This window comes from Pseudomonas sp. MOIL14HWK12:I1, assembly GCF_000510705.1.
GTDB classification, from domain to species: Bacteria; Pseudomonadota; Gammaproteobacteria; order Pseudomonadales; family Pseudomonadaceae; genus Chryseomonas; species Chryseomonas oryzihabitans.
Genome location: NZ_AZNY01000003.1, coordinates 833982 through 875160 on the forward strand (window position 1 = coordinate 833982; position 41179 = coordinate 875160).

Genomic DNA, 41179 nt, shown 5'->3' on the forward strand with positions numbered 1-41179 from the left:
GCGGCCATGTGGTGGTCATGGATGGCCCGCCGGAAAGCGGCGGGCGCAACCTCGGCGTACGGCCGATGGAAACCGTGCTGATCGGCCTGGGCGGTTGCGCCAGCTACGACGTGGTCAGCATCCTGCGCAAGGCGCGGCAACCGGTGGAGAGCTGCGAGGCCTTTCTCGAAGCCGACCGCGCCGACACCGAGCCCAAGGTGTTCACCCGCATCCACCTGAAGTTCGTGGTCAAGGGCCGCGGCCTCAAGGAAGCCCAGGTCAAGCGCGCCATCGAGCTGTCGGCGGAAAAGTACTGCTCGGCCTCCATAATGCTCGGCCGCGCCGGCGTCGAGATCAGCCACAGCTACGAACTCGTCGACCTCGCCTGACCCCCGCCCGCGACGCCCGCCCGGGCGTCGCTGTCCGCCTCGTCTCCCTCCCGCCGACATCAATTCATCACCTGGGCCCGGCAGACTCTGGCCCCAACCGCTGCCGATCTGCATAATGCGCCGCTCTTAAGGGGCAAGGGCCCCGAAAGCACAGCCAATCGCCATCGCGAAGAGGTGTTCGCCGCCCTACGCAGCTTGCGCAATCCGCAACTGACGGGCATTCAGGACCGCGGTCAGAGACCGCACGACGGGAGCTTTACCACCGTGAAAAGCAAACTCAGGCTCCATGGTTTCAATAACCTGACCAAGACCTTGAGCTTCAACATCTACGACATCTGCTACGCCGAGACGTCGGAAGATCAACAGGCCTATGTCCAGTACATCGACGAGGAATACGACGCCGAGCGTCTGACCCAGATCCTGACCGACGTGGTCGACATCATCGGGGCCAACATCCTCAACATCGCCCGCCAGGATTACGATCCCCAGGGTGCCAGCGTGACCATCCTGATCTCCGAGCAACCGGTCGAGCCGACCGAGAGCCAGATCGAGGAGTCGCCCGGTCCGCTGCGCGAGACCATTCTCGGCCACCTGGACAAGAGCCACATCACGGTGCACACCTATCCGGAGATCCATCCGGACGACGGCATCGCCACCTTCCGCGTCGATATCGACGTCTCCACCTGTGGCGTGATCTCTCCGCTCAAGGCCCTGAATTACCTGATCCACCAGTTCGACTCGGACATCGTCACCGTGGACTACCGGGTGCGCGGCTTCACCCGCGACATCGAAGGGCGCAAGCACTTCATCGACCACGAGATCAATTCGATCCAGAACTACCTGTCCGAAGACACCCGCGCGGCCTACCAGATGACCGACGTGAACGTGTACCAGGACAACCTGTTCCACACCAAGATGCTGCTCAAGGAATTCGAACTGGACAACTATCTGTTCGGCGACGCCTCCCGCAGCCTCTCGTCCGAGCAGCGTCAGCAGATCACCCAGCGTCTCAAGCACGAGATGCGCGAGATCTTCTCCGGCCGCAACCTGCCGCGCTGATCGCTCGGCTGTTGCGCAGAGAACCCCGCCACGGCGGGGTTCTTTCGTTTTGGGGTCAGTGGTGTTCGTCGCGCGCGACCGGGGCGCCGCCGGTGACGCTCTTGACCACCCGGCCGATGGTCAGGCCCTGGCCGAGGATGGAGACCAGCACCACGATGTAGGTGAGAGCCAGGATCAGATCCCGCTCCGGACCGGCCGGCAGACTCAGCGCCAGGGCCACCGAGACACCGCCGCGCAGCGCGCCCCAGGTGAGGATGCGCGCCGTGCCCCGGGTCATGTTGCGCCAGTGCGGGCTGAGCAGCACCACCGGCGCCACGCTGATCCAGCGGGCGAAGAGGATCGCCAGGGTCACCAGCAGCGCCGCGCCCAGGTGGGTCCAGCTGAAGGGCAATACCAGCAGCTCCATGCCGATCAGGGCGAACAGCAGGGCGTTGAGGATCTCGTCGATCAACTCCCAGAAGCCGTCCAGGTAGCGCCGGGTGAAGTCGTTCATGGCCTTGGTACGACCCAGGTTGCCGATGATCAGACCGGCCACCACCATGGCGATGGGACCCGAGACGTGCAGGTGGCTGGCCAGGGTCGAGCCGCCGATCACCAGGGCCAGGGATAGCATCACCTCGATCTGGTGCTGCTCGATGCTCAGCATCAGCCAGTAGCAGACGAAGCCGATCAGCAGGCCGAACAGGATGCCGCCGCCGGCTTCCTCGACAAACAGCCAGAGCGCGGCGTTGACCGTAGGCGTCTCGCCCAGCTGGATCACTCCCAGTAGCACCGAATAGACCACCACGGCCACGCCGTCGTTGAACAGCGCTTCGCCGACGATGGTGGTCTCCAGCGACTTGGGCGCCCCGGCCGAGCGCAGGATGCCGAGCACGGCGATGGGATCGGTCGGGGAGATCAGGGCGCCGAAGATCAGGCAGTAGAGAAGGTCGACGTGCCAGCCCAGCCAGCCGAAGATCCAGTGGCTGAGATAGCCGATCAGCACCGTCGAGATGATCACCCCGAGGGTGGCCAGACCGCCGATGGCCCATTTGTAGTCGCGCAGGTCCTTGAGATTGACGTGCAGGGCGCCAGCGAATAGCAGGAAGCCGAGCATCCAGTTCATCAGCAGATCGTTGAAGTCGATCTGCCCGAGGAGTTCGCCGATGCGGTGTTCCAGACCGGGAAAGCCCAGCCAGGACAGACTCTGCAGACCGACCGAAAAGATCAGGGCGATGACCATGACGCCGATGGTCGGCGGCAGGCCGACGAAGCGGTAATTGAGGTAGGTGAGCAGGGAGGTGAAGCAGATAAAGGCAGCAGCGAGTTCAAGCATGGGCGTTCCAGATCCATCAGACAGCGAGTCCCTGCGAACGCAGGGCCTAGAGGTAGGATGGGGCGGACGCCGCAAAAGTTACATGTTCGATAGCTGCCTAGCCAATTGTTCGCGCAAGCAGCGCCGTGAATCGCCCTGGCCCGCCGCTGAACGGGCGGTGCCAGGATGATCCGCAAGACCAACGGTCAGGGCGGGGTGAGGCCTAGAGCGGCGCGGCCAGGCCTGTCGCCGCTTCGCGCAGGGGCAACGAATGGGGTGCGGCGATGCGCGCCTCCAGCGTCGCGACATAGCTGCGGGCATCGGCTTCGCTGAGAAAGGTGATGGCCTGCTTGTCGATGCAGACCTGCCAGGCACTGGTGGTGGACTTGCGCAGGGGACGAACCACGATCTTCATGCTGATACCCTCGGGGACAGACGAAAAGTGGAAGCCCGAGTCTAGAACGGTTTTGATTACAGTACAGTGACATTCGTCGGTCAGGGCGCTAGGCGCGCGCCTTCTGCCGTTCGGCGTACCAGACCTCGAACTCCTCCGGCGGCAGCGGTGGGCTGAACAGGAAGCCCTGGCATTGCTGACAGCCCAGCTTGCGCAGGATGTCCCACTGTTCGGTGGTCTCCACCCCTTCGGCCAGGACGTCCAGGTCCAGACCCTGGCCCAGGGCGACGATGGCCGCGGCGATGGCCTGGCTGCTGTGGGTACCGCTGTCACTGCGCAATTCGTGCATGAAGCTCTGGTCGATCTTGAGCTTGTCCAGCGGAAAGCGGCGCAGATAGGCCAGCGAGGAATAGCCGGTGCCGAAGTCGTCCACGGCGATGCGCACTCCCAGGGTCTTGAGGGTCGCCAAGGACAGCAGCGCCTCCTCGACATTGCCCATCAGGGTGCCTTCGGTGATCTCCAGTTCCAGGTGCTCGGCCGGCAGGCGACTGCGCGCCAGGGCGCGAGAAATGGTGCTGGCCAGGTCGCGCTTGGCGAATTGCCGGGGCGAGATGTTGATGGCCAGGGTTTCCAGTTCCAGTCCCTGGGCCAGCCAGCTGTGCATCTGCTGGCAGGCGCTCTCGATGATCCAGTCGCCCAGGGGCACGATGAGCCCGGTTTCCTCGGCCAGCGGAATGAATTCGGTGGGCGGGATGAGACCCAGCTCCGGATCCCGCCAGCGCACCAGGGCTTCCACGCCAATGGTCTGGGCGGTGCTGACGCTCATCAGCGGCTGGTAGTAGAGGACGAAGTCGCCGCGCTTGAGCGCCGTACGCAGCCGCGACTCCAGATTCAGCCGCCGGCGCGACTGCTCGGTAAGGGCCTGGGTATAGAAGCGGAAGGTGTCGCGGCCCTGATCCTTGGCCTGGTGCATGGCCGTGTCGGCATTGCGGATGAGGTCATCGGCGGTGGCGCCATCGTCGGGAAAGAGGCTGATGCCGATGCTGGCGTTGAGATAGATGTCGTGTTCGCCGAGGTGGAAGGGCTGTTCCAGCTTGCCGAGCATGGCCTGGGCGATCTGGGCGGCGAATTCGGGTCGATCCAGCCGCTCGATGATGACCAGGTACTCGTCGCCACCGATGCGCGCCAGGGTGATGTCCTCGCTGAGCAGGGCGCGTAGCCGGGCGGCGAATTCCACCAGCAGTTCATCGCCCAGGGCATGGCCATGGCTTTCGTTGACCGTGCGGAAGTAATCGAAGTCGAGGATCAGCACGGCGACCAGGTATTCCTGGGGCTCGGCCAGGGCCAGCGCATGTTCCAGATGGGTGCGCGCCAGCAGGCGATTGGGCAGGTCGGTCAGCGGATCGTGATGCGCCAGATGACTCAGGCGCGCCTCGCTCTCGCGCAGGCGGGTGGTGTCGCTGACGGTGACCGTGTACTGCCGGGTCTCCCGGGGGTAGAGGGTGTCGATGGCGGTCCAGGCCGGAAAGGTGCTGCCGTCGAGGCGCGGCCAGAGCAATTCGCCTTCCCAGCGGCCCTCGCGGCGCACGGTGCGCCAGAGATCGCGATAAAAGCGCTGGTCCTGGCGACCGCCACCGGGCAGTCCCAGGCGCTGGCCGAGCAGGATGCCTTCCTGGGTGCCCAGCAGGCGGGCGAAGGCCGGATTCACCGCCAGGATCCAGCGGCGCTCGTCGAGCAGCAGCAGGCCGTCGCGACTGTTCTGGAACATGGCCGCTGCCTGGCGCAGGCTTGCCTCCTGCTGCTTGCGCAGGGTGATGTCCTGGGCGGTGCTGATGAAGTACTGGGGCACGCCTTGATCGTCGCGGATCAGGCGGGTGGTGACGTTGGTCCACACCGGCGTGCCGTTGCGGTGCAGATAGCGTTTTTCCAGGGTGTAGCGGTCCTGGCCGGTATCGACCAGCTGCTTGCGCAGGGCGGCACCCAGGGCCCGCTCTTCCGGATGCGTCACCGAAGCGGTGTCCTTCTGCAGCAACTCCGGTTGCGAGTAGCCGAGCATCTGGCAGAAGTGGTGGTTGACGCTCAGCCAGCGGCCCTCCAGATCGCTGAGCATGATGCCGGTATAGGCCTGCTCGAAGATGCCGCGGTAGCGCGCCTCGCTGGCGCGTTGCGCCTGGACCACGCGCTGTTGCCGGATGGCCAGCACCGCCAGGCGGGTGAATTCGGTGATCAGCGCCTGGGTCTCCGCTTCGGGCAGTCGCGCCTCGCCGTAGTAGATGCCCAGGGCGCCCACGGCGCGCTGCTGCTCGTCCTGCAGCGGCAGGGCCCAGGCGCCGCGAATGCCGGCTGCCTGGGCGACCGGCAACAGCGGCTGCCAGGCCGGATCCAGTTCGACATCGATGGTGAACACCGGGGCATTGGCGGCGACGGCGCTGCAGCAGCCCTGGTCGTGGCGACTGCGCGGCACGCTTTCCAGCGCTGCCTGGAAGGCGGGGGGCAGACTGGGCGCCGCGGCGACCCGCAGATGCTCGCCCTGGTCGTCCAGCAGCAGGGCGACGCGCATCTCCGGGTAGATACGCTCCAGCCGCAGGGCGATGCCCTGCTGGATTTCCGCCAGCGGCAGGCCGGTGAGCAGGTCGTCGAGGACATCGCTGCGGGCCTGCTGCAGTTGCTGCGCCTGGTAGTCGTGGTGGATGTCGGTCAGGGTACCCTGGATCTCGCCATCGAGGCCGGCGCGTAGCTCCATCTGCATCCAGCGATGACTCTCCACCGACAGCCGCAACCGCACCACGCCGTTCCAGTGCAGGCGCTGACCTGCGGCGAATTCCGCCACCAGCTGGCGCAGTCGGGCGCCGTCCTGGGGATGGAAGGCCTGATCCAGGGGATGGTTTAGGGGTTGGGTGGCGGGTTGGCCGGTCAGGGCTTCCCAGGCCGGATTGAGAAATTGCCAGCGACCACGGTGGTCGCTGGCGAACACCACCAGTGGCAGGTGCTGGACCAGCTCGCGATAGCGTCGCTGGCTGTCCTGCAGTGCCTGTTCGGCTAGCTTGTAGCTGGTGATGTCGACCAGGGCGCCGCGAGTGATGCCGGCTTCGTCGAAGTCGCTCTGCCAGTTGAGCCAGCGCCAGCTGCCCTGGCCGTCGTCAAAGTGCGCGGAGAAATTCAGCGGGCCCTGCATGTGCTGCAGACGCTCCAGCATGCTGCGCACATGGTCACGGTCGTCGACGCGAGCGCAGGCGGCGATGGTGGCGAAATCCAGCGGATCGCTGCCCTTGGGCTGGTGCAGCATCACCAGGGTGCGTTCGGAGCAGAGCAGACGGCCATCGTCCAGCAGCTGCCAGTCACCGGTATTGGTCAGCCGCTGGACGAAATCCTGGGTGGCGCGCTGGTTCTGCAGCTCGCCGATGAAGCCTTCGCGATAGCTGGCCTCGCGCCGCAGCAGGCCATAGAGCACTAGCGACAGCAGGCTCATGAAGGCCAGGCCCTTCAGGGTGTGCCACAGATAGGCATTGTCCCGATCGCTGAGCAGCAGATACAGCAGCCCATCGCTGCCGATCACCCAGACGGCGCTCAGCAACAGATAAACCAGGGCAATGCGCGCGGGAGAAAGAGGCCGCATCCCGGATCCTCAAGGCCCGATCGCAGGTGTCGGGTTCAATTCAGCATTGACCGGATAAAGGTACGGCAGTTCGGGTCGGGTCACCTGGAAACCTACTTCTTTCGTCCGCCTTTATCGGCTTTGGCACCCTGGACGAAAACGCGTCCAGGCTCGGGCTCAAGAGTCGTCTGACCTCGTGCAAATTACCAGGGCTATTCGCCAGGAAGTTGCATTTTGCCCGCCCTTCACTCGCGTCGAATTTATATAAGTCATTGATTTTTAAAGTCTTTAACAAGTCTTGGAATTCGGCGCAGCCGTTGCGCTCTACATCTAGGTCGCTGCTGCCAGGACCTGGGCGCAGTACAACCAAGGAAAACAGGAGTCATCTCATGAAAAAGACTTTCGGTACCTTTGCCCTCGCTGCCGTCACCGCTTCCGTACTGAGCCTGCCGCTGGCCGGCGGTGCCTTTGCTGCCACCAGCCAGAACATGACCCTGGCCGCTAACAACACCGTGGACAAGACCGAAGAAGCCGCGTCCGACACCTGGATCACCAGCAAGGTGAAGGCGTCCTTCCTGGCCGACGAACACATCAAGGGCACCGCCATCAAGGTCGAGACCAACAAGGGCGTCGTGTCCCTGTCCGGCACCGTGGCGACCGAAGCCCAGCGCGACCTGGCGATCAAAGAAGCCAAGGCCATCAAGGGCGTGAAGGCCGTATCGGCTGACGCCCTGAAAGCGGCTCAGTAACGACGCCCGCTAATACCCGGCACGATGGCGGCGCCCGACGCCGCCATCACGCCTTGCCCTTCGCCCCGGAGAACTGCCATGACCAGCACGACCGAAACCCTCAACGATCTGATCGAGATCGCCCGTGACGGCAAGAATTTCTACGAGCACGCCCTCACCGAAGTGAAGAACCCCGAATTGAAGGCCCTGTTCACCGAGATCGCCCAGAGCAAGGCCGAGATCATCAGCGCCCTGAGCAGCCAGGTGTCGGCTGCCGGTGAGAAGCCCGCCGAGCAAGGCACCTTTGCCGGCAGCTTCCGCAAGTACTACACCGACGTCAAAACCTCCTTTGCCAGCAAGGAAAAGGAAGAGGTCACCTACGTCAGCGAACTGGAAGAGCAGGAAGACCGCCTGCTGCACGCGCTGGAGCGTGCCGTCAACGAACACGCCACGCCGGATGCCCAGGCCAACCTGCGCAGCCAGCTGGAAAAGGCCCGTGCGACCCACGATCGCATGCGTGACCTGAAGCACCGCATGCAAGCCGCCCACTAAGGTCGGCAGCAGCAAAAAGCCCCGCCTAGGCGGGGCTTTTCTTTGGGTCCCCGGCTAGCCGTGCGGGGCGCGATTGAGGCGGGCGTCGATCAGGCTGTCGACCACCGACGGATCGGCGAGGGTCGAGGTATCGCCCAGGCTGTCCAGCTCGTCGCAGGCGATCTTGCGCAGGATGCGTCTCATGATCTTGCCGGAGCGGGTCTTGGGCAGCGCCGGCGCCCATTGCAGGAATTCCGGCTTGGCGAAGCTGCCGATCTGGTCGGCCACCTGCTGGCGCAGTTGCGCCTTGAGTTCGTCGCTCGGCGTCACCCCGCCCTTGGTGGTGACGAAGGCATAGACCGCTTGGCCCTTGACCTCGTGGGGGCAGCCCACCACCGCCGCCTCGGCCACGTCCGCATGCTCGGTGAGCACGCTTTCCACCTCGGCGGTACCGATGCGGTGGCCGGAGACGTTGAGCACGTCATCCACCCGCCCGGTGATCCAGTAATAGCCGTCTTCGTCCCGGCGCGCCCCGTCACCGGTGAAGTAGTAACCCGGGTAGGCGCTGAAATAGGTGTCGATCAGGCGCTGGTGATCGCCATAGACGGTGCGGATCTGGCTTGGCCAGCTGGATTTGATCGCCAGCACGCCACTGCCGGGTCCGTCGATTTCCTGGCCCTGCTCGTCCAGCAGCACCGGCTGGACGCCAAAGAAGGGCAGGGTGGCCGAACCCGGCTTCAGCGCCAGGGCGCCGGGTGGCGGGGCGATGAGGATGCTGCCGGTCTCGGTCTGCCACCAGGTGTCGACGATGGGGCAGCGCCCTTCGCCCACCACCCGGTGATACCACTCCCAGGCCTCGGGATTGATCGGCTCGCCGACGCTGCCCAGCAGCTGCAGACTCTTGCGCGAAGTGCGCTGTACCGGGCCGTCGCCTTCGCGCATCAGGGCGCGCAGGGCGGTGGGGGCGGTATAGAAGATGTTGACCTGGTGCTTGTCCACCACCTGCCAGAAGCGACTGGCATCGGGATAGCTCGGTACCCCTTCGAACATCAGGGTGGTGGCGCCATTGGCCAGGGGGCCGTAGACGATGTAGCTGTGGCCGGTGACCCAGCCGACATCGGCGGTGCACCAGAAGACCTGACCCTCGTGATAGTCGAACAGGTACTTGAAGCTCAGGGTGGCCCCCAGCAGGTAGCCGCCGGTGGTGTGCAGCACGCCCTTGGGTTTGCCGGTGGAGCCGGAGGTGTAGAGGATGAACAGCGGATCCTCGGCGTCCATGGGCTCCGGCGGGCAGTCGGGCGAAGCCGCGGCCACCGCCTGGGCATAGGGCAGGTCGCGCCCCTCCTGGCGGGCCACGGCGGTGCCGGTGCGCTCGACCATGACCACGGTATGGACCTCCGGGCACTTGGCCAGGGCCTTGTCGACATTGGCCTTGAGCGGGACGCGCTTGCCACCGCGCACGCCTTCGTCGGCGGTGATCACCACCCGGCAGTCGGAATCGAGGATGCGGTCGCGCAGCGCCTCGGGCGAGAAGCCGCCGAACACCACCGAATGCACCGCGCCGATGCGGGCGCAGGCGAGCATGGCGTAGGCCGCCTCGGGGATCATCGGCATGTAGAGGCAGACGCGGTCGCCCTTCCTGACCCCACGCTCCTTGAGCACGTTGGCCAGGCGGCTGACGTGCTCGTGCAGCTGGCGATAGCTGATGGCCTGGCTGTCGGCGGGATCGTCGCCTTCCCAGAGGATGGCGGTCCGCTCGGCCCGGGCCCCCAGGTGGCGATCGATGCAGTTGTAGGCGACGTTGAGCTGGCCGCCGCTGAACCAGCGGGTCTGGCCCTTGCGCATATCGCCGCTATGGACTTCGTCCCAGGTGCGCGACCAGTCGAGCAGGGCGCTGGCCTGTTCGCTCCAGAAGCGTTCCGGCTGCTCCACCGAGCGCTGGTAGAGCTCGCGATAGCGGGCTTCGTCGAGGTGGGTACGGGCACTCAGGCTCTCGGGCACGGGGTAGCGTTGGCTCATGGCCGGCTCCTTCTTGGTGTTGTTGTGCTCCCAGTTTAGGCCGCGGATGCCCTGCCGGGGTTCAGCGAGGCGACAAAACGAAAAAGCGCCGCAGAGCGGCGCCTTTCGGAACGGACCGGACACGATCAGCCGCGATGACGACCGCGGAAGTAGTCGATCAGGCCCTGGGTGGAACCGTCGTCGGCCTTGCCTTCGCTGCGGCCGATGATGTGCTGGTAGACGTCCTTGCCCAGCTCCTTGCCCAGCTCGACGCCCCACTGGTCGAAGCAGTTGATGCCCCAGATGACGCTCTGTACGAACACCTTGTGCTCGTAGAGGGCCACCAGCGCACCCAGGCGCCGCGGCGAGATGCGCTCCAGCACCAGGGTGTTGCTCGGGCGGTTGCCCGGGATCACCTTGTGCGGCGCCAACTTGGCGATCTCGGCTTCGCCCAGGCCCTTCTCGCGCAGCTCGGCCTCGGCTTCTTCGCGGGTCTTGCCCAGCATCAGTGCCTGGCTCTGCGACAGGCAGTTGGCATACAGCCACTGCTGGTGATCGGCCACCGGGTTGTGGCTCACCACCGGCACGATGAAGTCGCCGGGGATCAGTTGGGTGCCCTGGTGCAGCAACTGGTGGTAGGCGTGCTGACCGTTGCAGCCGACGCCGCCCCAGATCACCGGACCGGTCTCCAGGCTCACCGGCGAGCCGTCCTGGCGCACGCTCTTGCCGTTGGACTCCATGTCCAGCTGCTGCAGGTGCTTCACGAAGTTACGCAGGTGGTGGTCGTAGGGCAGGATGGCGTGACTGGTCGCGCCCCAGAAGTTGCCGTACCAGACCCCGAGCAGGCCCAGCAGCACCGGCATGTTCTCTTCGAAGGGAGCGCTGGTGAAGTGCTGGTCCATGGCATAGGCGCCGGCCAGCAGGTCCTTGAAGTTGGACATGCCGATGGCCAGGGCGATGGGCAGGCCGATGGCCGACCACAGCGAATAGCGACCGCCGACCCAGTCCCACATCGGGAAGATGTTCTCTTCGGCGATGCCGAATTCCACCGCCACCTTGACGTTGCTGGAGACGGCGATGAAGTGCTTGTGCAGCTCCGGCTCCGGGCAGCCCTGGGCCAGGCACCAGGCGCGGGCGGCCTGGGCGTTCTTCAGGGTCTCCAGGGTGCCGAAGGACTTGGAGGAGACGATGAACAGGGTGGTGTCGGCGGCGAGCTTGGAGGTCACCTCGCGGAATTCGCTGCCGTCGATGTTGGCCAGGTAGTGGCAGCGCACGCCGCGCTGGGTGAAGGGCACCAGCGCCTCGGAGACCAGCTGCGGACCGAGGAAGGAGCCACCGATGCCGATGTTGACCACGTCGGTGATCGGCTTCTCGGTGTAGCCGCGCCAGAGGCCGTTGTGGATGCGGGTGACCAGCTGGGTCATCTGGTTCAGGACCCGGTGCACCTCGGGCATGATGTCCTGGCCGTCGATCCGGACGCTGTCGCCCACCGGGCGGCGCAGCGCGGTGTGCAGGGCGGGGCGGTGTTCGGAGGAGTTGACGTAGGCGCCATCGAACAGGGTGCGGATGGCCCCTTCCAGGCCCGCTTCCCGGGCCAGATTCACCAGCAGGTCACGGGTCTGCTCGGTGATGAGGTTCTTGGAGTAGTCGAGGAACAGACCACTGCTGCTCAGGGAGAACTGCGAGAAGCGCTGCGGATCGGCGGCGAAGGCATCGCGCATGCGGAAGTTCTGCATGGCCTTGCGGTGTTCCTGCAGGGCTGTCCAGGAGGCGAGCTGGGTCACGTCGAGGGGGTGTTGATAGTACTCCATGGCTAGGCTTTTCCTTGGTGGCTCTTGTTTGCTGTTGTGCCCCACAAGCCGCTGGCTTGCAAGAGAAAGTCGGTGACCGCGAGACGCCGGTCGTGGCGCCGCGCTTCGAGCATGAAAAAGCCCGGTATGTTCCGGGCTTCCAGGGTTCAGGCAGGGTCGGGTGAGCTAACCTTCGGTTGCGTCACACTCGGGCCCTGCGGCGAAAGCTCAGATTGTCGATCAGGCGGGTCTGGCCGAGGTAGGCCGCCACCAGCAGGACCAGCGCGGTGGTGTCCGACCCGGCCGGTTGCAGACTCAGCTGCTCGCGCAATTCCAGATAGTCGACCTTGAGCCCCTGAGCTTGCAATTCGGTGACACCGGCGGCGAGGGTCGGCTCGACCGCGGCGCCGGCGGCGAGCTGATCGGCGAGGCGCCTGAGCAGGCTGTACAGGCAGGGCGCACTGGCCCGCTGGTGGTCATCGAGATAGCCATTGCGCGACGACAGCGCCAGGCCGTCGGTGGCCCGTACCGTGGGCTGGGCGACGATCTCGATGGGCATGTCCAGGTCCTGGACCAGCTTGCGGATCACCGCCAGCTGCTGATAGTCCTTCTCGCCAAACACCGCCACGTCCGGTTGCGCCATCTGGAACAGCTTGGTGACCACCGTCGCCACGCCTTCGAAATGCCCGGGCCGGCGCGCACCGCACAGGCCTTCGGACACCACGGGGACATTCACCCGGGTCAGGCCGTCCATGCCATTGGGATACATCTCGGCCACTGCCGGCGCGAACAGCAGGTCGCAGTGGGCCTCGTTCAGCTGGCGACTGTCTTCCGCCAGGGTGCGCGGATAGGTGTCCAGATCCTCGGTGGGACCGAATTGCAGCGGATTGACGAAGATGCTCGCCACCACGAAGTCGGCGTGACGCCGCGCGGTGTCGACCAGGGCGATATGGCCGGCGTGCAGATTGCCCATGGTGGGCACCAGGCCGATGCGCAGGCCCTGGCGGCGCGCGGCGGCGACGGCGGCGCGCAGTTCGCGGACGCTATGGACCGTTTTCATGCGGAGAATCCGTGTTCGGGAGCGGGAAAGCTGCCGTCCTTGACGGCAGCGACATAGGCCGCCAGGGCAGCCTGGATGCTGTCCTGACCGGCCATGAAGTTGCGCACGAATTTCGGCGTGCGCCCGCGCAGGGCCAGGCCGAGCATGTCGTGCAGCACCAGTACCTGGCCATCGGTGGCCGCCCCGGCGCCGATACCGATCACCGGCACCCGGGCGGCCCGGGTGATTTCCTCGGCCAGCGCCGAAGGCACGCATTCCAGCAGCAGCATGGCCGCGCCGGCTTCCTCCAGCTCACGCGCCGCCTCGCGCAACTGCTGCGCCCGGGCCGGATCGCGGCCCTGTACCTTGAAGCCGCCGAAGACGTTGACCGACTGGGGCGTCAGGCCCAGGTGGGCGCAGACCGGCACGCCATTGGCGGCCAGGCGGCGAATGGGTTCGGCCAGCCAGGCATCGCCCTCGAGCTTGACCATCTGCGCGCCCGCCTGCATCAGGCGACCGGCGCTGGTCAGGGTCTGCTCCAGGGTGGCATAGGTCATGAACGACAGGTCGGCGACGATGAAGGCACCCGCGTGGCCGCGCTTGACGCAGGCGGTGTGGTAGACCATGTCGTCGAGGGTCACCGGCAGGGTGCTGTCGTGACCCTGCAGCACCATGCCGAGGGAATCGCCGATGAGCAGCATCTCGACGCCGGCCTGACTGGCGGCCTGGGCGAAGGTGGCATCGTAGGCGGTCAGCATGGCGATCTTTTCGCCGCGCTGCTTGAGCCCCTGAAGGGTCGTGAGGCTGATATCAGGCATGCAAGGGGTCCTCGTGGGACGGCGCTATGGTTATTGTCTGGGCGCCGCGGGCGCGGGGTGGCCGCGCGCAAACGGCTGCTATAGTCCCGGCGCATCCGGCACAAGTCAATGCTCGGTGTTACGGCTGTGTTACCGCGTGGATGACGACGGTAGCAGCCGCTCCAGGCCTTCGAAAGGGCAGGCGGACAGCAGGTCCGGCAAGCGGCGGCCATCGGGCAGGTGCAGTGCGGGGGCGAGATCGGCCAGCGGATAGAGGACGAAGGCACGGGCCTGGAGGTGGTAGTGCGGCACCTGCAGGCGTGGCTCGTCGATCAGTCGCTCGCCGAATAGCAGGATGTCGATGTCCAGGGTCCGCGGACCCCAGCGTTCATCCTTGCGCACGCGGCCTTGCTGCTGCTCTATGGCCTGGGTGGCGTCGAGCAGCGCCAGGGGCTCGAGCCCGGTGTCCAGGGCGGCGACTGCGTTGACGTAGCGCGGCTGATCGGGTGGTCCCAGGGGATCGCTGGCATAGAAGGCGGAGACCGCCACCAGCTCACTGTGAGGCAATCGGGCCAGGGCCTCGAGGGCCGCCTCCAGCTGGCGCTGCGGCTCGGCCAGGTTGCTGCCCAGACCGAGATAGACCCTTTCCATCATTCGTCGCCGGCGGTGGGCGCATCCGAAGTGCGCCGCTTGCGATTGCTGCCGCCGCGGCGGCGCCGCTTGGCCGGTGCGCCTTCGTCGCGGCTGAGGTTCTTGATCATCTCGCGCCGCTGGCTGTCGCCGACCTCCTGGTAGCGGGTCCACCAGTCGCCCAGGCCACCGGTTTCCTCGCCGGCGCTCTCGCGCAGCAGCAGGAAGTCGTAGCCGGCGCGAAAGCGCGGATTTTCCAGCAACTGATCGGCGCGCTTGCCCTGGCGGCGCGGCAGGCGTTCCTGCATGTCCCAGATCTCGCGCATGGGCATGGTGAAACGCTTGGGGACGGCGGTGCGCTGGCACTGCTGCTGGGTGAGGTCGTGGGCGGCTTCCTGCATGGCCGGAATCGGCGGCAGGCCGAGGTCCTGATGATGACGGACGCGCTCGGGCAAGGCCGGCCAGAGCAGGGCGGCGAAGAGGAAGGCCGGGGTGACCGGCTTGCCTTCGCGGATGCGGGCGTCGGTATTGGCCAGGGCCTGGCGGATCAGGCTGCCGGCGTATTCCGGGTCACGCTCCAGGGCTTCGCCACTGGCCGGAAACAGCGGGGCGAACAGCCCGTACTGGCAGAGCAGCTCGAAGGTGCGCTCGGCCTTGCCACCCAGCAGCAGCTTGATGACCTCGTCGAACAGCCGCGGTGCCGGAATGTCCCGCAGCAGCGGCGCCAGGCGGCTGATGGGTTCGGCGGTGGCGGCCTCGATCTCGAAATCCAGCTTGGCGGCGAAGCGCACGGCGCGCAGCATCCGCACCGGATCTTCCAGGTAGCGCTGCTCCGGATCGCCGATCAGCCGGATCTGCCGCAGGCGGATGTCCTGGGTGCCGTTGGCGTAGTCGAGGATGCGTTCGCCGCTGGCGTCGTAGTAGAGCGCGTTGATGGTGAAGTCGCGCCGCTGGGCATCCTGTTCCTGGTTGCCATAGATGTTGTCGCGCAGGATCCGGCCGCTTTCATGGCGCGAGCCCTGGGTCTCGTCCTCGGCATCCCCGGTGGGGTGATTGGCGCGGAAGGTCGCGACCTCGATGATCTCGCGGCCGAAATGCACGTGGACCAGCTTGAAGCGCCGCCCGATGACCCGCGCATTGCGGAATTCGGCCCGCACCTGCTCGGGCGTGGCGCTGGTGGCGACGTCGAAGTCCTTGGGCTCGAAGCCCAGCAGCAGGTCCCGGACGCAACCGCCCACCAGGTAGGCCTGATAACCCGCCTTTTCCAGCCGGTCGACGACACTCAGGGCGTAGCGACTGATGCGCTCTCGTTCCAGAGCATGCTGACTGCGGGGCAGTTCGATGGGCAAGGCAGGCGCGGGCGGAGTACGCCGCAGGGGCGAGCGCAGAGTCTGGATCAGCTTCTTCAGCATGCGAGTTTCTGTTCGGAGAGACGGCTATACGCAATCTGGACCACAGCGGGAGCCGTTGCGCAATAGATAAGGAGGGGATCTTGAACGAGGGAGGGGAGGCTGTCAAAGGCACTGGGGGAGCCGAAGCTCCCCCCCAAAGTGGTACGTGCTTTGTTTTTATTGTCTATCCAGACCTCTTGTTTTTCTTGTGCGGTCTGTCCCGTGCGGATACCGGCCGCCGGAAAGGCTCTGAAGTCTAGAGCCAAGAGCAAACGGATTACTTTGGAAGCTGATGTCGTCAGGATCATTCCTGCTCTGCCTGGTACGGGTGCTGCCTCGGGGCAGTTTTATTGTTCTCTGGCCTGACATCGCGGGACCATCCCGCAAGACGACTCTTCTCCAAAATGATCAGTTAGCTACGCCTCCGCCTGCTTGTTCTTGTTGTGCTGGAGTCGCTACGTCTTGTTTTTGTTATGGAGGGGGTACGTTTTTATTGTTCTTGTGCCAGAACATAAAGCAGATGCCGTGCCAGTTTTGAAAAATCCTTTTATTTCAGTGGTTTACAAAAAATGTAGCCTTTTTGCCTGGTGGCTACAGGGAGATTTTCGTTACCGCTGAACCCGCCTCCTGTTACGGCGGTAACACATTGCAAAGGATGGGGAGGCGTGGCGGGAGGGTGTTACCGCGGGACGTGCAGGGCTGCCGCGTCCCGGCGTGGATCAGCTGGCGTCGCTGCTGGCGCTGGCCTTGCGCCGTGGAATGCCCAGGCGCTGGCGACGTTCCCACAGGCACTTGCGGCTGACGCCGAGCTTGCGCGCCAGTTCGGTCTCGGTCATGTGATCCTGATGCTCGAGCACGAAGTGCTGGAAGTAGTCCTCCAGCGAGAGGTCCTCGGTGGGCTCGTGGGCGCCGTTGCCGTTCCCCAGGCCCGCGCTGGGCAGCGGATCCAGGTAGCTGTCGGCCAGCTCCAGCTCGCCGAGCTCGACGTCGATGCCCAGCTGGTCGGCATTGATCTCCTGGCCTTCGCTGAGGATCACCGAGCGCTCGATGGCGTTCTCCAGCTCGCGCACGTTACCCGGCCAGCTGTAGTGGCGGATGGCGGCCTCGGCTTCGGCGCCGAACTTGAGCCCCGGGCGACTCATGCGCGCGGACTGACGGGCGAGAAATACCCGGGCGATCTCCATGACGTCGCCACCGCGCTCGCGCAGGGCCGGCAGGCGCAGGGAGATGACGTTGAGGCGATAGAAGAGGTCTTCGCGGAACTGACCGATCTTGGCCAGGCCCTTGAGATCCCGGTGGGTCGCGGCGATCAGGCGCACATCGACCTTTTGCGACTGCACCGAGCCGACCCGGCGGATCTCGCCCTCCTGCAGCACGCGCAAGAGGCGCGCCTGGGCTTCCAGCGGCAATTCGCCGATCTCGTCGAGAAACAGGGTGCCGCCGTCGGCCGCTTCCACCAGGCCGGTACGGCTGGCGCTGGCGCCGGTGAAGGCGCCCTTCTCGTGGCCGAAGAGTTCGGATTCGATCAGGGTTTCGGGAATGGCCGCGCAGTTGACCGAGATCAGCGGTGCCTTGGCCCGGCGCGACAGGTTGTGCAGCGCCCGCGCCACCAGTTCCTTGCCGGTGCCCGACTCGCCCTGGATGAGCACAGTGGAATCGGTGGGGGCGACCTTGCGGATCTTGCCGAAGAGGTCCTGCATCGGCGCGCAGTTGCCGATGATGCCGATCTCGCCGGTGGCCGGCGGCGGCGCGACGCTTTCCTCGACGGCGGCAGCCGGCTGGCGCTGTTCACGCTCCACCAGGATGCGCGCCACGGCCTGCAGCATCTCGTCGTGATCGAAGGGCTTGGCGATGTAGTCCACCGCGCCCTGCTTCATAGAGTCGACCGCCGATCTCAGGCTGGCGTAGCTGGTCATGATCAGCACCGGCTTGCCCTTGGCGAGATCGATCATCTCGGTACCGGGGGCGCCGGGCAGACGCAGATCGCTGATGACGAGATCGAAGCTCGAGACATCGTAGAGATCCTGGGCTTCCTGCACGGACCCGGCTTCGCTGACGCGGAACTGGTTGCGCTCCAGCAGACGGCGCAGCGCCGAACGGATGATCTTCTCGTCTTCGACAATCAGGATATGGGCCATCAAGTGCGCTCTCTTACGGGAAGGCAAGACGACCCACGCCAGGCAGCGTGTCTTGTCGCGGTCGTCTGGACTTCCGAATGCTTTAGCAGATCCATCCAGCAGGCGGATGGGTCCGTCACGGCGCCTCCGGCAACCCGAGATAGCGCGGCAGCAGTACCCGGATGCGGGTGCCCTGGCCGGTCACGGGGTCGGTAGGACTATCGATCATTATCTGACCATAATGCTCTTCTACGATGGAATAGACCAGCGCCAAGCCAAGCCCCGTCCCCTTGCCCGGATCCTTGGTGGTGAAGAAGGGTTCGAACAGCCGGCTGACGATGGCCTTGGGAATGCCGCTGCCCTCGTCCTCGACGCTCAGGGTCACGGTCTGGCCCTGGGCCTCGCTGCGCACCCGGATCGGCGCACCGGGCGGCGAGGCGTCCCGGGCGTTGGACAGCAGGTTGATCATCACCTGCACCAGCCGCTGGGGATCGCCCTGCACCAGGTGTGCGGGATCGCAGAGATTGAAGAAGTCGACGTCCACGCTCTGGCGGTTGAGGGAGAGCAGGGCGATGGCCTCCTGGGCCGCCTCGGCCACGCACACCGGTTCGTGGGCCTGCTGGCGACCGCCGGCATGGGCGAAACTCATCAGCGACTGGACGATGCGGGTAATGCGCCGGGTCTGCTCGATGATCTGGCTGCTGATCTCGTCGATCTCTTCGTCCGCCTCGCGCTCCTCGCGCAGGTTCTGCGCCAGGCAGGCGATGCCGGTGACCGGATTGCCGATCTCGTGGGCGACGCCCGCGGCCAGCCGGCCGATGGAGGCCAAACGCTCGGAATGGATCAGGCGGTCTTCCAGCAGCTGGGTCTCGCTGATGTCTTCCACCACCAGCACCGTGCCGTTGCTGCCCACCGCCAGGGGTTCGTCGATGGTCGCCTTGTGCAGGTTGAGCCAGCGCTGCTCGTGTTCCTGGGGCAGCCGCTGCTTGTAGAGGTGCTGCTGCGCCGGTTCGGCGAGAAAGCGCTCGAACAGGTCCTGCCAGGGATCGGGCAGGGCGCTCAGGCGCGAACCCACCACCCGGGCGCCGTCGATGCCGGTGAGTTCTTCCATGGCGCGGTTCCACATGAGGATCTCGCGGTCACGCGCCAGGGAGCAGACGCCCATGGGCAACTCCTGCAGGGTCTGGCGGTGATAGCGGCGCAGGGCGTCCAGTTCGGCGGCCAGGCCGGTCAGGCGCGACTGGTAGTCTTCCAGGCGATTCTCGATGAAGTGGATGTCTTCGGTGGCATAGGCCTCGCTTTCCGCCTTGAACGGCAGAAAGGTCTCGACGATGTCCTGGGCGACCCGCGGGCCCATCAGGCCGGAGAGATTGGCCTCGATGCGATCGCGCAACCGGCGCAGGGCATAGGGGCGGCGCTCGTCATAGGGCAGCAGCAGATCGGCCAGAGCGCGCTCGACTTCCTTCTGCGCGGTCTTGGCGCCCAGCGGCTTGGCCAGCTGGGCGGCGAAGTCCTGGGGCGAGCTGGCCGCCAGTTCGCGGCGCTGCGGACGGCGGACGTTGTCCACGGCGCAGGCCTCGGCGGCGCTCTTCTCTTCTTCGCTGGCCTCGGTGAAGAGCGAGACCAGGGCGAACACCAGCACGTTGACGGTCAGCGAGGCCACGGCGGCGAGGTGCCAGTTGCTGGCGCTGATGCGATAGCTGAAGACGCCGATGTGCAGCGGATTGATGTCGGCCACCAGCGGCATGAGCATGCTCAGGAACCACAGGCCCAGGCCGCACAGCAGGCCGGCGATGAAGCCCTTGCGATTGGCCGTCTGCCAGTAGAGCACCGACAGCGCGCCGGGCAGGAATTGCACGGTGGCGACAAAGGAGACGATGCCCAGGCTGGAGAGATCGCCATGGCCCTGCAGCAGGCGATAGAAGCCATAGCTGCCGAGGATGATGGCGGCGATCAGCATGCGCCGGGTCATGCGCAGCCAGCGATAGATGTTGCCGTCGGTGGGCGGCTGGTAGAGCGGCAGCACGATGTGGTTGAGCAGCATGCCCGACAGCGCCATGGTCACCACGATGATCAGGCCGCTGGCCGCCGACAGCCCGCCGACGAAGGCCACCAGCGCCAGCAGCGGATTGTCCAGCGCCAGGCCCACGCCCAGGGTGAAGTACTCCGGCGGCGTCGGCGAACCCAGCGCCAGGCCACCCCAGAGAATCGGCGGCACCGCCAGGCTGATCAGCAGCAGGAACAGCGGCAGGCCCCAGCTGGCACTGACCAGCGCCTGGGGACTGAGATTCTCGGTGAAGGCCATGTGGTACATGTGCGGGGTGACGATGGCCGCGGCAAAGAACACCAGCAGCAGGATCCGCCAGGGACCTTCCTGCAGCGGGGTGTGCAGGGTGGAGAGGGCGCTCTGGTTCTGCTGCAGCCAGGTCTCCAGGCCGTTGGGTCCGCCGAACACGGTATAGAGGGTGACGCCGCCGACGATGCCCAGGGCCAGCAGCTTGACCAGGGATTCGAAGGCGATGGCCACTACCAGGCCCTCGTGGCGTTCCTTGGAATTGATCTGGCGCGCGCCGAAGAGCATGGCGAACAGGGTGATCAGCAGGCAGAAGCCCAGCGCCGGGGCGTCCTGGGCGCGGGCCTGCACCAGGATGCCGGTGCTGGTGGCCACCGCCTGGATCTGCAGCGCCAGCAGCGGCAGCACGGCGATCAGCATGCCCAGGCTGGTGAGGGCGCCGGCCCAGGTGCTGCGGAAACGGAAGGCGAAAAGATCGGCCAGGGACGCCAGCTGGTAGGCACGGGTCAGGCGCAGGATGGGATAGAGCAGCACCGGCGCCAGCAAGAAGGCGCCGCACAGGCCCAGGTAGTAGGCGAGAAAGCCGTAGCCGTAGTCGTAGGCCAGGCCCACGGTGCCATAGAAGGCCCAGGCGCTGGCGTAGACGCCCAGCGACAGGGTGTAGATCAGCGGATGGCGCACCAGCCGGCGCGGCACCCAGCCCTTCTCGGTCATCCAGGCGACGCCAAAGAAGATCAGCAGGTAACCGGCGCTGATCAGCACCAGTTGGGACAGACTAAAGCTCGTCGGCATCGCGCTGGCTCTGCAGGATAAAGGTCACCACGATGAGGATGAGCCACAGCAGGTAGGGGCGATACCAGGCGCCGCTGGGAGCGATCCACCAATCCATGATGGCGGGGGAGAACAGATAGATGCCTACCACGAGGAGCAGGACCAGCCGGTAGATGTACATGCGCGGTTCCCGAACGGCGATGGCGCCATGGTAATGCAAAAGCGCTGTACCCCGGAGAGGGAGGCCTCTAACGTGAAGGCTTCTTTCCCCGCCGGAGTTCGCCGATGACCAGACCCCGTCTCGCCGCCGTGCTGGAAACCGCGCTCTATGTCGCCGATCTGCCCCGGGCCCGGCGCTTCTATGAAGAGCTGCTGGGGCTCACGCCGATGTTCGCCGACGAGCGCCTGGCCGCCTATGCGGTGGGCGCCAGCGTCCTGTTGCTGTTCCAGCGGGGCACTACCGAACAGCCCGTCAGGCTGCCGGGCGGCTGCATTCCGCCCCATGGCGCCCAGGGCTGTCAGCACCTGGCCCTGGCCGTCGCGGCGGATGAACTGGAAGCCTGGGCCGTACACCTGGTGGCTGCCGGGGTCGCCATCGAAGAACGCACCCGCTGGCCGCGTGGCGCGATCAGCCTGTATTTCCGCGATCCGGACGGACATCTGCTGGAACTGGCCACGCCCGGCCTCTGGCCCAACTACTAGTCCGGCAGCCGGGCTTCGGCCAGGTGCGGCACCCGCGGGATCAGCGCGGCATCCCAGTGGGCGACGCCCCAGGCCAGCACCCTGGCCGGGGTTTCCCGGGCCAGCTCCGCATGCGTCGGCTGGCCCAGGGTGCGCAGGGCGCGCACCAGCAAGCCGCCGGCCTGCTCGGGTGGCAGCGGCGGCGAGCGGTAGCTCTTGCCCAGCTTGTGGCCATCGGGCTGGATCAGCAGTGGCACGTGCAGATAGCGCGGCGCCGGATGACCGAGCAATTCCTGCAGATAGAGCTGGCGGGGCGTCGAGTCCAGCAGGTCGGCGCCCCGCACCACGTCGGTCATGCCCTGCAGGGCATCGTCCATCACCACCGCCAACTGGTAGGCGATCAGGCCGTCGCGGCGCTGGATGACGAAGTCGCCCACCTCGCGGCCCAGGTGCTGGCGGAATTCGCCCTGCACCCGGTCGACGAAGCGGTAGTCCAGCTCAGGGACACGGATGCGGATGGCGGCGTCCGTCGCCGGCAGGCCGCGATTGCGGCAGTATCCGGGGTAGAGGCCGCCACTGCCTTCGAGCTGCTTGCGCGAGCAGTCGCAGGCATAGGCCAGGCCGCTGGCCAGCCACTGCGCGATGACCGCGCGATAGGCGTCCAGGCGCTCGCTCTGGCGCAGCACCGGGCCGTCCCATTCGAAGCCGTAGGCCTCCAGAGTGGTGAGGATGGCCGCCTGAGCGCCGGGGACCTCGCGCGGGGGGTCCAGGTCTTCCATGCGCACCAGCCACTGCCCGCCCGCAGCGCGGGCATCCAGGTAGGAGGCGAGGGCGGCAACCAGCGAGCCGAAGTGCAGATAGCCGCTGGGCGTGGGGGCGAAACGGCCGACATAGGGGCGCCTGGACATAGCTCATCCTGTGAATGCCGGAAAATCCGAAGTCTGGAAAGAACAAAGGGCGCCGTAGCGCCCTCGTCGGTGAGGCAGCAGGACTCAGGTCCCGGTCTGCTTCTCGCGGATCTCGGCCAGGGTCTTGCAGTCGATGCACAGGCTGGCGGTCGGACGGGCTTCCAGGCGACGGATACCGATTTCCACGCCGCACGAGTCGCACCAGCCGTATTCGTTGTCTTCGATCAGCTGCAACGTCTCGTCGATCTTCTTGATCAGCTTGCGCTCGCGGTCGCGGGCACGCAGTTCCAGGCTGAATTCCTCTTCCTGGGTCGCGCGGTCGGCCGGGTCGGCGAAGTTGGCCGCTTCTTCCTTCATGTGGTGCACGGTGCGATCGACTTCTTCGCGCAGTTCCTGCTTCCACTTGTTCAGAATGCCGGTGAAGTGGGCGCGCATGCGCTCACTCATGTATTCCTCACCCTTGGCAGGCTGGTAGGGTTCGTAGCCACGGGCCAGATGATTGTTCTGCTGATTTGCTTCGCTGGGCATGATTGACCCTCTCACTTTCGCTGATCCTGTCCACAGGCTGGATGCGTTTCCAGGCCTCTCCATGTTGGAACGCCCGGGGTCTGTGGCTGCCGATGGCGTCCCGCGCAATGCCGACGCCAGGCTGAATATGTTCTCGACTGGCCAGTCGCCCTGCGGATGCAAGCCGGCGAACTTACCAGAAGCTTCCAGGGGGCGCTACTACTGGCCTCCCGCTCCTTGCCGACGCGGCGGATGCCGGTCTGCGAAGCCTTGGTTAGAATCCCGCCTTCGCCACAAGTTCGGACCCCCTCCATGTCCAATTCCTACAGCGCGCGCAGCCAGGCCATCGAGCCCTTCCATGTGATGGCCCTGCTGGAGCGCGCCAACCAGCTCCAGGCCGCCGGGCATGACGTCATCCACCTGGAGATCGGCGAGCCCGATTTCACCACCGCCGCCCCGGTGGTCGCGGCCGGCCAGGCCGCGCTGGCGGCCGGTCAGACCCGCTACACCGCGGCCCGCGGCCTGCCGGAGTTGCGCCGCGCCATCGCCGCCTTCTATGGCGAGCGCTACGGCGTCGACCTGGATCCGGAACGGGTGCTGATCACCCCCGGCGGCTCGGGTGCCCTGCTGCTGGCCAGCGCCCTGCTGGTCGATCCCGGGCGTCACTGGCTGCTGGCCGATCCCGGCTATCCCTGCAATCGACACTTCCTGCGCCTGGTGGAAGGCGCGGCCCAGCTGATTCCGGTCGGCGCCGAGACCCGCTACCAGCTCACCCCCGAACTGGTCGCGCGGCACTGGCAGGCGGACAGCGTCGGCGCCCTGGTGGCCTCGCCGGCCAATCCGACCGGCACCCTGCTGGATCGCGACGAACTCGCCGGGCTGTCGGCCGCCCTCAAGGCCCGCGGTGGTCACCTGGTGGTGGACGAGATCTACCACGGCCTGACCTACGGCCTGGACGCCCCCAGCGTGCTGGAGGTGGACGACTCGGCCTTCGTGCTTAACAGCTTCTCCAAGTACTTCGGCATGACCGGCTGGCGCCTCGGCTGGCTGGTGGCGCCGCGCGCCGCGGTGCCGGAGCTGGAAAAGCTGGCGCAGAATCTCTACATCAGCGCCTCCACCGTGGCCCAGCAGGCGGCCCTGGCCTGTTTCACCCCGGAGGCCATGGCCATCTTCGAAGAGCGGCGCGCCGAATTCGCCCGCCGCCGCGACTACCTGCTGCCAGCGCTACGCGAGCTGGGCTTTGAGATTGCCGTCGAGCCCCAGGGCGCCTTCTACCTCTATGCCGACATCGCCGCCTTTGGCGGCGACGCCTATGCCTTCTGCCAGTTTCTGCTGGAGACCGAGCACGTCGCCATCACCCCCGGCCTGGATTTCGGTCGCTACCGCGCCGACACCCATGTGCGCTTCGCCTACACCCAGTCGCTGCCGCGCCTGGAAGAGGCCGTCGCCCGCATCGCCCAGGGATTGCAGCGCTGGAGCGCCCGGTGAGATTCGAGCCGCCCCTGGAAGAGGGTCGCCTGCTGCGCCGCTACAAGCGCTTTCTCGCCGACATCGAGACCGCCAGCGGCGAGGTGCTGACCCTGCACTGCCCCAATACCGGTTCCATGCTCCACTGCCAGCCGGCAGGCGCCCGCGTCTGGTTCAGCCGCGCCAGTGGTCCCAAGCGCAAGCTGCCCGGCACCTGGGAGTTGGTCGAGACGGATCACGGCCGCCTGGCCTGCATCAATACCGCCCGTGCCAATCGCCTGGTGGAGGAGGCCTTGCTGGCCGGTGGCATTCCCGAACTGGCCGGCTTCACCGCCCTGCGCCGGGAGGTGGCCTACGGGCTGGAGAACAGTCGCGCCGATTTTCGCCTGGAGTATCCCGCGGGGCCGCTGTACCTGGAGGTCAAGAGCGTCACCCTGGGCTTTGCCGACACCGCGATCGCCGCCTTTCCCGACGCCGTGACCACCCGTGGGGCCCGCCATCTGCGCGAGCTGGCGGCCCTGGCCGCGGCCGGTGAGCGGGCCGTGCTGCTCTATTGCGTATTGCTCGACGGCATCAAGGCGGTACGCCCGGCCGCGGAAATTGATGCCGCCTATGCCCTGGCCCTGGGCGAAGCCCGTCGCCAGGGTGTGCAGGTGCTGGCTTATGGGGCACGGCTCTCGCCCGCGGGCCTGGAGCTGGACCGACCGCTGCGCCTCGCTGACTAGGCAGTCACAAAAAGCTGATCGCCCGGACAGGATCTGGCAGGCGCCTTGCTTACGGATATCGCCCATCGATCGCCGCTATCGGGCGATCCTGTCAGGAGTCTCTTGATGATCTCTGTGTTGGGCATGCTGTTGCTGGTGGCCATCGCCATCCTCTTTTCCCGCCAGCGGCGCGCCATTCGCGTGCGTACCGTGCTCGCGGCCTTTCTGTTGCAGGCGGGGCTCGGCCTGTTCGTCCTCTACATTCCCTGGGGCCAGCAGGTGCTCGGCAGCGTCTCCGGCGCCGTCTCTTCGCTGCAGCTCTATGCCGACAAGGGCATCGAGTTCCTCTTCGGCGGTCTCGCCGGACCGAAGATGTTCGAGTACTTCGGTAACGGTGGCTTCGTCTTCGCCGTGCGGGTGCTGCCCCTGATCGTCTTCTTCGGCAGCCTGATCGCGGTGCTCTACTACCTGGGCATCATGGGCTGGATCATCCGCCTGGTGGGCGGCGCGCTGCATGCCCTGCTCGGCACCAGTCGGGTGGAATCCACCACGGTCACCGCGACCCTGTTTCTCGGCCAGTCGGAAATGCCGCTGGTGGTGCGGCCCTTCATCGCCGATCTCACCCGCTCGGAGCTGTTCGCCATCATGGTTGGCGGTTTCGCCGCGGTGGCCGGTTCGGTGCTGCTGGGCTACGCCGGCATGGGCGTGGAACTCAAGTACCTGATCGCCGCCAGCTTCATGGCCGCTCCGGGCGGCCTGCTGATGGCCAAGCTGATGGAGCCGGAGACCGAACAGCCGCGCGACCAGGCCATGAAGACCCTGGGGGAAGGGGAGGAGCGCCCAGCCAACGTCATAGACGCAGCCGCCGAAGGCGCCCAGGTCGGCCTGCGCATCGCCCTGGCGGTCGGTGCCATGCTGCTGGCCTTCATCGCCCTGATCGCCCTGCTCAACGGCATCCTCGGCTGGTGCGGCGCCTGGTTCGGCGTGCCGCAACTGAGCATGCAGCTGGTGCTGGGCTATCTGCTGGCGCCGGTGGCCTTCCTCATCGGCGTGCCCTGGAACGAGGCGGTACAGGCCGGTGGCTTCATCGGTCAGAAGCTGGTGCTCAACGAATTCGTCGCCTATGCCGACCTCTCGACCTATCTGGACCCGGTCAAGTCGGCAGCGGCGGGCGTCCAGCCGCTCTCGGCGCATACCCAGGTCATCGTCACCTTCGCCCTCTGCGGCTTCGCCAATCTCTCTTCCATCGCCATCCAGCTCGGCGGCCTGGGCGGCATCGCGCCCCAGCGGCGTCACGAACTGGCTCAGCTGGGCCTGCGCGCCATGCTTGGCGGCACCCTGGCCAACCTGATGAGCGCGGCCCTGGCCGGCTTCTTCATCGGCCTCTAGCTCGATATCGATTGGACCATCCGGTCCACTTTATGGTGCACCGCTGGCCTGGGTGCGCCAAAACGTAACAGCGGATGACCGTGGCGTGCGCCTGCTTCGCCGCCACGGGTTGTCCGCGGCTTCTAAAGGCTTTCGCTCAGGAACCCTCCTCATGACGTTTTCCCGCCTCCGTCGCGTGCGCTTCGGCGCACTACCGCTCCTGTTCTGCTGCAGCGCCCAGCTGCTGGCCGCTCCCGCCGTCGCCACCGACAGCGCCCAGGGCGAGACCGCCAGTCCCGCCGCGCAACAGACGGACAATCGCTCGCCCTATCTGTCGTCCTGGTACAACCAGGATCTGACCCTGATCGGCAGCAAGGACATCAGCTTCGGCCCGCAGCCCGTGGACGACGTCTATCTGGAGTACGAGTACTTCGGCCGCAAGGGGCCCTTCGAACTCTATGGCTACATCGACGTGCCCAGGGTACTGGGTATCGGCAACAGCCATGACTCCGGCGTCTGGGACCGCGGCTCGCCCCTGTTCATGGAGCACGAACCGCGTATCTCCATCGATCAGCTCAGTGGTCGCTCGCTGGCCTTCGGACCGTTCAAGGAGTGGTACCTGGCCTTCGACTGGATCTACGACCACGGCAGCAGCCGAGCCAGTCGGCAGAACACCCTCTACGCCGGCTTCGGTACCGATATCGAGACCCATACCCCGGTGCTGCTGTCCGCCAACCTCTACGGCCGCCGCCAGTGGGAAAACTATGGCGCCGCCAACGAGAATTCCTGGGACGGCTATCGGGCCCAGCTCAAGTACATCTGGCCGCTGGCCAAGTTCGACAACGGCGCTTCCCTGACCTATGTCGGCTTCACCAACTTCGATTTCGGCTCGAAGCTGGGCGACGAGCCGGGACGTACGGCCAATGCCACCGTGTCCACCAACGTGCTGCTCTATGCCTTCACCCACCTGCGCTTCATGTTCGCTGCGCGGCATTTCCACAATGGCGGCAACTGGCGCGACGGCACCGAGCTGAACTTTGGCGAGGGCGATTTCGAGGGCCGCTCCAACGGCTGGGGCTACTATGCGGGGGTGGGTTATCAATTCTGATCTGGAGACTGTCATGAGCACCAACCTGCCTGCGCACCTGGCCGCACTGCTTCCGCAAGCGGTCGCTGCGGCCGAGCGCGCCTACTGTCCGCATTCGGAATTTCCCGTGGGCGCCGCCCTGCTGACCGCCGAGGGCGAAGTCATCCATGGCTGCAACGTGGAAAACATCTCCTATGGCCTGACCAACTGCGCCGAGCGCAGCGCCCTGTTCGCCGCCATCAGCCGGGGCCTGCCGCCGCGCAGCTTCACCGCCATGGCCATCCATGCGCCGGGCGTTCCCCTGATCAGTCCCTGTGGTGCCTGTCGCCAGGTGCTGCTGGAGCTGATGGCGCCCGACGCGACCATCGTCTGCAGCGGCAGCGAACCCGGCCGTACCCGCACCTGGACCCTGGCCGAGCTGCTGCCCGGCGCCTTCGACGACTTCTAAGGAGTCCGCCCATGTGGCTTGCCCAGGAGGTGATCCGCCAGAAGCGCGATGGCCTGGAACTCACGGCTGCGGATCTCCAGCGACTGGTCCGCGGCATCGTCGACGACAGCCTTAGCGAAGGCCAGATCGCCGCCTTCGCCATGGCCACCCTGCTGCGCGGCATGACCGCCGCCGAGCGCACCGCCCTGACCCTGGCCATGCGCGACAGCGGCCAGGTGCTGCACTGGGAGCTGCCGGGGCCGGTGGTGGACAAGCATTCCACCGGCGGCGTGGGCGATCTCACCAGCCTGGTACTGGCGCCGCTGCTCGCCGCCTGTGGCTGCCACGTGCCGATGATCTCCGGGCGCGGCCTGGGCCACACCGGCGGCACCCTGGACAAGCTGGAGAGCATCCCCGGCTATTGCATCCGGCCTGGCCTGGCGCGCTTTCGCCAGGTGGTGGCCGAGGTGGGGTGCGCCATCGTCGGTCCGGACGCCGATCTGGCCCCGGCCGATCGCCGCCTCTATGCCATCCGCGATGTCACCGCCACGGTGGAATCGGTGGACCTGATCACTGCCTCCATCCTGGCCAAGAAACTGGCCGCCGGCCTGGACGTGCTGGTCATGGACGTCAAGACCGGCGGCGGCGCCTTCATGGCCGAGCGCGACGCGGCTCTGCGCCTGGCCGACAGCATCGTCGAGGTCGCCGAAGCCGCCGGGGTCCGGACCCGCGCCCTGGTCACCGACATGGGCCAGCCGCTGGCGCGCAGCGCCGGCAATGCCCTGGAGGTGGAGGAGGCCATCGCCCTGCTGACCGGCGAGGTGCGCAGCGAGCGCCTCTGGCAGGTGATCCAGGCGTTGGCCGGGGAAGCGCTGCAACTGGCCGGACTCGCCAGCGATGCCATGGCGGCCGAGCGCCTGGTGCTGGAGGCCTGGCAGAGCGGCGCCGCCCTGGCGCGTTTCGCGGCGATGAACCTGGCCCTGGGCGGTCCGTCCGACCTGACCGAGCGGCCCTGGCAGCATCTGCCCCGGGCTCCGGTGGTGCGCGCCGTCCATCCGGCCCGCCCGGGCTGGGTGCGGCAGGTGGATACCCGCGCCCTCGGTCTGCTGGTGGTTGAACTGGGCGGCGGGCGGCAACGTCCGGAGGATGAAGTGGATCCGGCGGTGGGTCTGGCCGGCCTGGCACTGCCCGGCGAGTGGGTCGACGAGCACCGGCCCCTGGGGGTGATCCATGCCGGCGACGCCCAGAGCGCCGCGCGGGCTGCCCAACACCTGCAGCTGGCCTATGGCCTGGGGGAGGAGCGGCCGGCCGATGCCGTGCCCGTCGTGCTGGATCGGCGCTAGCGCCGGATTTCAGGCAAAAAAAGACCCGGCAGAGCCGGGTCCAAAACCGTGATTAGCCTGATGAGGAGATAACCCGAAAGACCAACTGCTGGACCTTCAGTTATCGACCGGTCTCGCGACCGGCTGAGTTGAATAATAACAATTCTCATTCCATCGTCAAGCGTATTCGAGAATATTTCTTAATTACCGCTGGAAGGTCGCTCTTGGGCACCGCGCAGGCGGGTGACCTCCTTGTTCAGGGTGTCGATATGGCGCGCCATGTTTTCGATCAGGCTGTGGGCGATGCGCGGGGTGGTCTCCATCAGGGAAACGAACTGATCCTGGGGGATCACCAGCACGGTGCAGACGGTCTTGGCGATGACGCTGGCGGTACGAGGCGTATGGGTGAACACCGCCAGGGCGCCGACGATCTCGTCCTGGCAGACCTCGCCGACCTTGCAGCCATCGACCCAGGCCTCGGCATGGCCTTCGGTAATGACGAAGACATGCTCGGCGGAATCGCCCTGGCGGATGATGACCTCGCCGGCGGCATAGCGACGAAAGCCGGTGGCCGGCTGGGTGACCGGCGGCTTGAGCCGGATCAGCGCCTGGGCCAGCAGCGATTGTTGACCCAGCATGTACCTCAGCAGGGCATCGCGCTGGACCGGCGTGGCGGTGGCCGCCGCGAGAAAGGTCTCGCGGTCGTAGGGCAGCACCCGCACGTCGGCCTCGCTCTCGTAATTGAGGATCGGCAGATCAAGGGTGCGCCCCAGGCCGATCAGGTCGCCCTCGCCGAGCTGGAACAGCGCCCGCTGATCCAGGACCACCCGCAGCGGGCCACGCTGGATCAGATAGACCTCGTCATGGCGCATCCAGTCCTGCAGCAGGGCGGCGGGACTCAGCTGCAGGGGCTGCCGACTCGGCGCCACACCACTGACCAGTCGCGCCGGAATGGCCTGCAGCGCCTGACGCAACTGATCGACATAGGGAGGCTGATCGCCGATGAGGTACATGGTGCCAATTCCTTCTTGTTACGCAGAGGTTGTGACGTGGGTCGCACGATAAGCCGCTCGTCGGCGACCGTAAATCCACAACTCCACGAGCTGTGACGGAACGCTTGTTCTGCCCCCCAGGAGGTCGTGGTCAGGCCGGGGCGCGACCCAGGCGGCGCAGCAGGCGAGCCGGCAGGGCCTCCAGCTGTCCGGCGCGACCCAGCTCCACTACCAGCGCCCGATCCTGCTCGGCGGGTTCGAGCGGATCCTGGGCCTGGCGCTGGGCTGCCACCACCGCGAGGGTGGCTTCGGAAGGATCGGTCCCCTCGGCCTGGCGCTCCTGCAGCCAGCGGGCGATGAGTTCGTCGTCCGCCTGGCAGTCGATGATCAGCAGGGGCGCGGCCTGGGCTTCGGCCAGGGCCTGGGCCGCAGCGCGCTGGGCCTGCTTGAGGTAGGTGGCGTCGAGCACCAGCGGATAACCGGCCGCCAGTACCTGGGCGCCGATCTCGTGCAGGCGCGCATAGGTGGCTTCGCCGGCTGCGGCGCTGTAGCGGGTGGCCTCGTCGCTGTCGGCATAGAGGCGCTGGCGCTCGACATCGGATCTCAGGCGAATGGCGCCGAGCGCCTCGACCAGGGCCAGGGCCACGGTGCTCTTGCCGATCCCCGACACCCCGTGCATCACCGCCGCGAAGGGCTGGGGCACCTGGGTATAGCCTTCGGCCAGGGCCGTGTAGCTGCGATAGCTGGCAAGGATCTCGGCCCGCAGCGCCGGCTCTTCGGCCTGGCCGAGGCGGAAGAGGGCGATCTTGGCGCGCACCATGGCGCGATAGGCCTTGTAGAAGTCGAGCAGGGCGAGGCCGCTGTAGTCGCCGGTCGCCTCAAAGTAGGCATTGACGAATCTGTTGCTCAGGGCCTTGAGGCCGCGATCTTCCAGGTCCATGGCCAGGAAGCCGGCATCGCCCATGGTGTCGGTCAGGCGGAAGGGCTCGTTGAATTCGATGCAGTCGAACAGCACCACCTCGCCGTCGAGCAGGGTGGCGTTGGCCAGGTGGATGTCGCCATGGCATTCGCGGATGAAGCCGTCACGGCAACGCGCCTCGAACAGCGGCAGCAGGCGCGCGTAGCTGGCTTCGGCCCAGGCTTCCAGCTGGTCGAGCTGCCGGAGATCGGCCGCTTCGCCGAGCATGGCGCGGATCTGCTCGAAATTCTGCCGCACCGGCGCCATGGCGGCGTCCGGGGTGCACAGCGGATGCTCGGTCCCTACCTGGGGTGCGGCCAGGTGGAAGCGGGCGATCTGTGCAGCCAGGGCGTCGATGTGCGCCTCGGTCAGCTCGCCGCGCTGCTGCACCTCGCTGAGCAGCTGGCTCTGGGGGAATTCGCGCATGCGCAGGGCGTATTCGATCACCGGACCGCTGCCGCCCAGCTCGGGAGCGCTTTCGCTGCCGGTGATGGCCACCACGTCCTGGTAGAGATCGCGGGTCAGGCGCTGGTTGAGGCGCAGCTCCTCGCGGCAGAAGTGGCCACGGGCTTCCAGGTCGGTGAAGTCGAGGAAACCGAAATTCACCGGCTTCTTGATCTTGTAGGCGACCTCGCCAGTAAGCACGACCCAGGAAATATGGGTTTCGATGACCCGGAACGCCGAGGTGGGATGGGGATAGAGCGCCGGGTTCTGCAGGGCGGAAATCAGGAGCTGGCTCACGGGCGGTCCTTGTAGGGAATGGATGGCGGCATTATCGCTGCCAGGGCGGTCCACGCAAGCCGCGACACCGGGAAGGGGCGTCCTTGAACCCCAGCTGACGAAGCGCTGGCAGGCCGCTGTCGGCCACCGGGCAAGTGCGTATAATGCGCCGCCATGAAGCGACCCCGATCCTCTCGTTCCCGCAAGCGCAAGACCTTTGACTGGCGCCGCCTGTCCGGCTGGGCAGTCAAGCTTGGTCTGGTCGCGCTGGTAGCCCTGGCTGGCCTATGCATCTATCTGGATGCCGTGGTCCAGGAAAAATTCTCCGGCAAGCGCTGGACCATTCCGGCCAAGGTCTATGCTCGGCCGCTGGAATTGTTCAACGGCGTCAAGCTCAGCCGTGACGACTTCCTCACCGAACTCGACGCCCTCGGCTATCGCCGCGAGAAGACCGTGGACGGCCCCGGCAGCGTCTCCGTGGGGGCCTCCACGGTCGAGCTGAACACCCGCGGCTTCCAGTTCTACGAAGGCGTCGAGCCGGCCCGGGCGATCCGCGTGCGCTTCGCCGGCGGCACCGTCTCCGGCGTCAGCGCCCTGGATGGCAGCAATCTGGCCGTGGCCCGCCTGGAGCCGCTGATGATCGGCGGCATCTATCCGGCACATAACGAGGATCGCATCCTCATCAAGCTCGACCAGGCGCCGCCGCACCTGGTCGATGGCCTGGTGGCCGTCGAGGACCGCGAGTTCTGGCATCACCACGGCGTCTCGCCCAAGTCCATCGCCCGGGCGGTCTGGGTCAACGCCACCAGCGGCCAGGTGCGCCAGGGCGGCAGTACCCTGACCCAGCAGCTGGTCAAGAACTTCTACCTCACCAACGAGCGCAGCATCACCCGCAAGGGCACCGAAGCCCTGATGGCGCTGCTGCTGGAGCTGCACTACAGCAAGCAGGAGATCCTCGAGGCCTACCTCAACGAGGTGTTCCTCGGTCAGGACGGCTCGCGCGCCATCCACGGCTTTGGTCTGGCCGCCCAGTACTTCTTCGGCCAGCCCTTCAGCGAGCTGAAACTGCATCAGGTCGCCCTGCTGGTCGGTCTGGTGAAGGGCCCGTCCTACTACAACCCGCGCCGTTATCCCGAGCGCGCCATGACCCGCCGCAACCTGGTGCTCGACCTCATGGCCGAGCAGGGCGTGGTCAGCGCCACCGAGGCGGAAGCGGCCAAGGCTCGGCCGCTGGGCATCACCAAGGCCGGCAGCCTGACCAACAGTTCCTTCCCGGCCTTCGTCGACCTGGTCAAGCGCCAGCTCAAGCAGGACTACCGCGACGAAGACCTCACCGAAGAAGGGCTGCGCATCTTCACCAGCTTCGACCCCATCCTGCAGACCAAGGCCGAAGCCGCCATGGGCGAGACCATGAAGCGCATCGACGGCCGCAAGGGTGCGGAAAACGTCGAGTCGGCCATGGTGGTGACCAATCCGGAAACCGGTGAGGTCCAGGCGCTGCTGGGTGGCCGCGATCCACGCTTCGCCGGCTACAACCGCGCCCTCGACGCGGTGCGCCAGGTCGGCTCGCTAATCAAGCCGGCGGTCTATCTCACCGCCCTCGAGCGCCCCAGCAAGTACACCCTGACCACCCTGATCCAGGATGAGCCCTTCTCGGTGAAGGGCGCCGATGGCCAGGTCTGGCGGCCGCAGAACTACGAGCACAAGGCGCACGGCACCATCTTCCTCTATCAGGGGCTGGCGCATTCCTACAACCTGTCCACCGCGCGCCTGGGCCTGGATCTCGGGGTCCCCGAGGTGCTCAAGACCGTCGCGCGCCTGGGCGTGAGTCGCGCCCTGCCGCCCTATCCGGCGACCCTGCTCGGCGCCGGTGCCCTGACGCCCATGGAAGTGGCGACCATGTACCAGACGCTGGCCAACGGTGGCTTCAACACGCCGCTACGCAGCATCCGCAGCGTGCTCGACGCCAATGGCGAGCCGCTCAAGCGCTATCCCTTCCAGATCGAGCAGCGCTTCGATACCGGCGCCATCTACCTGGTGCAGTACGCCATGCAGCGCGTCATGCGCGAAGGCACCGGGCGCTCGGTCTACAACCAGATCCCCACCAGCGTGAACCTGGCGGGCAAGACCGGCACCACCAACGATTCCCGCGACAGCTGGTTCTCCGGCTTCAGCCAGGATCTGCTGGCGGTGGTCTGGCTGGGTCGCGACGACAACGGCAAGACGCCCCTGACAGGTGCCACCGGCGCCCTGCAGGTCTGGAGCAACTTCATGCGTCGCGCCGATCCGGTCTCCCTGGACATGCCGGTGCCGGACAACATCACCCAGGCCTGGGTCGATGCCACCACCGGGCGCGGCACGGATCCCTCGTGTCCCAACGCCGTGCAGATGCCTTATATTCGCGGCAGTGAGCCGCCACCGGGCGCCTCCTGTGGCGCGCCGGCCGCACCCGCCGCCGGCGGCAACGGCAACGGCGGCAATCCGGTCATGGATTGGGTCAAGGGTTGGTTGAATTGAGAGGTCCCAAGGTGACGAAAGCAGTCTGGCCGGTGATGATCGCCGGTGTTCTCCTCGCCGGTTGCGCCGCGCCGCAGCGTGGCGCCATCCCCGTGGTCGATTCCGGCGGTCCGGTGTCCAACGGCGAACTCTATCGCCAGGGCAACAACCGGCCCCTGCCGGCGCAACGTCAGGCCCCCGTGGCCGCCGCGCCCAGCGCGCCGGCCGATTCCGGGGTGACCGTCATGGTGCCGGGCGGTAGCTCCGCGCCGCTGGAAACCTATGCCGCACCGGCGGCCTCGGCGCCGCTGATCACCTCGTCCAGCCCCAGCGCACCGCCTGCCCAGGCGCCGGTGCAGCCGAGCTATTCGCAGCCGGTCTATCCGCCTGCCACCCCGGGCGGCTCCGCGGCTGCCAGTACGGCGCCGACCGGCATTCCCGCCACCAGCAATTCCAGTGGTGGTGGCCTGGCTGCCGACGAACAACTCGACGGTCCGGTGCTGGCCCTGCTGACCACCGCCCAGCAACAGCAGAGCGGCGGCGATCTCAACGGCGCCTCCTCGAGCCTGGAACGCGCCCAGCGCATCGCCCCGCGCGAGCCCCAGGTGCTCTATCGCCTGGCCCAGGTGCGCCTGGCGCAGAACGATCCGGCCCAGGGCGAGCAACTGGCCCGGCGCGCCCTGACCTACTCCAATGGCCGCCCGGCCCTGCAGGCCAGTCTCTGGCAACTGATCGCCCAGGCCCGCGAGGCCCAGGGCGATGCCTCCGGCGCCGCCCTGGCCCGGCAGAAGGCGCAGGTGGGTACCTGATGGACGAGCGCCTGCCCGCCCTGGCCGATCAGCTGCTGCAGATCGAGCGTGAATTGCGCCTGCTCGGCTGGTGGTCGGCGCAGGCGCCCAGCGCAGAAGCCCTGGCCAGCCAGGAGCCCTTCTGCGTTGATACCCTGAGTTTCGCCCAGTGGCTGCAGTGGATCTTCGTGCCGCGGATGAAGCTGATCATCGAGAGCGATGCGGCCCTGCCGGCGCGCTCGGGCATCCGGCCGATGGCCGAGATGGTCTACCAGGGCAATCTCGACCCCGTCCTGCCCCTGCTTGCGTCCCTGGCCGAATTCGACCGCATCATCGAAAGCGCCTGAGTTACTTGCCGCAGTTCTGCTCGATGGACAGCTGGGTCTCGGCCAGCCGCTGCTGACGTTCCTCTTCACTCAGCCGCCGCGTCTCGCCCCGCCCGGACTGCACCAGGATGCGCGGATTGTTGCGCAGTTGCGCCAGATTCTGGCGCGCCTGATCGCACTGCTCCTTGAGCTTGTTCTGCTCCTCGCGCACCTGCGCCTTCACCCGGCGATCCAGTTCCTGCTGCTGGGCATCATTGGACACCGATGGCTGCTGGGCACCGTTGGGCATCTTGTAGGTGGGTGCAGTGCCACTGCCATTGATCTGCGGCGCCGTCTTCACGTCCACCTCGTTGGCCTTCTGGCCCTCGGGCGGCTGGGCACTGAAGTGGGTGACACCCTTGTCATCGGTCCACTTGTAGACCTGCGCGGCCTGGGCGGACAGGCTGCAGGCGAAAGCCAGGGCGGAAAGCCAGAAGATCGAGCGCATGGGAATCCTGGAAGGGGAGAGGACAGGACTTCACTATAAGAGGAGACGTCGACCTTTTCATCACGACTGATCGCCGACGACCGATTGCGCCCGGTTGCACCGTTCGGCTTGACTTGCACGGGTCGAATGCGAACAATCCAAAGTTCGCTGTAGCGAGTCGGCCCAAAGCTGACTGCTCGGCAGACCATGAGGTGCCTACCCGCGCCGCCACAGTCAAATACCCTGCACCGCGTTACCTCGCGTCGGGTGGAAGCTCCAGCATTCATCGGAATCTTCCAACAAGGCTTTCTAGGCAGCTGAATCGTCGGTGACCACCGTCGCCCATGCTCTGCCTTGCAGTCAACCGAACCTTGAGCGTCCACCGATGGGCGCTCGCCATGCGTGGAATGAGGTGATACGTGGAGCTATTAACTGGCGCTGAGATGGTCGTCCGCTTCTTGCGCGACGAGGGCGTGAAACACATCTACGGGTACCCGGGCGGTGCCCTGCTGCACATCTACGACGCCCTGTTCAAGGAACCGGCGCTCAACCACATCCTGGTTCGTCACGAGCAGGCCGCCACCCACATGGCCGACGGCTATGCCCGCGCCACCGGCAAGGCCGGCGTGGTTCTGGTGACCTCCGGCCCCGGCGCGACCAATGCCATCACCGGCATCGCCACCGCCTACATGGACTCCATCCCCATGGTGGTCCTGTCTGGCCAGGTGCCGAGCAACATGGTGGGCACCGACGCCTTCCAGGAAACCGACATGGTCGGCATCTCCCGGCCGATCGTGAAGCACAGCTTCATCATCAAGCACCCCTCCGAGATCCCCGAAGTCCTCAAGAAGGCCTTCTACCTCGCCGAGTCCGGGCGCCCCGGTCCGGTGGTGGTCGACATCCCCAAGGACATGGGCGATCCGACCAAGAAATACGAATACGTCTATCCGAAGAAGATCAAGCTGCGCTCCTACAATCCGGCGCAGCGCGGTCATTCCGGGCAGATCCGCAAGGCCGTCGAGATGCTGGTGGCGGCCAAGCGCCCCATCCTCTATGCCGGTGGTGGCGTCATCCTCGGCGGTGCCTCCGCGGCCCTCACCGAGCTGGCGCGCCTGCTCAACCTGCCGGTCACTAATACCCTGATGGGTCTGGGCGCCTACCCGGGCAGCGATCGCCAGTTCCTCGGCATGCTCGGCATGCACGGCAGCTACCAGGCCAACCTGGCCATGCACCACAGCGACGTCATCCTCGCCGTGGGTGCGCGCTTCGATGACCGCGTCATCAACGGCGCCACGCGCTTCTGCCCGAACGCCAAGATCATTCACGTCGACATCGATCCGGCCTCGATCTCCAAGACCATCAAGGCCGACGTGCCCATCGTCGGTCCGGTCGACAGCGTCCTCGCCGAGATGGTCGCCGTGGTCCGCGAACTGAGCGAGAAGCCCCGTGCCGAAAACCAGGCCGCCTGGTGGAAGCAGATCGAGGAATGGCGCGGCGGTCGCGAGATGTTCCCCTACGACAAGGGCGACGGCAGCATCATCAAGCCGCAGACCGTCATCGAGACCCTGTACGACGTCACCGCGGGCGATGCCTACATCACCTCCGACGTGGGTCAGCACCAGATGTTCGCTGCCCAGTACTACCGCTACGACAAGCCCAATCGCTGGATCAACTCCGGCGGCCTCGGCACCATGGGCTTCGGCTTCCCGGCGGCCATGGGCGTCAAGCTCAACTTCCCGGACGCTGACGTCGCCTGCGTCACCGGTGAAGGCAGCGTGCAGATGAACATCCAGGAGCTCTCCACCTGCATGCAGTACGACCTGCCGGTGAAGATCGTCTGCCTCAACAATGGTGCCCTGGGCATGGTCCGCCAGTGGCAGGACATGCAGTACAGCAGCCGCTACTCCCACTCCTACATGGAATCCCTGCCGGACTTCGTCAAGCTGGCCGAGGCCTATGGCCACGTCGGCATGCGCATCGAGCGTCTGGAAGACCTCAAGCCGATGATGGCCGAGGCCTTCGCCATGAAGAATCGCCTGGTCTTCCTCGACATCGCCGTGGACAACACCGAACACGTCTACCCGATGCAGATCAAGGATGGCGCGATGCGCGACATGTGGCTGAGCAAGACGGAGCGGACCTGAACATGAGACACATCATCTCCCTGCTGCTGGAAAACGAGCCTGGCGCCCTGTCCCGCGTGGTCGGCCTGTTTTCCCAGCGCAACTACAACATCGAAAGCCTCACGGTCGCCGCGACCGAAGACCCGACCCTGTCGCGCCTGACCCTGACCACCATCGGCCAGGAAGAGACGGTCGAGCAGATCACCAAGAACCTCAACAAGCTCATCGAGGTGGTGAAACTGGTCAACCTGTCCGAGAGTGCCCACATCGAGCGCGAACTCCTGCTGATCAAGGTCAAGGCCACCGGCGCCCAGCGCGCCGAGGTCAAGCGCACCACCGATATCTTTCGCGGCCAGATCGTCGATGTCGGCAGCAGCGTGTATACCATTCAGCTGGCGGGCACCAGCGAGAAGATCGACAGCTTCATCCAGGCGATCGGCGCCGCGTCCATCCTCGAGGTGGTGCGTAGCGGCGTGACCGGAATTTCCCGTGGCGACAAAGCCCTGAGCATCTGATACCCCCTTTTCCAGGAGAACCTGCAATGCGCGTTTACTACGACAAAGACTGTGACCTTTCCATCATCCAGGGCAAGAAGGTCGCCATCATCGGCTACGGCTCCCAGGGCCACGCCCACGCCTGCAACCTGAAGGACTCCGGCGTCGACGTCGTCGTCGGTCTGCGCAGTGGCTCGGCCACCGTGGCCAAGGCCGAAGCCCATGGCCTGACCGTCAAGCCGGTCAAGGACGCCGTCGCCTCCGCCGACGTGGTCATGATCCTGACCCCCGACGAATTCCAGTCCAAGCTGTACAAGGACGAGATCGAGCCGAACCTGAAGCAGGGCGCCACCCTGGCCTTCGCCCACGGTTTCGCTATCCACTACAACCAGGTCGTGCCCCGTGCTGACCTGGACGTCATCATGATCGCCCCCAAGGCCCCGGGTCACACCGTGCGCTCCGAGTTCGTCAAGGGCGGCGGCATCCCTGATCTGGTCGCCGTCCACCAGGACGCTTCCGGCAATGCCAAGAACGTCGCCCTGTCCTACGCCTGCGGCGTCGGCGGCGGCCGTACCGGCATCATCGAAACCACCTTCAAGGACGAGACCGAAACCGACCTGTTCGGCGAGCAGGCCGTGCTGTGCGGTGGTGCGGTCGAGCTGGTCAAGGCCGGTTTCGAAACTCTGGTCGAAGCCGGCTACGCGCCGGAAATGGCCTACTTCGAGTGCCTGCACGAACTCAAGCTGATCGTTGACCTCATGTACGAAGGCGGTATCGCCAACATGAACTACTCGATTTCCAACAACGCCGAGTACGGCGAGTACGTGACCGGCCCCGAGGTCATCAACGCCGAGTCGCGCGCAGCCATGAAGAATGCGCTCAAGCGCATCCAGAACGGCGAATACGCCAAGATGTTCGTGGCCGAGGGCGCGTCCAACTACGCTTCCATGACCGCCTACCGTCGCAACAACGCGGCTCACCCGATCGAGCAGGTCGGCGAGAAGCTGCGGGCGATGATGCCCTGGATCGCGTCGAACAAGATCGTCGACAAGACCAAGAACTGATCGGACAGGGCGCCAGCCCTGTAACGAGCGGTAAAGGACGCGGCCTCGGCCGCGTTTTTTATTGCACTGCCCACGACCCCGGCAATGCCTTAGCATGGGAGGTTAGGCTGAACCCTATCCTCAAGAGGTCAGTCCAATCCGTCAGGTAATGCCCAAGGAAAATCCATGAGCGAGCGTCCCGAAGAAACCCCGTCCAACACAGCCACCGACGGCCTCATCCCCGTGGATGAACACATCGAGGAGACGCAGGACGCCCAGGGGCGCAAGATCAGACGCCGTGGCGTGTACCTGCTACCCAACCTCTTCACCACCGCGGCGCTCTTTGCCGGCCTCTATTCGATCATCAAGGGTGTCGCGGCTCAGACCGCCTTCATCCAGGGGCAATACGACATCGCCTCCGCCGGCTTCTCGGCCGCGGCCGCCGCCATCTTCATCGCCATGGTGCTCGATGGCCTGGATGGTCGCGTCGCCCGCATGACCAATACCCAGAGCGCCTTCGGCGAGCAGTACGACTCGCTCTCCGACATGGTCGCCTTCGGCGTCGCACCGGCGATCCTGGCCTTCCAGTGGGCCCTGAGTGGTCTGGGTAATGTCGGCTGGGCCGTCGCCTTCATCTATGTAGCCGGCGCCGCCTTGCGTCTGGCCCGCTTCAACACCCAGATCGGCTCGGTGGACAAGCGCTACTTCATCGGCCTGGCCAGTCCTTCCGCGGCGGCCCTGGTGGCCGGTACCGTCTGGTGCTTCAGTGACTTCGGCATCCAGGGCTCCAAGCTGTCGCTGCTGGTCGCCCTGATGGTCGCTGCAGCCGGCATGCTCATGGTCAGCAATTTCAAGTACTGGAGCTTCAAGACCCTGGGCCTGAAAGGACGCGTCCCCTTCGTGGTCATCCTGATCGCCGTGCTGGTCTTCGCCGTGGTCTTTACCGACCCGCCGCGCGTCCTGCTGCTGGGCTTCCTGGCCTATGCGGTCTCCGGACCCTTCACCACCCTCTGGCGCAATCGCCGTATCGGCCGTGCCTAGCGGCATCGAGAGGGCTATAAGAAAGGGGCTGCGCGAGCAGCCCCTTTCTTTTTTTGGCCTTTCTGAAAATAACCTGTTGACCTGTCCTGAAACTCCCCTATAATGCGCTCCACTTCCGGCGCAGACGCTGAAGCGGCTTGAAAATCAAGCACTTAGGTCTGAGCCGGACGAAGGGTCCACGGATTCTTCGCCATTTGGTTCTCACCTTCGGGTGGCAACGAAATGAAGCGGAGGGGTTGACAGCGTCTTGGGATGCTGTAGGATTCGCCTCCCGCTGCCGAGATTGGCTAGACCGGTCAGGCAAGCGCAAGTGGTTGAGTTGAAACGAAAAAGTTCAAATCAACGCTTGACAGGATGTGAGGACAGCGTAGAATGCGCGCCTCGGTTAGCGACACGGTCGCAACCAACTGCTCTTTAACAAGTTGAATCAAGCAATTCGTGTGGGTGCTTGTGAGATAAGTCTGAT

35 protein-coding genes (1 of these 35 running past the window's edge) are annotated in these 41179 nt (G+C 65.9%); 18 read left to right on the plus strand and 17 right to left on the minus strand.

The genetic code is table 11. From position 1 onward, the window contains the following. Both PSEK12I1_RS0103865 and speD read left to right on the plus strand, forming a co-directional pair. On the plus strand, positions 1-368 hold the 3' portion of the coding sequence (locus PSEK12I1_RS0103865; protein WP_007159722.1) for an OsmC family protein. It extends 55 nt beyond the left edge of the window; the window shows 368 of its 423 coding nt (coding positions 56-423); the start codon falls outside the window, past its left edge; it ends in the stop codon at positions 366-368. A 264-nt stretch (positions 369-632) separates the two neighbouring features. Then, complete coding sequence (gene speD, locus PSEK12I1_RS0103870; protein ID WP_007159721.1) at positions 633-1427, plus strand: adenosylmethionine decarboxylase; 795 nt, start codon at positions 633-635, stop codon at positions 1425-1427. A gap of 55 nt (positions 1428-1482) precedes the next feature. Here speD and PSEK12I1_RS0103875 read toward each other — a convergent pair whose 3' ends face one another. From PSEK12I1_RS0103875 to PSEK12I1_RS0103885, 3 genes are all read right to left on the minus strand, one after another. Continuing rightward, on the minus strand, positions 1483-2742 hold the full coding sequence (locus PSEK12I1_RS0103875; protein WP_027600739.1) for a sodium:proton antiporter: 1260 nt from the start codon (positions 2740-2742) through the stop codon (positions 1483-1485). Between the two features lie 202 nt (positions 2743-2944). Then, positions 2945-3136, minus strand: a complete 192-nt coding sequence (locus PSEK12I1_RS0103880) for a hypothetical protein (protein ID WP_027600740.1) — start codon at positions 3134-3136, stop codon at positions 2945-2947. Between the two features lie 88 nt (positions 3137-3224). Further along, positions 3225-6731 carry an EAL domain-containing protein gene (locus PSEK12I1_RS0103885; RefSeq protein WP_027600741.1) on the minus strand — a complete coding sequence of 1169 codons (3507 nt, stop codon included), beginning with the start codon at positions 6729-6731 and terminating at the stop codon, positions 3225-3227. Between the two features lie 368 nt (positions 6732-7099). Between PSEK12I1_RS0103885 and PSEK12I1_RS0103890 the strand changes: the two genes are divergently transcribed. Both PSEK12I1_RS0103890 and PSEK12I1_RS0103895 read left to right on the plus strand, forming a co-directional pair. After that, on the plus strand, positions 7100-7459 hold the full coding sequence (locus PSEK12I1_RS0103890) for a BON domain-containing protein (protein WP_007159717.1): 360 nt from the start codon (positions 7100-7102) through the stop codon (positions 7457-7459). Positions 7460-7537: 78 nt separating this feature from the next. Next, a complete protein-coding gene (locus tag PSEK12I1_RS0103895; RefSeq protein WP_007159716.1) occupies positions 7538-7990 on the plus strand; it encodes a PA2169 family four-helix-bundle protein in 453 nt (150 codons plus the stop codon). Positions 7991-8044: 54 nt separating this feature from the next. On the opposite strand, the gene acs is transcribed toward PSEK12I1_RS0103895, so the two are convergent. From acs to PSEK12I1_RS24535, 9 genes are all read right to left on the minus strand, one after another. Next, positions 8045-9988 carry an acetate--CoA ligase gene (gene acs, locus PSEK12I1_RS0103900; RefSeq protein ID WP_027600742.1) on the minus strand — a complete coding sequence of 648 codons (1944 nt, stop codon included), beginning with the start codon at positions 9986-9988 and terminating at the stop codon, positions 8045-8047. 125 nt (positions 9989-10113) lie between these two features. Next, a complete protein-coding gene (gene pgi, locus PSEK12I1_RS0103905) occupies positions 10114-11778 on the minus strand; it encodes a glucose-6-phosphate isomerase (protein WP_027600743.1) in 1665 nt (554 codons plus the stop codon). Positions 11779-11959: 181 nt separating this feature from the next. Further along, a complete protein-coding gene (panC, locus tag PSEK12I1_RS0103910) occupies positions 11960-12817 on the minus strand; it encodes a pantoate--beta-alanine ligase (RefSeq protein ID WP_027600744.1) in 858 nt (285 codons plus the stop codon). Next, entirely contained in the window at positions 12814-13614 is an 801-nt protein-coding gene (panB, locus tag PSEK12I1_RS0103915; protein ID WP_007159712.1) for a 3-methyl-2-oxobutanoate hydroxymethyltransferase, read from the minus strand. Before panB ends, panC begins: the two co-directional genes overlap by 4 nt. 129 nt (positions 13615-13743) lie before the next feature. Continuing rightward, a complete protein-coding gene (folK, locus tag PSEK12I1_RS0103920; protein WP_371099463.1) occupies positions 13744-14247 on the minus strand; it encodes a 2-amino-4-hydroxy-6-hydroxymethyldihydropteridine diphosphokinase in 504 nt (167 codons plus the stop codon). After that, positions 14244-15635, minus strand: coding sequence for a polynucleotide adenylyltransferase PcnB (locus PSEK12I1_RS0103925; protein ID WP_007159710.1), 1392 nt, complete (start codon positions 15633-15635; stop codon positions 14244-14246). Before PSEK12I1_RS0103925 ends, folK begins: the two co-directional genes overlap by 4 nt. Before the next feature lie 698 nt (positions 15636-16333). Next, positions 16334-17752 (minus strand): sigma-54 dependent transcriptional regulator, encoded by a 1419-nt coding sequence (locus tag PSEK12I1_RS0103930; protein ID WP_007159709.1) that lies wholly within the window; start codon positions 17750-17752, stop codon positions 16334-16336. A gap of 115 nt (positions 17753-17867) precedes the next feature. Continuing rightward, the gene (locus PSEK12I1_RS0103935; RefSeq protein ID WP_027600746.1) at positions 17868-20816 is read right to left on the minus strand and encodes a sensor histidine kinase; all 2949 of its coding nucleotides are present in this window, start codon (positions 20814-20816) and stop codon (positions 17868-17870) included. After that, positions 20800-20976: a hypothetical protein gene (locus PSEK12I1_RS24535; RefSeq protein ID WP_007159707.1), complete on the minus strand. Its 177-nt coding sequence runs from the start codon at positions 20974-20976 to the stop codon at positions 20800-20802. Before PSEK12I1_RS24535 ends, PSEK12I1_RS0103935 begins: the two co-directional genes overlap by 17 nt. A gap of 104 nt (positions 20977-21080) precedes the next feature. Here PSEK12I1_RS24535 and PSEK12I1_RS0103945 point away from each other — a divergent pair, with 104 nt between their 5' ends. Continuing rightward, on the plus strand, positions 21081-21497 hold the full coding sequence (locus tag PSEK12I1_RS0103945) for a VOC family protein (protein ID WP_027600747.1): 417 nt from the start codon (positions 21081-21083) through the stop codon (positions 21495-21497). On the opposite strand, the gene gluQRS is transcribed toward PSEK12I1_RS0103945, so the two are convergent. Both gluQRS and dksA read right to left on the minus strand, forming a co-directional pair. Then, the gene (gene gluQRS, locus PSEK12I1_RS0103950; RefSeq protein WP_027600748.1) at positions 21494-22384 is read right to left on the minus strand and encodes a tRNA glutamyl-Q(34) synthetase GluQRS; all 891 of its coding nucleotides are present in this window, start codon (positions 22382-22384) and stop codon (positions 21494-21496) included. The two genes, PSEK12I1_RS0103945 and gluQRS, sit on opposite strands and share 4 nt — an antisense overlap. Before the next feature lie 84 nt (positions 22385-22468). After that, a complete protein-coding gene (gene dksA, locus PSEK12I1_RS0103955) occupies positions 22469-22912 on the minus strand; it encodes an RNA polymerase-binding protein DksA (protein WP_007159704.1) in 444 nt (147 codons plus the stop codon). Positions 22913-23203: 291 nt separating this feature from the next. Here dksA and PSEK12I1_RS0103960 point away from each other — a divergent pair, with 291 nt between their 5' ends. The 6 genes from PSEK12I1_RS0103960 to deoA all read left to right on the plus strand — a co-directional run bounded on the left by PSEK12I1_RS0103960 (position 23204) and on the right by deoA (position 29287). Continuing rightward, complete coding sequence (locus PSEK12I1_RS0103960) at positions 23204-24379, plus strand: pyridoxal phosphate-dependent aminotransferase (protein WP_027600749.1); 1176 nt, start codon at positions 23204-23206, stop codon at positions 24377-24379. Further along, a complete protein-coding gene (sfsA, locus tag PSEK12I1_RS0103965; RefSeq protein ID WP_027600750.1) occupies positions 24376-25083 on the plus strand; it encodes a DNA/RNA nuclease SfsA in 708 nt (235 codons plus the stop codon). Before PSEK12I1_RS0103960 ends, sfsA begins: the two co-directional genes overlap by 4 nt. 105 nt (positions 25084-25188) lie before the next feature. Continuing rightward, positions 25189-26451, plus strand: coding sequence for a NupC/NupG family nucleoside CNT transporter (locus PSEK12I1_RS0103970; RefSeq protein WP_007159701.1), 1263 nt, complete (start codon positions 25189-25191; stop codon positions 26449-26451). 151 nt (positions 26452-26602) lie between these two features. After that, a complete protein-coding gene (locus PSEK12I1_RS0103975) occupies positions 26603-27538 on the plus strand; it encodes a nucleoside-specific channel-forming protein Tsx (protein WP_007159700.1) in 936 nt (311 codons plus the stop codon). A 13-nt stretch (positions 27539-27551) separates the two neighbouring features. Continuing rightward, on the plus strand, positions 27552-27965 hold the full coding sequence (locus PSEK12I1_RS0103980; RefSeq protein WP_007159699.1) for a cytidine deaminase: 414 nt from the start codon (positions 27552-27554) through the stop codon (positions 27963-27965). 11 nt (positions 27966-27976) lie between these two features. Further along, entirely contained in the window at positions 27977-29287 is a 1311-nt protein-coding gene (gene deoA, locus PSEK12I1_RS0103985) for a thymidine phosphorylase (protein ID WP_027600752.1), read from the plus strand. Positions 29288-29466: 179 nt separating this feature from the next. Here the strand turns inward: deoA and PSEK12I1_RS0103990 are convergent, their stop codons facing one another. Together PSEK12I1_RS0103990 and PSEK12I1_RS0103995 are read right to left on the minus strand one after the other, a co-directional pair. Beyond that, positions 29467-30279 carry a cyclic nucleotide-binding domain-containing protein gene (locus tag PSEK12I1_RS0103990; protein WP_027600753.1) on the minus strand — a complete coding sequence of 271 codons (813 nt, stop codon included), beginning with the start codon at positions 30277-30279 and terminating at the stop codon, positions 29467-29469. Between the two features lie 130 nt (positions 30280-30409). Beyond that, positions 30410-31957 (minus strand): bifunctional aminoglycoside phosphotransferase/ATP-binding protein, encoded by a 1548-nt coding sequence (locus tag PSEK12I1_RS0103995; protein ID WP_027600754.1) that lies wholly within the window; start codon positions 31955-31957, stop codon positions 30410-30412. A gap of 153 nt (positions 31958-32110) precedes the next feature. Between PSEK12I1_RS0103995 and mrcB the strand changes: the two genes are divergently transcribed. The 3 genes from mrcB to PSEK12I1_RS0104010 are packed head-to-tail and all read left to right on the plus strand — an operon-like array spanning position 32111 to position 35567. Further along, entirely contained in the window at positions 32111-34453 is a 2343-nt protein-coding gene (gene mrcB / locus PSEK12I1_RS0104000; RefSeq protein WP_027600755.1) for a penicillin-binding protein 1B, read from the plus strand. Positions 34454-34488: 35 nt separating this feature from the next. Further along, positions 34489-35241, plus strand: a complete 753-nt coding sequence (locus PSEK12I1_RS0104005) for a M48 family metallopeptidase (protein ID WP_037006632.1) — start codon at positions 34489-34491, stop codon at positions 35239-35241. Next, the gene (locus tag PSEK12I1_RS0104010; protein WP_027597552.1) at positions 35241-35567 is read left to right on the plus strand and encodes a YqcC family protein; all 327 of its coding nucleotides are present in this window, start codon (positions 35241-35243) and stop codon (positions 35565-35567) included. The genes PSEK12I1_RS0104005 and PSEK12I1_RS0104010 overlap by 1 nt, the downstream gene beginning before the upstream one ends. Before the next feature lies 1 nt (position 35568). On the opposite strand, the gene PSEK12I1_RS0104015 is transcribed toward PSEK12I1_RS0104010, so the two are convergent. Beyond that, entirely contained in the window at positions 35569-36033 is a 465-nt protein-coding gene (locus PSEK12I1_RS0104015) for a DUF4124 domain-containing protein (protein WP_007159692.1), read from the minus strand. Between the two features lie 398 nt (positions 36034-36431). Between PSEK12I1_RS0104015 and PSEK12I1_RS0104020 the strand changes: the two genes are divergently transcribed. The 4 genes from PSEK12I1_RS0104020 (at position 36432) to pssA (ending at position 40713) form a co-directional block, all read left to right on the plus strand. Continuing rightward, a complete protein-coding gene (locus tag PSEK12I1_RS0104020; RefSeq protein ID WP_027597553.1) occupies positions 36432-38156 on the plus strand; it encodes an acetolactate synthase 3 large subunit in 1725 nt (574 codons plus the stop codon). Positions 38157-38158: 2 nt separating this feature from the next. After that, positions 38159-38650, plus strand: coding sequence for an acetolactate synthase small subunit (gene ilvN / locus PSEK12I1_RS0104025; protein ID WP_007159690.1), 492 nt, complete (start codon positions 38159-38161; stop codon positions 38648-38650). A 26-nt stretch (positions 38651-38676) separates the two neighbouring features. Further along, complete coding sequence (gene ilvC, locus PSEK12I1_RS0104030) at positions 38677-39693, plus strand: ketol-acid reductoisomerase (RefSeq protein ID WP_007159689.1); 1017 nt, start codon at positions 38677-38679, stop codon at positions 39691-39693. A 165-nt stretch (positions 39694-39858) separates the two neighbouring features. After that, positions 39859-40713 (plus strand): CDP-diacylglycerol--serine O-phosphatidyltransferase, encoded by an 855-nt coding sequence (pssA, locus tag PSEK12I1_RS0104035; RefSeq protein WP_007159688.1) that lies wholly within the window; start codon positions 39859-39861, stop codon positions 40711-40713. Positions 40714-41179: the final 466 nt, after the last annotated feature.

Bases quoted from the DNA above. Each gene is read 5' to 3' on its own strand.
- ilvN (WP_007159690.1), top strand. From the start codon at position 38,159: ATGAGACACATCATCTCCCTGCTGCTGGAAAACGAGCCTGGCGCCCTG.
- PSEK12I1_RS0104005 (WP_037006632.1), top strand. From the start codon at position 34,489: ATGATCGCCGGTGTTCTCCTCGCCGGTTGCGCCGCGCCGCAGCGTGGC.
- PSEK12I1_RS0103890 (WP_007159717.1), top strand. From the start codon at position 7,100: ATGAAAAAGACTTTCGGTACCTTTGCCCTCGCTGCCGTCACCGCTTCC.
- PSEK12I1_RS0103885 (WP_027600741.1), bottom strand. From the start codon at position 6,731: ATGCGGCCTCTTTCTCCCGCGCGCATTGCCCTGGTTTATCTGTTGCTG.
- pssA (WP_007159688.1), top strand. From the start codon at position 39,859: ATGAGCGAGCGTCCCGAAGAAACCCCGTCCAACACAGCCACCGACGGC.
- mrcB (WP_027600755.1), top strand. From the start codon at position 32,111: ATGAAGCGACCCCGATCCTCTCGTTCCCGCAAGCGCAAGACCTTTGAC.
- PSEK12I1_RS0103980 (WP_007159699.1), top strand. From the start codon at position 27,552: ATGAGCACCAACCTGCCTGCGCACCTGGCCGCACTGCTTCCGCAAGCG.
- PSEK12I1_RS0103880 (WP_027600740.1), bottom strand. From the start codon at position 3,136: ATGAAGATCGTGGTTCGTCCCCTGCGCAAGTCCACCACCAGTGCCTGG.
- PSEK12I1_RS0103960 (WP_027600749.1), top strand. From the start codon at position 23,204: ATGTCCAATTCCTACAGCGCGCGCAGCCAGGCCATCGAGCCCTTCCAT.
- PSEK12I1_RS0104010 (WP_027597552.1), top strand. From the start codon at position 35,241: ATGGACGAGCGCCTGCCCGCCCTGGCCGATCAGCTGCTGCAGATCGAG.
- acs (WP_027600742.1), bottom strand. From the start codon at position 9,988: ATGAGCCAACGCTACCCCGTGCCCGAGAGCCTGAGTGCCCGTACCCAC.
- PSEK12I1_RS24535 (WP_007159707.1), bottom strand. From the start codon at position 20,976: ATGTACATCTACCGGCTGGTCCTGCTCCTCGTGGTAGGCATCTATCTG.
- ilvC (WP_007159689.1), top strand. From the start codon at position 38,677: ATGCGCGTTTACTACGACAAAGACTGTGACCTTTCCATCATCCAGGGC.
- PSEK12I1_RS0103875 (WP_027600739.1), bottom strand. From the start codon at position 2,742: ATGCTTGAACTCGCTGCTGCCTTTATCTGCTTCACCTCCCTGCTCACC.
- PSEK12I1_RS0103945 (WP_027600747.1), top strand. From the start codon at position 21,081: ATGACCAGACCCCGTCTCGCCGCCGTGCTGGAAACCGCGCTCTATGTC.
- gluQRS (WP_027600748.1), bottom strand. From the start codon at position 22,384: ATGTCCAGGCGCCCCTATGTCGGCCGTTTCGCCCCCACGCCCAGCGGC.
- panC (WP_027600744.1), bottom strand. From the start codon at position 12,817: ATGAAAACGGTCCATAGCGTCCGCGAACTGCGCGCCGCCGTCGCCGCC.
- panB (WP_007159712.1), bottom strand. From the start codon at position 13,614: ATGCCTGATATCAGCCTCACGACCCTTCAGGGGCTCAAGCAGCGCGGC.
- dksA (WP_007159704.1), bottom strand. From the start codon at position 22,912: ATGCCCAGCGAAGCAAATCAGCAGAACAATCATCTGGCCCGTGGCTAC.
- PSEK12I1_RS0103895 (WP_007159716.1), top strand. From the start codon at position 7,538: ATGACCAGCACGACCGAAACCCTCAACGATCTGATCGAGATCGCCCGT.
- PSEK12I1_RS0103970 (WP_007159701.1), top strand. From the start codon at position 25,189: ATGATCTCTGTGTTGGGCATGCTGTTGCTGGTGGCCATCGCCATCCTC.
- PSEK12I1_RS0104015 (WP_007159692.1), bottom strand. From the start codon at position 36,033: ATGCGCTCGATCTTCTGGCTTTCCGCCCTGGCTTTCGCCTGCAGCCTG.
- folK (WP_371099463.1), bottom strand. From the start codon at position 14,247: ATGATGGAAAGGGTCTATCTCGGTCTGGGCAGCAACCTGGCCGAGCCG.
- PSEK12I1_RS0103990 (WP_027600753.1), bottom strand. From the start codon at position 30,279: ATGTACCTCATCGGCGATCAGCCTCCCTATGTCGATCAGTTGCGTCAG.
- PSEK12I1_RS0103930 (WP_007159709.1), bottom strand. From the start codon at position 17,752: ATGGCCCATATCCTGATTGTCGAAGACGAGAAGATCATCCGTTCGGCG.
- deoA (WP_027600752.1), top strand. From the start codon at position 27,977: ATGTGGCTTGCCCAGGAGGTGATCCGCCAGAAGCGCGATGGCCTGGAA.
- pgi (WP_027600743.1), bottom strand. From the start codon at position 11,778: ATGGAGTACTATCAACACCCCCTCGACGTGACCCAGCTCGCCTCCTGG.
- PSEK12I1_RS0103925 (WP_007159710.1), bottom strand. From the start codon at position 15,635: ATGCTGAAGAAGCTGATCCAGACTCTGCGCTCGCCCCTGCGGCGTACT.
- PSEK12I1_RS0103975 (WP_007159700.1), top strand. From the start codon at position 26,603: ATGACGTTTTCCCGCCTCCGTCGCGTGCGCTTCGGCGCACTACCGCTC.
- PSEK12I1_RS0103935 (WP_027600746.1), bottom strand. From the start codon at position 20,816: ATGCCGACGAGCTTTAGTCTGTCCCAACTGGTGCTGATCAGCGCCGGT.